Annotated in this window: 50 protein-coding genes and 10 pseudogenes (2 of these 60 cut by a window edge); 19 read left to right on the forward strand and 41 right to left on the reverse strand. The window is 56.7% G+C overall.

Annotated elements, in window-relative coordinates; all coding sequences use genetic code 11:
• A protein-coding gene (locus tag RSAL33209_RS07205; protein ID WP_012245058.1) for a DUF58 domain-containing protein crosses the window boundary here: on the forward strand, positions 1-1049 show its 3' portion. It extends 244 nt beyond the left edge of the window; the window shows 1049 of its 1293 coding nt (coding positions 245-1293); its start codon lies off the left edge, out of view; its stop codon occupies positions 1047-1049.
• A gap of 45 nt (positions 1050-1094) precedes the next feature.
• Entirely contained in the window at positions 1095-1466 is a 372-nt protein-coding gene (locus RSAL33209_RS19205; RefSeq protein ID WP_012245059.1) for a helix-turn-helix domain-containing protein, read from the forward strand.
• Here the strand turns inward: RSAL33209_RS19205 and RSAL33209_RS07215 are convergent.
• A complete protein-coding gene (locus RSAL33209_RS07215) occupies positions 1455-2075 on the reverse strand; it encodes an ATP-dependent Clp protease proteolytic subunit (protein ID WP_012245060.1) in 621 nt (206 codons plus the stop codon). The genes RSAL33209_RS19205 and RSAL33209_RS07215 overlap by 12 nt on opposite strands.
• Positions 2072-2680, reverse strand: a complete 609-nt coding sequence (locus tag RSAL33209_RS07220; RefSeq protein ID WP_041684578.1) for a ClpP family protease — start codon at positions 2678-2680, stop codon at positions 2072-2074. Before RSAL33209_RS07220 ends, RSAL33209_RS07215 begins: the two co-directional genes overlap by 4 nt.
• A gap of 135 nt (positions 2681-2815) precedes the next feature.
• Here RSAL33209_RS07220 and RSAL33209_RS07225 point away from each other — a divergent pair, with 135 nt between their 5' ends.
• Entirely contained in the window at positions 2816-3760 is a 945-nt protein-coding gene (locus RSAL33209_RS07225) for a phosphotransferase (protein ID WP_012245062.1), read from the forward strand.
• A complete protein-coding gene (locus RSAL33209_RS07230) occupies positions 3757-4467 on the forward strand; it encodes a DUF4166 domain-containing protein (protein ID WP_012245063.1) in 711 nt (236 codons plus the stop codon). Before RSAL33209_RS07225 ends, RSAL33209_RS07230 begins: the two co-directional genes overlap by 4 nt.
• 14 nt (positions 4468-4481) lie before the next feature.
• On the opposite strand, the gene RSAL33209_RS07235 is transcribed toward RSAL33209_RS07230, so the two are convergent.
• The 3 genes from RSAL33209_RS07235 to RSAL33209_RS07245 all read right to left on the reverse strand — a co-directional run bounded on the left by RSAL33209_RS07235 (position 4482) and on the right by RSAL33209_RS07245 (position 6816).
• Positions 4482-5489, reverse strand: coding sequence for a uroporphyrinogen decarboxylase/cobalamine-independent methonine synthase family protein (locus tag RSAL33209_RS07235; protein ID WP_012245064.1), 1008 nt, complete (start codon positions 5487-5489; stop codon positions 4482-4484).
• Entirely contained in the window at positions 5486-5854 is a 369-nt protein-coding gene (locus RSAL33209_RS07240) for a chorismate mutase (protein ID WP_012245065.1), read from the reverse strand. Before RSAL33209_RS07240 ends, RSAL33209_RS07235 begins: the two co-directional genes overlap by 4 nt.
• A gap of 74 nt (positions 5855-5928) precedes the next feature.
• Positions 5929-6816: a helix-turn-helix transcriptional regulator gene (locus RSAL33209_RS07245; protein ID WP_049758908.1), complete on the reverse strand. Its 888-nt coding sequence runs from the start codon at positions 6814-6816 to the stop codon at positions 5929-5931.
• Between the two features lie 90 nt (positions 6817-6906).
• Between RSAL33209_RS07245 and RSAL33209_RS19210 the strand changes: the two genes are divergently transcribed.
• Positions 6907-7677, forward strand: coding sequence for an MFS transporter (locus RSAL33209_RS19210; RefSeq protein ID WP_012245067.1), 771 nt, complete (start codon positions 6907-6909; stop codon positions 7675-7677).
• The gene (locus RSAL33209_RS19215; RefSeq protein WP_158539301.1) at positions 7655-8350 is read left to right on the forward strand and encodes an MFS transporter; all 696 of its coding nucleotides are present in this window, start codon (positions 7655-7657) and stop codon (positions 8348-8350) included. The genes RSAL33209_RS19210 and RSAL33209_RS19215 overlap by 23 nt, the downstream gene beginning before the upstream one ends.
• Before the next feature lie 54 nt (positions 8351-8404).
• Here RSAL33209_RS19215 and RSAL33209_RS07255 read toward each other — a convergent pair.
• The 3 pseudogenes from RSAL33209_RS07255 to RSAL33209_RS07265 all read right to left on the reverse strand — a co-directional run.
• Positions 8405-10073 (reverse strand): annotated as a pseudogene (locus RSAL33209_RS07255) (dipeptide ABC transporter ATP-binding protein).
• Positions 10070-11081: pseudogene (locus RSAL33209_RS07260) on the reverse strand (ABC transporter permease). Before RSAL33209_RS07260 ends, RSAL33209_RS07255 begins: the two co-directional pseudogenes overlap by 4 nt.
• A gap of 1 nt (position 11082) precedes the next feature.
• A pseudogene (locus RSAL33209_RS07265) lies at positions 11083-11934 on the reverse strand (ABC transporter permease); the annotation flags it as partial.
• A 51-nt stretch (positions 11935-11985) separates the two neighbouring features.
• Between RSAL33209_RS07265 and RSAL33209_RS07275 the strand changes: the two are divergent.
• A pseudogene (locus RSAL33209_RS07275) lies at positions 11986-13194 on the forward strand (IS3 family transposase).
• A 16-nt stretch (positions 13195-13210) separates the two neighbouring features.
• Here RSAL33209_RS07275 and RSAL33209_RS17510 read toward each other — a convergent pair.
• The 5 genes and pseudogenes from RSAL33209_RS17510 to RSAL33209_RS07300 form a co-directional block, all read right to left on the reverse strand.
• Positions 13211-13399 (reverse strand): annotated as a pseudogene (locus RSAL33209_RS17510) (ABC transporter permease); the annotation flags it as partial.
• 88 nt (positions 13400-13487) lie between these two features.
• Positions 13488-15125 (reverse strand): annotated as a pseudogene (locus RSAL33209_RS07285) (ABC transporter substrate-binding protein).
• A 144-nt stretch (positions 15126-15269) separates the two neighbouring features.
• Positions 15270-15962 carry a type 1 glutamine amidotransferase gene (locus RSAL33209_RS07290; RefSeq protein ID WP_012245081.1) on the reverse strand — a complete coding sequence of 231 codons (693 nt, stop codon included), beginning with the start codon at positions 15960-15962 and terminating at the stop codon, positions 15270-15272.
• Positions 15963-16024: 62 nt separating this feature from the next.
• A complete protein-coding gene (gene mnmA, locus RSAL33209_RS07295; protein ID WP_012245082.1) occupies positions 16025-17161 on the reverse strand; it encodes a tRNA 2-thiouridine(34) synthase MnmA in 1137 nt (378 codons plus the stop codon).
• Positions 17162-17174: 13 nt separating this feature from the next.
• Entirely contained in the window at positions 17175-18401 is a 1227-nt protein-coding gene (locus tag RSAL33209_RS07300; RefSeq protein ID WP_012245083.1) for a cysteine desulfurase family protein, read from the reverse strand.
• A 179-nt stretch (positions 18402-18580) separates the two neighbouring features.
• On the opposite strand from RSAL33209_RS07300, the gene RSAL33209_RS07305 reads away from it, so the two are divergent.
• Entirely contained in the window at positions 18581-19777 is a 1197-nt protein-coding gene (locus tag RSAL33209_RS07305) for an MFS transporter (protein ID WP_012245084.1), read from the forward strand.
• Position 19778: 1 nt separating this feature from the next.
• Here RSAL33209_RS07305 and RSAL33209_RS07310 read toward each other — a convergent pair whose 3' ends face one another.
• Positions 19779-20537, reverse strand: a complete 759-nt coding sequence (locus tag RSAL33209_RS07310; protein WP_049758910.1) for a hypothetical protein — start codon at positions 20535-20537, stop codon at positions 19779-19781.
• Here RSAL33209_RS07310 and RSAL33209_RS07315 point away from each other — a divergent pair.
• Positions 20536-21756, forward strand: a complete 1221-nt coding sequence (locus tag RSAL33209_RS07315) for a THUMP-like domain-containing protein (RefSeq protein WP_012245086.1) — start codon at positions 20536-20538, stop codon at positions 21754-21756. The genes RSAL33209_RS07310 and RSAL33209_RS07315 overlap by 2 nt on opposite strands.
• Here RSAL33209_RS07315 and RSAL33209_RS07320 read toward each other — a convergent pair.
• The 6 genes and pseudogenes from RSAL33209_RS07320 to RSAL33209_RS07345 all read right to left on the reverse strand — a co-directional run bounded on the left by RSAL33209_RS07320 (position 21753) and on the right by RSAL33209_RS07345 (position 26843).
• Positions 21753-22576, reverse strand: a pseudogene (locus RSAL33209_RS07320) (shikimate 5-dehydrogenase). The gene RSAL33209_RS07315 and the pseudogene RSAL33209_RS07320 sit on opposite strands and share 4 nt — an antisense overlap.
• 105 nt (positions 22577-22681) lie before the next feature.
• Entirely contained in the window at positions 22682-22804 is a 123-nt protein-coding gene (gene ykgO, locus RSAL33209_RS07325) for a type B 50S ribosomal protein L36 (RefSeq protein ID WP_041684580.1), read from the reverse strand.
• Between the two features lie 20 nt (positions 22805-22824).
• Positions 22825-23886, reverse strand: coding sequence for a GTP-binding protein (locus tag RSAL33209_RS07330; protein ID WP_012245089.1), 1062 nt, complete (start codon positions 23884-23886; stop codon positions 22825-22827).
• Positions 23887-23952: 66 nt separating this feature from the next.
• On the reverse strand, positions 23953-24756 hold the full coding sequence (locus RSAL33209_RS07335; protein ID WP_012245090.1) for an ABC transporter ATP-binding protein: 804 nt from the start codon (positions 24754-24756) through the stop codon (positions 23953-23955).
• Entirely contained in the window at positions 24753-25802 is a 1050-nt protein-coding gene (locus tag RSAL33209_RS07340) for a FecCD family ABC transporter permease (RefSeq protein WP_012245091.1), read from the reverse strand. The genes RSAL33209_RS07335 and RSAL33209_RS07340 overlap by 4 nt, the downstream gene beginning before the upstream one ends.
• Positions 25803-25832: 30 nt before the next feature.
• Positions 25833-26843: a FecCD family ABC transporter permease gene (locus RSAL33209_RS07345; RefSeq protein ID WP_012245092.1), complete on the reverse strand. Its 1011-nt coding sequence runs from the start codon at positions 26841-26843 to the stop codon at positions 25833-25835.
• Between the two features lie 133 nt (positions 26844-26976).
• Here RSAL33209_RS07345 and RSAL33209_RS07350 point away from each other — a divergent pair, with 133 nt between their 5' ends.
• A complete protein-coding gene (locus tag RSAL33209_RS07350) occupies positions 26977-27996 on the forward strand; it encodes an ABC transporter substrate-binding protein (protein ID WP_114597597.1) in 1020 nt (339 codons plus the stop codon).
• Positions 27997-28109: 113 nt separating this feature from the next.
• A complete protein-coding gene (locus RSAL33209_RS07355) occupies positions 28110-28373 on the forward strand; it encodes a PLDc N-terminal domain-containing protein (protein WP_041684581.1) in 264 nt (87 codons plus the stop codon).
• A gap of 1 nt (position 28374) precedes the next feature.
• Here RSAL33209_RS07355 and RSAL33209_RS07360 read toward each other — a convergent pair whose 3' ends face one another.
• Positions 28375-29208 (reverse strand): YdcF family protein, encoded by an 834-nt coding sequence (locus RSAL33209_RS07360; RefSeq protein ID WP_233496586.1) that lies wholly within the window; start codon positions 29206-29208, stop codon positions 28375-28377.
• Between the two features lie 271 nt (positions 29209-29479).
• Here RSAL33209_RS07360 and RSAL33209_RS19220 point away from each other — a divergent pair, with 271 nt between their 5' ends.
• Both RSAL33209_RS19220 and RSAL33209_RS18665 read left to right on the forward strand, forming a co-directional pair.
• A complete protein-coding gene (locus tag RSAL33209_RS19220; protein WP_155116078.1) occupies positions 29480-29794 on the forward strand; it encodes a trypsin-like serine protease in 315 nt (104 codons plus the stop codon).
• Positions 29688-30272: a trypsin-like serine protease gene (locus RSAL33209_RS18665; RefSeq protein ID WP_267895933.1), complete on the forward strand. Its 585-nt coding sequence runs from the start codon at positions 29688-29690 to the stop codon at positions 30270-30272. The genes RSAL33209_RS19220 and RSAL33209_RS18665 overlap by 107 nt, the downstream gene beginning before the upstream one ends.
• A gap of 7 nt (positions 30273-30279) precedes the next feature.
• Here the strand turns inward: RSAL33209_RS18665 and RSAL33209_RS07375 are convergent, their stop codons facing one another.
• From RSAL33209_RS07375 to RSAL33209_RS07395, 5 genes are all read right to left on the reverse strand, one after another.
• Positions 30280-31539: a type III PLP-dependent enzyme gene (locus tag RSAL33209_RS07375; RefSeq protein WP_012245098.1), complete on the reverse strand. Its 1260-nt coding sequence runs from the start codon at positions 31537-31539 to the stop codon at positions 30280-30282.
• Positions 31536-33209, reverse strand: coding sequence for an IucA/IucC family protein (locus RSAL33209_RS07380; RefSeq protein ID WP_199533209.1), 1674 nt, complete (start codon positions 33207-33209; stop codon positions 31536-31538). Before RSAL33209_RS07380 ends, RSAL33209_RS07375 begins: the two co-directional genes overlap by 4 nt.
• Positions 33210-33365: 156 nt before the next feature.
• Positions 33366-34610 (reverse strand): MFS transporter, encoded by a 1245-nt coding sequence (locus tag RSAL33209_RS07385; RefSeq protein WP_012245100.1) that lies wholly within the window; start codon positions 34608-34610, stop codon positions 33366-33368.
• On the reverse strand, positions 34607-36358 hold the full coding sequence (locus RSAL33209_RS07390) for an IucA/IucC family protein (RefSeq protein WP_012245101.1): 1752 nt from the start codon (positions 36356-36358) through the stop codon (positions 34607-34609). Before RSAL33209_RS07390 ends, RSAL33209_RS07385 begins: the two co-directional genes overlap by 4 nt.
• A complete protein-coding gene (locus RSAL33209_RS07395) occupies positions 36355-37563 on the reverse strand; it encodes an ATP-grasp domain-containing protein (protein ID WP_218916563.1) in 1209 nt (402 codons plus the stop codon). Before RSAL33209_RS07395 ends, RSAL33209_RS07390 begins: the two co-directional genes overlap by 4 nt.
• A gap of 326 nt (positions 37564-37889) precedes the next feature.
• Here RSAL33209_RS07395 and RSAL33209_RS07400 point away from each other — a divergent pair.
• A pseudogene (locus tag RSAL33209_RS07400) lies at positions 37890-39048 on the forward strand (glutamate--cysteine ligase).
• Between the two features lie 129 nt (positions 39049-39177).
• Here the strand turns inward: RSAL33209_RS07400 and tsaD are convergent.
• The 6 genes from tsaD to RSAL33209_RS07430 all read right to left on the reverse strand — a co-directional run bounded on the left by tsaD (position 39178) and on the right by RSAL33209_RS07430 (position 44273).
• Positions 39178-40254 (reverse strand): tRNA (adenosine(37)-N6)-threonylcarbamoyltransferase complex transferase subunit TsaD, encoded by a 1077-nt coding sequence (tsaD, locus tag RSAL33209_RS07405; RefSeq protein ID WP_012245105.1) that lies wholly within the window; start codon positions 40252-40254, stop codon positions 39178-39180.
• Positions 40251-40691 (reverse strand): ribosomal protein S18-alanine N-acetyltransferase, encoded by a 441-nt coding sequence (gene rimI, locus RSAL33209_RS07410; protein WP_049758913.1) that lies wholly within the window; start codon positions 40689-40691, stop codon positions 40251-40253. The genes tsaD and rimI overlap by 4 nt, the downstream gene beginning before the upstream one ends.
• Positions 40692-40708: 17 nt before the next feature.
• On the reverse strand, positions 40709-41359 hold the full coding sequence (tsaB, locus tag RSAL33209_RS07415) for a tRNA (adenosine(37)-N6)-threonylcarbamoyltransferase complex dimerization subunit type 1 TsaB (protein WP_012245107.1): 651 nt from the start codon (positions 41357-41359) through the stop codon (positions 40709-40711).
• Between the two features lie 63 nt (positions 41360-41422).
• Complete coding sequence (tsaE, locus tag RSAL33209_RS07420; protein ID WP_012245108.1) at positions 41423-41920, reverse strand: tRNA (adenosine(37)-N6)-threonylcarbamoyltransferase complex ATPase subunit type 1 TsaE; 498 nt, start codon at positions 41918-41920, stop codon at positions 41423-41425.
• Positions 41917-43098 carry an alanine racemase gene (gene alr / locus RSAL33209_RS07425; protein ID WP_012245109.1) on the reverse strand — a complete coding sequence of 394 codons (1182 nt, stop codon included), beginning with the start codon at positions 43096-43098 and terminating at the stop codon, positions 41917-41919. The genes tsaE and alr overlap by 4 nt, the downstream gene beginning before the upstream one ends.
• A gap of 35 nt (positions 43099-43133) precedes the next feature.
• Positions 43134-44273: a PfkB family carbohydrate kinase gene (locus RSAL33209_RS07430; RefSeq protein ID WP_012245110.1), complete on the reverse strand. Its 1140-nt coding sequence runs from the start codon at positions 44271-44273 to the stop codon at positions 43134-43136.
• 114 nt (positions 44274-44387) lie between these two features.
• On the opposite strand from RSAL33209_RS07430, the gene RSAL33209_RS07435 reads away from it, so the two are divergent.
• Positions 44388-45722 carry a family 4 glycosyl hydrolase gene (locus RSAL33209_RS07435; protein WP_012245111.1) on the forward strand — a complete coding sequence of 445 codons (1335 nt, stop codon included), beginning with the start codon at positions 44388-44390 and terminating at the stop codon, positions 45720-45722.
• On the opposite strand, the gene RSAL33209_RS07440 is transcribed toward RSAL33209_RS07435, so the two are convergent.
• Genes RSAL33209_RS07440 through RSAL33209_RS18685 form a run of 5 tightly spaced genes read right to left on the reverse strand, consistent with a single transcriptional unit; the run spans position 45719 to position 48783 of the window.
• The gene (locus RSAL33209_RS07440; protein ID WP_012245112.1) at positions 45719-47068 is read right to left on the reverse strand and encodes an ABC transporter substrate-binding protein; all 1350 of its coding nucleotides are present in this window, start codon (positions 47066-47068) and stop codon (positions 45719-45721) included. The genes RSAL33209_RS07435 and RSAL33209_RS07440 overlap by 4 nt on opposite strands.
• 9 nt (positions 47069-47077) lie before the next feature.
• Positions 47078-47482 carry a carbohydrate ABC transporter permease gene (locus RSAL33209_RS18670; RefSeq protein ID WP_012245113.1) on the reverse strand — a complete coding sequence of 135 codons (405 nt, stop codon included), beginning with the start codon at positions 47480-47482 and terminating at the stop codon, positions 47078-47080.
• 6 nt (positions 47483-47488) lie between these two features.
• Positions 47489-47929: an ABC transporter permease family protein gene (locus RSAL33209_RS18675; RefSeq protein ID WP_012245114.1), complete on the reverse strand. Its 441-nt coding sequence runs from the start codon at positions 47927-47929 to the stop codon at positions 47489-47491.
• Positions 47916-48380, reverse strand: a complete 465-nt coding sequence (locus RSAL33209_RS18680; protein WP_012245115.1) for a carbohydrate ABC transporter permease — start codon at positions 48378-48380, stop codon at positions 47916-47918. The genes RSAL33209_RS18675 and RSAL33209_RS18680 overlap by 14 nt, the downstream gene beginning before the upstream one ends.
• The gene (locus tag RSAL33209_RS18685) at positions 48373-48783 is read right to left on the reverse strand and encodes a carbohydrate ABC transporter permease (RefSeq protein WP_233494291.1); all 411 of its coding nucleotides are present in this window, start codon (positions 48781-48783) and stop codon (positions 48373-48375) included. Before RSAL33209_RS18685 ends, RSAL33209_RS18680 begins: the two co-directional genes overlap by 8 nt.
• A gap of 199 nt (positions 48784-48982) precedes the next feature.
• Here RSAL33209_RS18685 and RSAL33209_RS17520 point away from each other — a divergent pair, with 199 nt between their 5' ends.
• The 3 genes from RSAL33209_RS17520 to RSAL33209_RS07460 all read left to right on the forward strand — a co-directional run bounded on the left by RSAL33209_RS17520 (position 48983) and on the right by RSAL33209_RS07460 (position 52231).
• Entirely contained in the window at positions 48983-49141 is a 159-nt protein-coding gene (locus tag RSAL33209_RS17520; RefSeq protein ID WP_012245117.1) for a hypothetical protein, read from the forward strand.
• A gap of 109 nt (positions 49142-49250) precedes the next feature.
• On the forward strand, positions 49251-50447 hold the full coding sequence (locus tag RSAL33209_RS07455; RefSeq protein ID WP_012245118.1) for a glycosyltransferase: 1197 nt from the start codon (positions 49251-49253) through the stop codon (positions 50445-50447).
• Positions 50448-50536: 89 nt separating this feature from the next.
• Complete coding sequence (locus tag RSAL33209_RS07460; protein ID WP_012245119.1) at positions 50537-52231, forward strand: formate--tetrahydrofolate ligase; 1695 nt, start codon at positions 50537-50539, stop codon at positions 52229-52231.
• A 421-nt stretch (positions 52232-52652) separates the two neighbouring features.
• On the opposite strand, the pseudogene RSAL33209_RS07465 reads toward RSAL33209_RS07460, so the two are convergent.
• A pseudogene (locus RSAL33209_RS07465) lies at positions 52653-53918 on the reverse strand (IS3 family transposase).
• Positions 53919-53975: 57 nt separating this feature from the next.
• Here RSAL33209_RS07465 and RSAL33209_RS18690 point away from each other — a divergent pair.
• Positions 53976-54296, forward strand: coding sequence for an endonuclease domain-containing protein (locus RSAL33209_RS18690; RefSeq protein ID WP_012245121.1), 321 nt, complete (start codon positions 53976-53978; stop codon positions 54294-54296).
• A gap of 31 nt (positions 54297-54327) precedes the next feature.
• On the opposite strand, the gene RSAL33209_RS07475 is transcribed toward RSAL33209_RS18690, so the two are convergent.
• The 3 genes and pseudogenes from RSAL33209_RS07475 to glgX all read right to left on the reverse strand — a co-directional run.
• Positions 54328-55398: an inositol-3-phosphate synthase gene (locus RSAL33209_RS07475; RefSeq protein WP_012245122.1), complete on the reverse strand. Its 1071-nt coding sequence runs from the start codon at positions 55396-55398 to the stop codon at positions 54328-54330.
• Positions 55395-56432 carry an aldo/keto reductase gene (locus RSAL33209_RS07480; protein ID WP_012245123.1) on the reverse strand — a complete coding sequence of 346 codons (1038 nt, stop codon included), beginning with the start codon at positions 56430-56432 and terminating at the stop codon, positions 55395-55397. Before RSAL33209_RS07480 ends, RSAL33209_RS07475 begins: the two co-directional genes overlap by 4 nt.
• Positions 56433-56452: 20 nt before the next feature.
• Positions 56453-56720: pseudogene (gene glgX / locus RSAL33209_RS07485) on the reverse strand (glycogen debranching protein GlgX); it runs 1904 nt beyond the window's last position.

Below are 56720 nucleotides of genomic sequence, written 5' to 3' on the forward strand. Positions count from 1 at the left end.
GAGGCTCGATTAAGGATGGCTGGCAACCATCAGCTGGTGCCCAAACCGAGCGGCAGAAAATTTCCGTTTCACCAGCTGAACGGCAGCGGCTCGTAACCCGAATGCTGCCAAAACGTCGTGGCGATTTACAGACAGAATATGTGACAATCCGATCGTTCGGGCCGCTCGGAATGGCCGCTAGACAACGCACTACCCGGGTGCCGGGAACTCTCCGAGTTTTGCCGCCTTTTCGATCTAAAAAGCACCTACCTTCAAAATTGCGTATGCTGCGTGAGCTAGAGGGCAAAGCTGCAATCCAGATTCGTGGTGCCGGTACTGAATTCGATTCGCTTCGCGACTACATTCGAGGCGATGACGTTCGCTCCATCGATTGGCGAGCGACCGCGCGCAGACAGGCCGTTGTGGTGCGGACGTGGCGACCAGAACAAGATCGCCGTGTCATTATCCTTTTGGATACCTCAAGAACTTCGGCGGCCAGGATTGACGATGAGCCCCGCCTTGACACCGAAATCGAAGCCGCTTTGCTGCTTTCCGTGTTGGCAGAACGCGGCGGAGATCACGTTGAATTTATCGCTTTCGATCGGCGAATTCGGGCTCGAGCGGCTACAACCAATAAGGGCAATCTGCTTTCGTCGTTGGTACAGGCCATCGCACCAATACAGGCTGAACTCATCGAAATGGACTGGGCGCAGATCCCAGCCCAAGTGCGCTCCGCTTCGGCACATCGATCGCTTGTGGTGTTACTCACGGCCCTAGACTCGGGCACCGCGGAAGAAGGTCTGCTCCCGACGGTGGCGTTGTTAGCGCAGAATCATCTTGTCGTGGTCGCGTCCGTGACCGATCCGTTGCTGGCTGCAATGCGAACCGACCGGGTTACTGGAACTCAGGCGTTCGAAGCCGCTGCGGCAGAACGAGCGATTCTGGATCGAGCCGCAGTGAGCGCCCAGCTCAAACAGTTGGGCGCTGAAGTGGTTGACGCGGATCCCCAAGAACTACCAATAAAATTCGCAGACATTTATATCCGATTGAAGGCAGCCGGTAGGCTCTGAGCGGAAACCGCTTGCAATGTCAGTGCCTCTGCTTAGGCTGGTGCCATGGCAGAGCCGCTTTTACGTTCAGTGCACGGCAAGATTCTTCGCAGAGCCCGGCAACGGCAAGGCAAGACTCTTGGCGAGGTTGCGCAAACTGCTGGCATTTCAATGCAGTATCTCTCCGAAATCGAACGTGGGCGCAAGGAGCCATCGTCGGAAATTCTTGCCGCGGTATGTCGGGCGCTTGGCTGGAGTCTGCTCAATCTCACCAGCGCTGCCCAACGACAGTATCTCACCATTGGCGCCCTTGGTAGCGAAGTCCACAAATTCAATGAATTCAGCGATTCAGTTCCAGGGCTCAGCTCCGCTCCGCTCCGGTTGAATTCCCATCGGCGCCGGAGCAGGCTGAAAATCCGGTTCAGTTCAGCTTGCTAGCCGCTTAGCCGGCTGCCGTAGCTTCCGCGAGCTAATAATGGCATCAGCAAGCCCATAATCCACTGCTTCTTGTGCCGTGAAGATCTTGTCCCGCGAAGTATCTGCGTGCAATATCTCGGTGGATTGGCCAGTGTGTTCGGCCAGGATCTCTTCGAGTTGATGACGGATTCGGCTCATTTCCTTGGCGTGCACACTGAGATCCGCCAAAGTCCCGCGCCCTTGGCTCGAGGGCTGATGTAGCAATACTCTCGAATGCGCTAAAACGCTGCGTTTCCCTTTTGCACCCGCTGCAAGCAGAATTGCTGCCGCTGAGGCTGCCTGGCCCATACAAACCGTGGCAACATCTGGCCGAACAAAATCCATCGTGTCTAAAATCGCCATCAAAGCGGTATGCGATCCACCGGGCGAGTTGATATAGAGATTGATATCTTCATCCGGGTTATCTGATTCCAGGTAGATCAATTGCGCCATGATGACATTGGCAACGTCGTCGTCGATCTCGGAACCGACAAAAACGATTCGGTCCCGCACAAGCCTGGAAAAAACGTCGTAACTGCGCTCGCCAAATGGGGTCTTTTCCAACACCGTTGGCATGGTGTAATGGCTCATAGTCCGGCCTTTCGATGATTTGGGTTTTGAAGTTCGGCAAGGTTTCCCACAAGGTGATCGACCATGCCGTATTGGCGAGCCTCCTCCGCCGAGAACCAATGGTCCCGGTCGCTGTCTCGTTCGATTTCCGCGATCGTGTGCCCGGTGTGATGAGCTAATAATCCATTCACCATGTCTTCGATTGCGCGAAGGTTCTGCTCTTGGATTTCAACATCAGCGGTTGTTCCTTGGATACCGGCAGAACCTTGATGCATCAGGATTCGCGAATGCGGCAGGCTAAATCGCTTTCCGGCTGCTCCGGCGCAAAGCAGTATCTGCCCCATACTGGCCGCGAGCCCCATGGCTAATGTGCCAACTTCATTGGGAATCATCATCATGGTGTCGTAGATCGCCATTCCGGCGCTGACCGATCCGCCAGGGGAATTGATGTAAAGGCTGATGTCGGCCCGGGGATCTTCGGCAGAGAGCAAAAGGAGCTGGGCAACAATTCGGTTAGCGACGGCGTCGTCCACCTCGGTGCCTAGCACCACGATGCGTTGGTGAAGTAAGCGGAGTGAAAGTTGTTCATCAAATGAACCTGAAAGTGGGGTGGTCTGTGCGTTCATGGACCCAGCCTGCCAGCGGCAGATCAAGCTGGGAACGCCCCTCTGCGCTCGGCAGATCAGCCCATAGCAGATTCGCTTTGAGCGGATTAGTCTACGTATATCATCTTGGCCTCAACTCTGGGATAGCCTCGAAGTATGCAGTTTGATTACCTCGCTACTGCCCTGCGACTCCGTTGGGAGGAACTTCCTGCTGCTATACAGCATGCCATCGAGGCGAACATTGCCCAGCCAGTGACCCGAGTCGAAGTTGCCGGTGGCGGCTTTACGCCAGGGTTTGCTGCAGTTATCAATGACCGTTGGTTCATCAAGGCCGCGCCCGCGAGAATTCCCTGGCTGTTCGATGCGTATCGACGGGAAGCCGAAGTAGCGGTTGCTTTGCCCGAGGGCATACCAATGCCACGTTTCCTTGGGGCTTCGAGTGTTTCAACATCAAGCGATTCATGGCAGTTAATCTATGTCGAATCAGTCGTTGGCAAAATCCCGGGAAATCCATGGACTGCCGCCGAGCTTGCCGCAGTCGAATCAGCTCTCGTAACAGTTGATGAGGTGTTAACTCCGGCTCCTATCGACTTGAAGACTACGCCGCTCAGCCGTACCGTCACGGACGATCCAGAACTCGGCTTGGTCTTTCCGGAAACTTTTCCTGATTTCCTGCCTCCGCTAGCCGAAACAAGCCGATGGCAATTACAGTCGCTGCTGCAAAACTCAGAAACAGCGCTCGCTGGTCAGAGCCTGCAACACAACGCTTTGCGACCAGATAATATTCTGATGACCGAACACGGCGCACTGTTTTGCGATTGGAATTTCATAGCGTCGGGGTCGCGGTGGGCAGATTGGGTAGTCATGCTGGCATATGCTCGGCTGGATGGCCTCGACGTAGCAAACGCATTGGCACTGTCGACTTTGAGTAAGGACGCTGATCCGGATCACATCGACTCCTGGCTTTCGGCCTTGTTGGCATACATGATCCATGCGGGTTCGCAGGCAGAGGTTAGTAACTCCCCTGCCCTGCGAGAACATCAAAGATTCAGCGCCAAAATGCTTTTGGATTGGCTCATTGAACGGAGGGAACTGATATGAGCTTGCCAGAAGCGGTCTATCAAGCGGTGATGGGTAGTGCCTTCAATCGGCTTCAACCGCAGCTTCAGGAGTATTTTTCCTTGCTGCCAGGTTCAGGATTTTATGGGGTAGGTAGCGGGGTCTTTGACGTTGCAGGTTGTCCGCAAGCCTGGTTACGTCCGTTGCTGCGAACAACAGCGTCCGAAGAAGCATTTTTCCCAGAATACGGTGAAAACATTCCGTTCCAGGTGGAAAATCATGCGCATCGGGACCCCTTTGGCCGACCTAGCCTGACCACGATTCGTACCTTGCAGTTCCCCAAGATAACTCGTGTTTTTCAAGATACAACGAGCCTCACTTCGCAAGGTTTGGTGGACTATTTGGGTCGCCATCGTCGAATAGCCACTGATCTACGGCCCTTTGTCGGCCCGGAAAATCGCCTCCGCGCCGTTTCGCATACTAGCCGAGTGTTCGGCGCAGCCCTGCGGCTCGGTGTCCCCGGACCTTTCGATGCAAAAGCCTATATGAGCCAATGGTGGGACCAGGACCTGGAGAAATTTCGCATTCAGGTCAAAGTGATTCATCGCCTCATCGGCCCGCTACTGGTCTATTCAGGAAGCTTCAACTACCGTTTGGTGCATTATTCGCGCCACGAAGCTGCTTCACACGGCGTACCGAATTCGCTTCCCGCCTATGCGCGCCCGGAGCGGTGGGAATCGCGGATCTGAACGTATTTCGCCTATCAAGCTGAGGCGATAAGTTCTTGAATCGCATCGATGACATCGGTGAGCTCGCCAAGCACCTTTCGAGCCGCTGCCGGTGAAATCTCAGCTACGTCAGCTGCCTCGAATAGTCGCAAGGCGCCCATTTGCCGGGCTGGTAGGTCCACCCCTCGCCATGGACGCCAAATTGCCTCAGCGGCCCTACCGGCCTTGCCTCGCGGCACCGGAAGCAACACCGATGTTCCGGCTTCAACTAGGCTCGCGATGCGCTCCCAATAGCTACCGCTGAGCTCTGCACCAGCCACGTCACTAAAGGCCACGCCATCGGCGCTGCTTTCGGCTGCGAGCGCCGCAGATTCGAATGGTACTGAAAGGATGACTTCCGCTGCACCCGCTGCCCTGGCCGCTTCACTGACCAGGCTCCAGGCCGCACGCATTTCAGCCACCGGTACGGCACGCATCGTCCGATACCCGCTAACCGTCGGCACCTTACCCGAAAGAATCGCTTCGATCCCCGGCTCATCTAACTGCAGGCTCACCGCAACCCCTGGTGCTGCCGCCTGCAGCGCCTTGAGGTGCAAAGTAACGCCCGCAGCTAGTGATTGAACCAATTCCCGGCGCGCGCCATGGTCGGCAAGGACCTTTTCGCCCAACGGCAAATGTAGGTTAGCTGCCAAGCTAAATGGCCCCATGAGCTGGGTCTTGATTCGAGGTGGCTTGCTCGCTAGCCCGCCAACGACGTCGGCAAGGACGTTGATATCCGAGCTCAAGGACGATTGCGCCCGGCGTAGGTCGGCTCCTGGTCGTTGTACTAGGCGCCAACCGTATGATTGCACGTCAACCGGCAGCTCGACCAGCACCGCCGCAGTTCTGCCGATTGCTTGGCTAGCCGCTCCGCGCCCAGGCAAAAGTGGCAAGATCGGCAAATGCGGTGCGCCCAGTTCCCCTTGCAATACTTGGCATGCTTCCGCGATATCAAGCCCCGGCCATGACCCAAACGCAGTGGCGGAGACGGTACCTTCGGTCACAAGTTACCGTCAGCAGACTGATGCGTCTGCGAAATTGCGTGGTGATTGCGAATGACTTCGGAAATGATGAAGTTTAAGAACTTCTCGGCAAATGCAGGATCAAGCTGTGCTTCTTGGGCAAGATCGCGAAGTCGGCTAATCTGGGCAAGCTCACGATCCGGGTCCCCTGCGGGTAGGTTGTACTTCGCCTTGAGGACCCCGACTCGTTGCGTCGCTTTAAACCGCTCAGCCAGCAAATGCACCAGAGCGGCGTCAAAATTATCGATGCTGGAGCGAACGGCCAAAAGCTCTGCCATCACATCGGCTGAAATCTGGCCCGAAAGTGAACTGGCCGTGGGATCGAATTCTTCGTGTTGCGCGCTCATGGTTCCAGTCTACGGAGATGTACGCCGCGTTAGCGATCCATGACGAAGCTTCCCAGCCCGTGGACGTGTTCTCCTCATGCGGCAACGTCTGCGTCGCGTCTCGATGTCTTGGGCTCCGCCGCAATAAGTCTGTCGAGCTCGGCCAACCGGGCCGCCGTCAGGTCGTCTCCTGGTGTCACTGTCACCATGCGAACATCGCGTTGCTGATCGATCCACAGGGTGGTGAACTGCAGTCGCAATACCCCCACTCGCGGGTTGTTGAAGATTTTGATGAGCTCATCAGTGCGTTGGACTTGCTGAGAGTCCCAAAGCCGGGTGAAAAGTGGCGACATCGCTTTGAGTCGATCAACAAACTCTGCCCAACCTTGTTCGCCTAGGTGCCGAGCCGTATTCGCCCGGAATCTAGCCACCATGCTTCGGCAGACCTCCTCATACCGGTCGCCATAGGCTCTTTCCCAGTCCGGCTCGCCGAAAGCGGCCAAGAGACAATTTCTTCGAAGTTCTGGTTGCTCTTCGATATCCGAAATGAGGAATCGATAAACCCGGTTCCAGGCAAGTACGTCGTACTTCCCGTTTTGAATCGTGCAAGGATAAGGAAGCATCTTTTCAATTACCGCAAGGTGGTGTGCGGTGACATCTAGGCACTCAACGGGCCTGACCACTTTGTTCAGCCCAGCCAACGTGAAGATGTGTCTTTGTTCGTCAGCGTTTAATTGCAATGCGTCCGCAAGAGCATTGAGCACTTGCTCTGAGGCATTGATGTTCCGCCCTTGTTCCAGCCAGGTGTACCAAGTAACACCAACGTTGGCCAGCTGCGCAACTTCTTCACGCCGTAATCCTGGCGTACGACGACGGCCCGAGCCCGGCAAACCAACGTTGAACGGTAGCAACCGACTGCGTCGATCTCGAAGAAACTGGCCTAACTCAATTCGAGCTGGATTGGCACTGCCTTGGGGTTTCATTATGGCTCCTCTGATCATCAGCACAGCATTCGTAATACTAGGATAAACACACTTCTAGTACCAGAATGAAATATAGTTCATGCTGGAGGCATGGCAACAGTAACAGCACAATCGTCAGTCGTGGAAGCCGCTTCGCCGGTTGGTCGACTGGGCTACCCGGTTCTCTATCTCGCGGCGTTCTTAGCCACCTTCACCTTTGGTTCAATGAACCTGCTCGCGCCGGTGTTCGGTTCAGAGTTGAAAGCAGACGGACTGGCGCAAAGTTTCATCCTCAGCAGTTACACGACGGTACTCGCGACGGTCTTGATCCTGTCCGGCCGCTTGGGCGACCGGTTCGGCCGTCGCCAAGTTCTGGCCTGGGGACTTCTCATCTTCGCCATTGCTTCAATAGGTGCAGGCTTCAGCACTACTGTGACACTGCTCATTGTTGCTCGGGTAGTGCAAGGCATCGGCATTGGTCTGGTGCTGCCGCAGATCCTTTCCACGATCCAGGCAACCTCCACTGGAGAAAAACGCACTAGGGCGCTAGCGCCCTACGCTGCAATCGCCGGCGCCGGTACCGTCATCGGTCAAATCATCAGCGGCGTGTTACTCAGCGCCAATCTCTTTGGCTTGAGCTGGCGGCCAGTGATGTTCGTGGCAGCGCTCATCGCGCTGATATCGCTGGCGCTGGTCAAACTGGTACGGCCCACCAAATCGGATGCGCCACTGGCCATGGATGCCTTCGGTGCAGTCATGTTAGGTATTGCTTTAGCCGCCTTCATAGTCGCTATGACGCTTTTTTCTGCAGGAGCTGTACTCTGGCTGGCCGCCACCTTGCTGGTTCTGGCAGCCGTACTTGGCCTCCTCTGTCGTCCGTAGGGAAAAATCTCTGGAGTCGGCTGGAGTTATTCCGCTCGCGCCGACGTCGTTATTTCGCGTACGGGCGCTCCGGATGGGCTTGGCCCTGAATTTACTCTTCTTCACCGGATATGGCGCCTTCATGTTCGAGTTCTCTTCGCTGACGCAGCGAGGAATGCACTATTCAGGACTCGGCTCGGGCCTGGCCATTGTGTTGTTTGCCTTAGCCTTCGTCGTCACCTCGATTTACTTGCATCACATCAGCCGGAGATTCGGCAAGCACACCATGCTGGTTGGCGCTCTATTTCAGCTTTTGGCGCTCGCTGCCCTGTCAATTGAGTTGCTGTTCGAAGGCTCTGCCGTGCAGCAGTGGCATATGCAAATCGCTTTGGTGCTGTTGGGCGCCGCTCAAGCTGTGATGTTTGGGCCACTTATCAATACCGTCATGAGCCAGATTCCCTCCTGGGCTGCCGGATTGTCTGGCGGACTATTTAGCACCGTGCAGCAGCTAGCATTTTCGCTCGGAGTTGCGGTTCTGGGCGGCCTATACTTCACATTGAGCCAGTTACAACAGTTTGGATTCTTTGGCGGACTCGCTTTCTGCCTCGTTGTGCAGATTATCGCGACGGCGATCTTTGGGCTGCTCGCATGGCGGCTGCATCGTCACATCCCGGCCACCGCGACAGCTGCTTAACGCAAAAATCTCTCCGTGAGCGCCAGTACGCGCGCACGGAGAGATTTTGCTTAGTTAGCCGAGCAGCGCTTTATGCGCCTCACGTCGCCTCGCCTGCTCTGCAGGGTTCGGAACCGGGAGCGATGCAATCAGACGCTTGGTGTATGCGTCTTGCGGTTCACTCATCACCTGCGAACCAATGCCTTGCTCCACGAGTTTGCCTTTGTAAAGCACCCCCACCCATTCGGAGAGGATATCCACCACGGCCAAGTCATGGCTGATAAACAAGGCAGCAAAGCCAAACTCGGATTGAATCTCGCGGAAAAGTTCCAGCACCTTAGCCTGGACGGACACGTCCAGGGCCGATGTCGGCTCATCCGCGATCAGCAACTTCGGGTTGAGCGCGAGAGCCCGAGCCAACGACGCGCGCTGGCGCTGGCCACCGGAAAGCTCATGCGGAAACCTTTGCGCGTACGACGCCGGCAGTTGGACAGCTTCTAGCAACTCGCCAACACGTTTGTTGCACTCTGCCTTGGACGACTGCGTATGAATAAGCAACGGTTCAGCGACGCAATAACCAATACTGAGCTGAGGATTAAAAGATGCCGCTGGATCCTGGAAAACGAAGCCAATATCCTTTCGGAGCGGCTTGAAGCTGCGCTCTTTATAGCCAAGCATCTCGTAACCCGAGACCTTGAGCGAACCGCCGGTTGTTCGATTCAAGCCCGCAATTGCTCGACCGATCGTGGTTTTGCCCGAGCCGGACTCCCCTACCAGTCCGAAGACCTCACCGGCTGAAATCGTAAAGCTCACATCGTCAACGGCTCGGAAGCCGCCACGACCAAAGCGACCCGGATACTCAATCACCAGATTCTTAGCCTCAACTAAGAATTCAGCATCTTGATGAGTGCGCTCGGTCATGCCCGCCGAGGCCGAATTTCGGCCCAAGTGCGGCACTGCAGCCAACAGGTCTTTGGTGTATTGCTGCTTTGGTGCAGCTAACAGTTCCTTGACCGGAGCCTCCTCGACGATGTCACCGCGATACATCACCACGACTCGATCAGCAAGATCTGCCACCACACCCATATTGTGCGTAATCAGCACAATTGAGGTACCGAATTTGTCCCGAAAATCACGAAGAAGTTCAAGGATCTCTGCCTGAACCGTGACGTCGAGCGCTGTGGTCGGTTCATCGGCAACGATGAGCGAAGGGTTTAGCGCCAGCGCCGCGGCAATAACCACACGCTGTTTCTGCCCGCCCGAGAACTCATGCGGATAGGAATCGATTCGTTTCTCTGGCTCTGGCATACCCTACCTTGCGCAAAGCCTCAATAGCTGCCGCTCTGGCCTCTTTGCGAGATACCTTCTTGCCGTTCTTCGCGGCGTGTGCGCAAAGGCCCTCAGCAATTTGCCAACCGACAGTAAACACCAGGTTGAGCGCAGTAGAGGGCTCCTGAAAAACCATCGACACATCGCGGCCTCGCACTGCCCGCAGTTCAGCCTTCGAAATGCTGATCACGTCATGACCGCTCACGACGACCGCGCCTGAACTCACGGCGGTCTCTGGCAGAAGCCCCAAAATCGTCTTAGCGGTGACGGTTTTGCCAGAGCCCGCCTCGCCGACGATCGCCAGCACCTCGCCCTTGCCGACCGAAAGACCAATATCGTTGACCGCTTTGACGTCGCCCCCATCGGTAGCGAAAGTGACCTTCAAGTGCTCAATATCCAGCACATTCCCACTCATGCTGTACCCTCCGCATTCTGCACGGCTTGCGTGCCTTCGGTCTTGCTGGCCTTCTTGCCGGCCCGACGGCGGCCGCGCAACCGCGGGTCGTTCAAGTCGTTCATGCTCTCGCCTACCAAGGTCAATCCCAATACTGTGAGCACGATCGCGGCACCGGGGAAGATGCCCGTCCACCAAATTCCGCTGGTCGCATCTGCCAATGCTTTATTAAGGTCCAAAGCCCCATTCAGCTGGGGCAGTAGGTTCAATACCGAAACCGAGGAAGCCCAAGCCAGCTAGAGTCAGGATTGCTTCCGAAGAATTCAAGGTGAAGATCAAGGGCAAAGTGCGGGTGGCATTTTTGAAAATATGCCGACCCATAATTCGCCAGGTCGAGGCACCGACAACCTTCGCGGATTCCACGAACGGCTCGGCTTTCAACCGGATGGTCTCGGCTCTGATGACGCGGAAATATTGCGGTACGAAAACTACCGTGATTGAAATTGCTGCCGCGAAGATTCCGGACCATAGCTTCGATTTACCGCCAGAGATGATGATCGACATAACAATCGCCAGCAACAACGACGGAAAAGCATAAATCGCATCTGCTAAGACAACCAGTACCCGATCCAACCAGCCGCCAAGATAGCCAGAGACTAACCCCAAAATCACACCGACAAAGATCGAGAGAATCACGGCAATAACAATCACTGAAATTGCAGTTTGGGCACCCCATAGGGTTCTAGAAAACACATCGTACCCACCCATTGTCCCCCACAGGTGCTGAGACGAGGGCGGAGATTGCGTCGGGAAGCTGTTACCTTGAGCATCGCTGATTTGGTTGTAACCAAAAGGTGCGATCAGGGGCGCAAATATCGCCGTCAGAATAAACAATGCGGTCAAGATGGTGCCGGCAATCAGCATGCCACGCTGGAGACCGACGCTGATCTGAAGATGCGAAATAATAGGCAACCGACTGAGCCAGCTCCTCTTCCGCACCGGAAGTTGCGGAGTAGTAAGTGCAGACATATCAGTACCTCACTCTGGGGTCGATCAGTGCGGCGATGACATCAACCAGGAAGTTGGTTACTGCGACGACAACGGCCAAGAAAGCAACAATGCCCTGTACGGCCACAAAATCGCGCGCACCTAGATACTGAGCTAACTGAAAGCCCAGACCTTTCCACTCAAAAGTTGTTTCAGTCAACACGGCTCCGCCCAGCAACATGGCGATTTGCAAACCCATCACCGTGATGATTGGAATCAACGCCGGCTTATAGGCGTGCTTTGTCACCAATCGGAATTCGCTCACACCACGAGAACGACCTGCTTCGACATAGTCCTTGCCGAGCGTACCGATCACGTTAGTACGCACCAGACGCAAGAACACTCCACCGGTCAAGAGACCTAGGGCAATTGCTGGCAACACAGCATGTTGCAGCACGTCCCCCAGCGCAGCCAGGTTCCCGCTTCGGATGGCATCAATGAAGTAAATGCCCGTTGGTGCGCTAAGACTTTGTAAGGCAAGTGCATTATCGGTATTCGCTCGGCCTGAAACTGGAAACCAACCTAGCCAAACCGAGAAAATCAATTTCAACAAAAGACCAGCAAAAAATACTGGAGTTGCGTAGCCCTAAATCGCAAATATGCCCAGAACCGCGTCTGGCCATTTATCTCGGAACTTTGCCGCCAGCATGCCCAGCGGAATACCTAAAAGCAGGGCAACGATCAGTGCGAAGAAGGCCAATTCGAGTGTCGCCGACCCGTACGTGACAAGAACTCCGGTCACTGGCTGGTTCGTCAAAGTGGTGCCAAAGTTGCCTGAGAAAACTTGGCCTAAGTACTCGAAATACTGGACGAAGATCGGCCGGTCATAGCCAGCTTGAATCGCCCCGGTGTGTCCGGAGACTTTCTTGTTTGAGAGGATCAGGACATGGCAGGGAAAACTACGACACGGTATCCGCAGGAGTTGAAGGATCGTACGGTGCGCATGGTGGCGGAGATGGAGGGTGCATCTTCGGAGTGGGCGGCGATGCAAAAAGTTGCCCAGCTTTTGGGTGTGGGTGTGCCGGAAACGGTGCGTAAATGGGTCCGGCAAGCCGAGATCGATGTTGGTACTAGAACTGGAACAACGAGCACGGAATCGGCCGAGCTGAAACGGTTACGGCGTGAGAACGCTGAGCTGAAACGGGCGAACGCGATCCTTCGGAGTGCTTCAGCTTTTTTCGCGGTCGAACTCGACCGCCACAACACTGATCGTGAAATACATCAAGGACCATGCCGGTCACCGCGAGAATAATGGATTGCGGTGGGGTGTCGAGTCGATCTGCCAGGTGCTTACTGGGACGGGGTGAAGACCACCCCGTCCACGTACTACGAATGGGTGGATAAAACACGATCTCACCGAGAACAACGTGATGAGGTGCTCAAGCCCGTGATCCAGAAGGTGTATGCCGCTAATTACGGGGTTTACGGCACCAGGAAAGTCTGGTTGGCGATGAACCGTGAAGGTGTGCCGGTGGCCAGGTGCACGGTAGAACGGCTCATGGGGTTACTTGGCATACAGGGTGCGGTCCGTGGCAAGGTCAAACGCACCACGATCAAAGACTCGAAGGCGGCCCGAGCGAAGGACTTGGTCCGCCGTGATTTCACACCAACGGCACCGGATCGGCTATGGGTAGATGATTTCACCTATGTTTCGACCTGGTCCGGGTGGGTCTATGTTGCCTTCGTGATCGATGCTTACTCTCGGAGGATCCTGGGCTGGTCAGCGAGTGCTTCTATGAACACCGTGCTAGTGCTCAACGCAGTTAATCAGGCAATCTGGAGTCGTGAACGGGCCGGGGCTGAGATTTCCGGGGTGATTCATCATCACGATGCCGGGGCTCAATACGCCTCCTTGGCCTTCACCGAACGCCTGGCCCAGGCCGGTATCCGCCCCTCGATCGGTTCTGTGGGTGATAGTTACGACAACGTCTTGGCGGAAACCATCAACGGGCTTTATAAGACCGAGCTGATCAAACCCGGCAAGCCCTGGCGGACTCTAGAAGAAGTCGAAATCGGCACCGCTGAATGGGCCGATTGGTACAACCACCGAAGGCTCTACCAGAGCACGGCAGCCGCCGACAGGCTCATCGTCTGAGAAACCCTCCGGACACACCGGGGCGATTCACAGTAATCGGGTCGCCAATGACCCGCATAAGGAAGAACACCAAGCTAACCAGGATGAAAATCGTTGGAATGATCAGCAAGAAGCGGATCAGAATGTATTTGCCTAAGCCCGGACCCTTAACCTTTTTCAGGCTCGGTGGCTTAGCGTCGATGGGTGATTCTACGAGCGCAGTCATATTTGCCTTTGTTAGTGCCTTGCTTCAACAAGAATGGCAAGACAAGGCTCAGGGCGGGGTTCAGCATGGAACCCCGCCCTGAGTGTTCTTAATTTTTAGAAACTACCGCTGCACGGACCTTGAACGCCGCGTCCAAGGTCTGCTCCACGTCGCTGAGATTTTTGCCAACGACGGCGATCTGATTGCCTTGCAAAATCGGAAGCGTCGACAAATCCTTAGCTTCCAAGTCCTGGATCTGCGAGATCAAATCAGCTCGCTTGGCTTTATCGTCAGTTCCTTGCTGCTGTGCAATCAATCCCTGCACCTCAGCATTGTCGTAATGATTGGCCAAGAAGTTGTCCTTGACGAAGAACGGGGTCAAGTAGTTGTCCGCGTCGGAGTAATCCGGGAACCAGCCCAGCTGGTAGACCGGGTAAGCGTCCTTCGTGCGGTCCTTGGAGTACTGAACCCATTCAGTGGACTGCAGGCTCACCTTAAACAAGCCCGATTTCTCTAGCTGATCCTTCACCTTGGCATACTCATCGCCTGATCCCGGGCCATAGTGATCCGGGTTGTACTGCAAGTTGATCGTGACCGGGCCAGTGACTCCTGCGTCGGAAAAGCGCTTCTTCGCCTTATAAACACTGGGACCGCCGTTACCGTCGCCATAGAGCGACTTCAAAGGTTCGGTTGCATTGGCCAGGCCAGACGGGAGCGGTGATTAAACGGGCGTGTACGTGCCCTTGTAGACGTCGTCGGCGATGACCTTGCGATCAATCACATCGGCCATAGCCTGACGAACCGCGAGTGCTTTCTTCGGGTCAGCCTCTGGCGTTTTGGCGCCGAACGGCATGGTGTCAAAGTTGAAGACCATTTAGCGAAATTCGCCACCCGGACCGGTGAGGACCTTGACATTGTCCTTGGTCTTGAGGTCACCGATATCGGTAGCGCTCAGACTGCGCCAAGCAACGTCAATCTTGTTGGTCTGGAGGTCCAGCTTCAAGTTATTAGCGTCGGCATAGTACTTAACATTGACGACGTCGGACTTTGGCTTGTCAATCAAGCCCACGTAGCTGGGGTTGGCTTTGAGGCTTACCAATTCGTTCTTCTTGTAACTGGTCACATCATATGGACCAGCAAATGGACGCGCTTTGACGATATCTTCATCCGACATGAGCTTGTCTGCTGGGAAAACCTCGTCATCAACGATCGGTCAGGCAACAGTCGTCAGCACACCGGGGAACGTCTGATCGTTGGGCTGCTTGAGCTTAAAGACCGCAGTATTAGCATCCGGAGTCGTAATGCTGTCCAGGTTGGTCAACAGCGAAGCTGGCCCCTGAGGATCGTTGATCTTAACCAGTCGGTCAAAGCTGAACTTGACGTCTTTTGAGTCGAGGGTGTGACCGTTGGCAAACTTAAGGTTTGGCCTGAGCTTCACAGTGAATTCTGTCGGCGAGGTAAAGGATGCTGATTGGGCCTGATCTGGCTCGATCTCTTTGCCACCCGGTTTGATGTTCATCAACAACGGGTAGACCTGAGTCTCCATGAACTGAGAGCCGTTATCGTAGGAACCTGCCGGATCCAGGGCCACTACTTTGTCAGTGGTACCCAGGGTGTAGCTTCCGCTCGCACCGCCAGAGTTGGTGCTACCGGTGTTCCCAGCCGGGCCGGTGCAAGCAGTGAGTGCCAACGCGGACACGCCTGCAAAAGCTGCGAGGTAACGCAGCTTGTGTGTGTTCTTGGACATCTGCGAACTTTCTTTCGGAGAGTGATCGGCGCCGTTAGTACCCCCATAGGCTCCTCACAGGTGTGAGTTAACGCACAATCTTAATGCACTGTTTCTACCAGAGTTCAGCCGACATTTCTCCTTGAAGACCAAAGTTGCAATCAGTTAGTTACCATGAGTGGCCTGAGTACCGGCTGCAAATTGGCTAAAAATGTCTATTGCCAATCGAGATCGCTGCGATTCTTGACGGGCAAAATCCGCTAGAAATTCTGCGCCAGTGCCGGGCAGCAAATCCGCCGCCATTCCGCTGTCTAACCAGTCTTCGAGCAGCGGTTGGCTCAGCTCCAGGTGGAATTGCATTCCTAAGGCGCTGCCAAGGCGAAACGCCTGATTTGAGCAACCAGAGGTGCTGGCCAATTTTGTTGCACCATCAGGTAGCGATGCGTTATCGGTATGCCAATGTACGACGTCGATGCCGTCTAGGGCAGAAAATTCGCCAGTGGCCTGCACCGGGGCCACTCCGATCTTGCGGGTGGCCCGGTAATCAATTCTCGCGCCCAGTGCAAGCGCAATAATTTGATGCCCCAGGCAGACGCCAAGCACCGGAATCTTTGCTGCGACAGCGTTCCGCACCAACTGTTGTTCCAAGCCAAGCGCCGGAAAAGATTCAACATCGCTAGCATCCATTGGCCCACCCATCAGCACCACACCGCAAAGCTCTGTGAGCGCGGGCAAGATCGGTTGATTCTCGGAGAGTAGGTTCCGGATTCGGTATTCGACGCCCGCGTTGGTCAAAGCGGTAGCGATGAGCCCCGGGCCCTCGACGGAGACATGCTTCAAGATCAAGACGTAGGCCATGCAGATAATGCTAAGCCGCTACCTCGATCAATGAGTCAGAATTGCAGCTCCGCGGAGCCAATTCAGTCCACTTTTGTCGATGAGCTAACTAGCGATCGCGCAGTGTCAATCGTTGCTTGGCCCAAGACCCGCGTGCCCTGATAGAGCACCACGGTTTGGCCCGGCGCTACGCCGCGCAACGGATCGATGAGGTTGACCACCAGCAGCGGTGCGCCGTCGTCGTCTGTTGTCACAAAAGCTCGCGCTGGAACGGGGTCTCCGTGCGCACGCACCTGCGCCATGCAGTCAAATTCTGTACCCGCGCCTACCTCGGCTATCGGCTCACCAGCCCAGGAAATCTTGATGCCACGGATTTCGTTCATCGCGAGCATTTGCTCAGGACCGACCACAACGGTGTTTTCTTTCGGCCGGATTTCCAACACGAAACGTGGCTTGCCATCGGCAGCAGGCGTGCCCAACTTCAGACCACGGCGTTGGCCTACCGTAAAGGCATTGGCACCCTCGTGCGTGCCGACTTTGGCACCACTCTGGTCCAAGATTTCACCCGGTGTCATGTCGATCTTCTCGGCAAGCCAACCACGAGTGTCGCCGTCGGAAATGAAACAAATGTCATGGCTGTCCGGCTTCTTGGCAACGGACAGTCCACGTCGGTCAGCCTCAGCTCGAACTTCAGCCTTAGTTTGGGCATCGGATAACGGGAACATCGAGTGTTTGAGCTGCTCATGGGTCAGTACGCCTAAAACATAGGACTGGTCCTTGGCCCAGTCGCTCGCACGGTGCAGTTCGTAGTTGCCATCTTCGTCTTGCGCCACGCGCGCATAGTGGCCGGTGCACACTGCGTCGAAGCCCAGCGCAATTGCTTTCTCTAGCAATGCTGCAAACTTGATCCGCTCGTTACAACGCATGCAGGGGTTGGGCGTCCGGCCAGCCGCGTACTCCGCGATGAAATCATCCACTACGTCTTCTTTGAAGCGCTCGGAGAAGTCCCACACGTAATACGGGATGCCGAGCTTCTCACAGGCCTTCCAGGCGTCTGTAGAGTCTTCAATGGTGCAACAGCCCCGACTGCCGGTCCGCAACGTGCCAGGCATCCTGGAGAGCGCTAAATGCACACCGACAACTTCGTGCCCTGCCTCAACAGTGCGGGCGGCAGCAACAGCGGAATCTACTCCCCCACTCATAGCGGCTAAAACCTTCATACTGCAACAACTTTCATGCTGGCTTCTTGACGGCAAACTCTTGCGTTGCCGCGGTTTGGATACTAGATACGTGGCCGGCCATACCGGCCTGTTTTGCCTGGGCATGGGCCGAAGGCAATGCTGCCACAACTGCGTCAACATCAGCTTGCCCCGAAGTATGCCCCAAGCTGAATCTCTGGGCCCCGCGAGCAGTGTCTTCGTCCAGCCCCATGGACAACAAAACATGCGATGGCCTGGGCACGCCGGCGGTACAAGCTGATCCGGTGGACGTCTCGATTCCTGCCATATCAAGCAAGAAGAGCAACGAGTCACCCTCACATCCGGGAAAGGTGAAATGCGCATTCCCCGGCAACCGATGTGCCGTGGAACCGCGTAACACCGCCTCAGGAATCTTTTCCTGCACACGGGCAATCAAGTCATCACGCAACGTAGTCAACCTTGCGACTTCAATCGGCAAGATTTCGACGGCGGCTGCCGCGGCCGCCGCGAAAGCGGCAATTGAGGCGGTATCCAGCGTGCCAGAACGGACATCGCGTTCTTGGCCGCCGCCGTGTTGAACCGGCGTGAGCTTGATGGCGCGACCTAGCAAAAGTGCGCCTACGCCAACTGGTCCACCGATTTTGTGCCCACTAATCGACATCGCGGCTAATCCCGACTCACTGAAATTCAATTCAATTGAGCCGAAAGCCTGCGCCGCATCCGAGTGCACTGGAATGTCGTAGCTTGCTGCGAGCGCCACAATGTCAGCGATCGGCTGCACCGTGCCCACTTCATTATTTGCCCACATCACTGACACGAGCGCCACAGCTTCAGGATCGGCGTCGAGCGCTGCTCGATACGCCGTCATATCCAAGAGGCCGTCGGCAAGTACTGGAAGCCAAACAACGTCAGCACCTTCGTGCGCGGCGAGCCACTCCACGGTGTCCTGCACGGCTGGATGCTCGATGGTCGAGACCAGAATCCGTTTTCGCCGAGCGTCAGCGCCGTTGCGAGACCAGAACAGCCCTTTGACCGCCAAATTGTCCGCCTCAGTACCACCCGAGACAAATATCACTTCCGAAGAATGCGCGCCGGCGGCTTTTGCCAACGTTTCGCGAGACTGTTCAACCACTAAACGGGCGCGTCTACCCGAGCCGTGCAGCGAGGATGGATTGCCGCTACGGCTGAGTTCTTGGGTGAGTGCGGCCAACGCCGGCCCGGAAATGGGGGTAGTTGCCGCATGATCTAAGTACACGGGCACCCGGCAATTTTACCGTGAACCCCGATCCTGCGTGAATTCGTGCTCTTCGTTTTAGCTGCTGCCGGTTGCATCTGCCGTCCATTCCAGGATTTGGACGGAGTCGCTCTTGCTTCAGGCAACGACTTAGTCTCAATATATCCATTATTCGAGATGTAGATCTCACAGATTGAGACGGTGCTGTGACTGGACAAGAACTCGCTTGGCACCGTTGGATCATGCTTGCGCTCGCAGTGGCCGCCCAAGCGGCAAGTTCAATTGTGGTCAACGGAATGGCCTTCCTCATCCCCACTCTGAACAGTCATTGGGGCCTCAACCTGGTGCAGTCCGGCCTACTCGTGGCCATGCCTCTGCTTGGCACAATGGTCGTACTCTTCGCTTGGGGCGCCATCATTGATCGGATTGGTGAGCGGCTCTCGTTAGGAATCGGTCTCAGCCTTACTGCGGTGACCATGGCGGCGGCGGCGCTGAGCAACACGCCCCTTTGGCTGGGAATCTCGCTGTTCTTTGCCGGAGTCGCCACAGCCTGCACCAATTCGGCCGGTGGCCGCATCGTCGTCGGCTGGTTCCCCGCGAAACAACGCGGCCTGGCTATGGGCATCAGGCAAATGGCCCAACCACTCGGGGTTGGCATCGCCTCAGTGTTACTGCCTGTCTTAGCTGCGCAAAGTTCCTTACAGGGCTCACTCTGGTCAGTCGTGGCAATTTCCGCCGTCGTCGCAACGCTGTGTTGGATAGGCATTAGCAATCCGCCACGAAGAGCTAGACGCGAAGACCCTGGTGCAGAAAAACCCTATCGTGGCAATAATTTCCTGCTTCGAATTCACGCGGTCTCAGCAATTTTGGTCATCCCACAGTTCACCGTGTGGACCTTTTCATTGGTTTGGCTCATGGGCGAACGGCATTTAGAACCCGCACTTGCTGGTTTGATCATCGCTGGCGCGCAAGTAGCTGGCGCACTGGGACGGATTGGCGTTGGCGTCTGGTCAGATAGAGTCGGCTCCCGAGTCCGCCCATTGCGCGCGGTGGCACTCGCCGCAGCCGTATCGATGCTCGCACTCGCACTGACGGATTGGCTCGATTCACCGCTCTCGGTGGTGTTGTTGATTGTGGCCTCGGTCATGACCGTCGCGGATAACGGTCTGGCCTTCACTTCGGTTGCTGAGACCGCTGGCCCTTACTGGTCTGGCCGCACATTTGGCGCGCAAAACACCGGGCAGTTCTTGATCGCTGCTGTCGTGCCGCCCACTATCGGTGCCTTGATTACGGTGCTAGGTTATCCGCTGAGCTTCGCTGTCGTCGGGTTAAGTCCTTTGATCGCCGCACCCTTTATTCCAAACCAGCGCGCAGAACGCAAAGCAGTAGATGCCGCCGGCTGAATTACTGCTGTGGTGGCGAAACAACTAACTTAGTTTGGGCAGCCGCCAAGGTTGAATCAAGCAAAGCATCGTTTGGGCAGCTCAACCGCAGTACCAAAGAGCCGCCAGTATGATTGAGCATTCGCGCACTGTATATCCAAGCCGGGCTGGTAGCAGATGCCTTATGCCGCGCGCTGAGGAACTGAATGGAAGGCGAGGGCTTCCCCGGCTGCTGGCTCCAGGGCCAACTACTTTCCTTGAGATCATCGGGCGAAACTGCCGGCATCAGATATTTAAAGAGCGCGATGGTGGACGCTTTGTCATCCTCGGTTACCATCAGCGGACCTTGATTGACGTTTTGCCAATAGCTCAGCAAACAACCGTTGGCATGCGAATATTCAGATTCGCCAGCTTGCTTAATTTTCAGTGGTTTCCACTCTGAAGGGGTTTGCGCGCCAGTGGGATCAGTCGCTTGCGCCAGTTGATCCGCCCAAGCTACCGGCACACCAAGTGAGAGATCATTTCCAGCTTTCCAATCCATATCTTTGCCAGCGACTGCGGCCGCATCATGACCCGGAGTGATAGTTGGCGCTTGGTACGACGGCGTCCCAGAAGTACCGGAGCTAACTTCAGGTGCTGGAACGTTGAGTTGACAACCGCTCAGGGCGGCGACACTCAAGGTAGCCAAAGCAAACCCCAGGCCCACAGTGCGCAGCCTGCTCAGATGGATCTGCATGCCTACCCTTTCGATTCCAGCAATTGAACCTAGACTTTCCTTCATGTCCACAGATTCCATCGCTGCGCTAGTCACCACTGAAGGTTGGGAGTTACTCTCCACCGTCGGGCCGTACTCAGAACAAAATTCCTTGTCCGATTCAGATCGACTGCGCAAGGCCGGGCACCCGGCGGACTTGGTCTCAGCCGTGCTAACCCAATCTCGATTGCGGGCAAAGGCGCAGGCTAAATTTGGCGAGTTTGCACAGCAGATGATCTTCACGCAGGCCGGACTTGAACAAGCAACCCGGCTATCGGTGGCAGCGCTTCACGCACAACGGTTCAGCAACGCAGGCGTGCAACGCATAGCTGATTTAGGTTGTGGCATTGGTGCCGACTCGCTCGCCTTCGCCACGCTGGACCTTGAGGTCACTGCCGTGGAGTTAGATGAGACCACGGCAGCCTGCGCCATGATGAACTTAATGCCGTTTCCTAACGCGAAAGTCGTCCAGGCCGATGCCGCGAGCTTCGACCCAAAAGCAGTCGACGGCGTCTGGCTGGATCCGGCTCGACGCGACACTACGACGTCGGGCACTGCCAGAATTTTCGACCCGGAAGCATCCTCGCCGCCTTTGTCATTCGTCGAGGGCCTGGCCGAAACCGGTATGCCAGTAGGCGTAAAATTGGGGCCGGGTATTCCGCATGAATCGATCCCAGCGAACTGCGAAGCGCAGTGGGTATCCGTCGATGGCGATCTAGTCGAAGTCGCGCTGTGGTTCAACAAGCTGGCCCGACCCGAGATTCGCCGAGCTGCGCTGCTGCTCGGCACTGGCCAAGGCGCGGAGCTGACCAGCTCCATCGATTTTGACGCCGCCGCCCAAGGCGCCGAGGTGGGCCCCCTGCAGGGATACCTCTATGAGCCAGACGCCGCAGTGATCCGCGCTGGTCTGGTGGCCGATCTTGCCAACCACCTTGGTGCGCACCTGATCGACCCGCATATTGCTTACTTGTGCGCCGACGACTTGGTCGAGACGCCCTTTGCCCGCGCATACCGGGTTATTGAGGTGAAGCCGTATAACGTCAAAGTGCTACGCGCTTGGGTTCGCGAATCGGATATTGGCACCTTGGAGATCAAAAAGCGCGGCACCTCGGTCACTCCGGAAGAGCTCCGTAAGCAACTGCTAGGTTCCGGGAAAGCGAGCAAGTCCAAAGCCAAAAACTCAGCTACCCTCGTGCTCACCCGGATTGGCGACGATCGAGTAGCCGCCGTCGTCGAAGCGCTTTAGGCGCTTTGCGCGCGGGAGAACTCTGAGGCTTCGCGCACCTGCGCAACGCTCGGCCGGACGCCGGTGTAAAGCACAAACTGCTCTTCGGCCTGGATGGCGACTACTTCGGCACCGCTGATGACAAGCTTCCCTTGCGCCTGGGCGGCTTTGATGAGCGGCGTCTGCGCGGGCAACGCCACGACGTCGAAAATCGTTTTAGCGGACGCGATGGTGGGTTCCGGGAAAGCCAGCGCCTCAGCATCTGCGCCCTGCATACCGAGCGGGGTGACGTTGATGAGCATTTCCGCAGTGCTCGCACCAACTTCTGCTTGCCAGCTAAAGCCATACAATCCGGCCAGGGCCCGGCCAGATTCTTCATTGCGCGCCACGATGGTTACCGAGGTGAACCCGGCATCGCGCAGCGCGGCCGCCACGGCCTTGGCCATCCCGCCGGAGCCTTGCAGTAACACTGTTGACTCGGCCGGTACTCGGTACTCGGCTAGCAATCGTTCAATGGCTAAATAATCGGTGTTGTACCCGGTCAATACGCCGTCGTCATTGACAATGGTGTTGACTGAATCGATTGCCGCTGCGGAACCGCTGAGTCCGTCCAGCAGCGGAATGACCGCTTCTTTAATAAGGCATTGACACTGCAGCGCCTCGAATGCCAAGCCCTTTTGATGCCACGCACCGCATCAGCCAAATCCACCGGCGCGAACGCTTTGTAGACAAAATTTAGCTCTAGTAAGTCGTAGAGGTAGTTTTGGAATCTGGTGCCAATATTGCTTGGACGCGCGGCGAGCGAAATGCACAGGGTCATATCTTTGTTCAGAATAGGCACTCTTCCATTCTGGCCTAAAGATTGCGTATAGATGCCGCTGGGAGGCAAAATCGATGTGAATACGCATCGAATTTGCATCCCAGCAACTGAATCAGTCGAGGAATTTCAGCCCTGGCGAGCTTTCATTCTGGGATTTAGTTTGTTGATCACAAAGGTGCGACCGCGACGGCGGACAATCTGTGCACCCGGAACCTTTTTCAGTGCGCTTAGCGAGTTTCGAACTTTCATGGTTTGCACTTCTCCTATCTTCAATTACTCACATCTAAGCCAAATGGATCAGAAAAATATTCCGCACTTTGATGAGCTTCTGCGGCGCTGAGTTGGGCGTCATTTAGCAGCTCGTGGATCTCCGACTCAATCAATTCATTGGCGCGGCCAGTCAAAGCCACTACAGTGCCGGGTTGTTCCAACCCAGAGAGCCATTCACCGGTGTTTTCCAGCCACAATCGTGGCCCAATGCCACGCATGGCGATTCGTTGCCCTGGCACCGAAGCCAGCCACAGCCGCCCTCTAATCCAGCAACTGCCAGCAGCCAGCTCGGGTAGCGCAGAGCGCAGCCGTTCTGGATGCAGCGGTCGGCTGAGTTCGTGGCGAATGGTGCGGAAGACGCCGTCGTCAGCACCTGAAGCGACTCGGACTTCACCGGGAGTCTGCCGAGCCATTGCTTCGCTGAGGTCAAAACAACCGGGCCGAACTTGCGCGGTTCGCCGGGCGACATTCGCGTGCGGCGCCAGCTCGCGCAACAATTCAAAACCAAGCGCTCGGTTGAGATGCCCCGGTTCACTCAGCGAATTCGCCAATGACGCTGCGGCAAGAACGGTATCTGCCTGTGCCACAGTTCCCACCACAAACTCATCCGAAGTGCGACGGTCTTTCGGATAACTTGTCATGCCAATTTCAGAAAGACTCCGTCGATCCCAGAGCTGATCTTCTAGCTCCGCGGGATCAACAACAAGCACCGCATTATCGATGCTGAACTCTTCCTCCACACCGGCATATAGCGCTTCGATCACCATGTCTAGCTCCACTCCGGGAGGTAAAGCGAGCACCACGTGCGGTACATTCTCCCGAATGAGCCGGCGCACCGTCGGCAAAATTTCCAGTCGAACCGTGCAGGATAAGCAACCATGCTCTAGCTGGCTACTGGCCCGCTCGTTGAGCTCACCATCGCGATAAATTCGACGCAAAACCGTGGCACCGTCCAAAAGATCATGCACAACGACGACGGAACCAGGGTGCGTGCCAGAAAGCAGCTCTGCACCGCGTTGACGGCAGTGCAGATCGAGGGACGCCAAAAGGGATAGATGCATGCCAGCTAGCCTACATGCGAATGATTCTCATTTACAAATGAGAGCGTCCTGTTATGACGCCAGCGTTTATCGCGCCGCCAACGGAATGACATGTGGGCGGCCAGCAACGGGCTCCGCAACCACCGAGGCTTCCAAGCCAAAGATCTCCAAAAGCTGCGGCTCGGTCACCACATCCTGTGGCGTTCCGGAAGCGACAATTGCCCCTTCTTTCATTGCCACCATGTGGTCCGAGTAGCGGGCCGCCAACGAAATATCGTGCAACACCATTAAAATTGTCCGACCCAGCTCACGGTTCAGCCGTTCAACAAGCTGCAACACTTCCACCTGATGCGCTAAGTCCAGGTAGGTAGTTGGCTCATCCAGCAACAAGATCTCGCTCTCCTGCGCCAGCACCATGGAAATCCAGGCGCGTTGCCGCTGCCCGCCAGAGAGCTCTTCAATCGGCACATCCGCCAGATCGGCAATATCTGTTGCCGCCAAAGCTTCATACACCGCCGACTCATCGGTTTTAGAGAACTGCTGATACCAGTGCTGGCGAGGGTGGCGACCTCTGGCCACCAAATCTGCCACGGTCAGACCGGACGGCGCAGCCGGGGTTTGCGGCAAAATGCTCAGTCGAGTGGCCACTTGTCGAGTAGAAATCGAACCGATCGGCTTGTCATCGAGGTAAACCTGCCCTGTGCTCGGCTTAAGCAATCGGCCAAGTCCGCGCAGCAAAGTCGATTTTCCACAACCGTTCGGGCCGATAATTGCCGTCACCGCACCCGGTGCAATCTCCAAACTGAGGTTTGAAACCACTTGCTTGCGGTCGTAGCCCAGGCTCACGCCTTCGGCGCGTAACGCGGCGCTCTGTACTGAGCCATTTTTCATAGCACCCTCCGCTGCGATCGCAACACTAAGTAGACCAAATAGGGTGCACCAACCACCGCAGTCGCGACGCCAACTGGCAACGCGACACCTAATGCGTGCGCTGAAATAGTGTCCGCTAACAACACAAAAACTGCACCGACTAAAGCCGAGGAAAATAACGGCGGATTGACCGACCGGCTCAATAATCGCGCCATTTGCGGACTGGCCAGCGCCACGAACGCAAGCGGCCCAGCGGTAACCGTTGCCAAGGAGGCCAACAGCGCCGCCGTCGTCAATGCAGCCAGCCGCAGCGGACCAACCCGCACGCCAAGTCCGACAGCGGTTTCGTCGCCAAGGCTGGCGAGGAACAACGGCCGGGCCAGTGCAAAGGCACAACCTAGAAGCAGCACGCCAAACCACAACATAGGCTGAACAAGCGCCCAGTCTTTACCGTTGAGTGAGCCCATCATCCAGGTCAGAGCTTGGGCCGCATTGGTGACGTCGCCCAAAGTCAGCAACCAGGTGGTCACACTCGATGCCAAACCAGAAACGCCAAGGCCCACTAAGACCAGGCGGAAGCCATCCAGTCCCCGCCGATAAGCTAAAAGATAGACGGCGACGCCGCACAAAAGCCCGGTTCCGAAAGCGGCCAGTGGCATTCCTACCGCGGCAGCAGCGCCGCTCAACCCGGCATAGCCGCCACCAGCCAAAACCAAAACTGAAACAGCGCCAAAGCCAGCACCACTAGTCACGCCCAACACATCCGGGCTAGCCAACGGATTTCGTGCGACAGTCTGGGTAATTGCACCTGAGACCGCCAAACACGCACCGACCAACACCGCAGCCCCCATCCGGGGCGCCCGAAACTCAGTGCTGGCGAGATAGATTTTCGCATCGCTTTGATCGCCGAGTAGTGCCACAAAGACTTTGCCGTAAGGCAGTGCCGTTCCGCCGTAAGCAACGTGAAACGCCATCAATGCCAACACAAGAACAAACAGCACCGCCGAAATCAGCACCGCACGAGGTTTGAGCTGAAAGGAAACCGGCCCCAATCTGACTGTGGTCATGGCTGGACTCCGCTCACATTTGGACCCCGCTCACAGTTTGACCAGCCTTCGACGCCGAGCAAGCACCACGAAGAATGGCGCACCAATAACGGCAAGCACTACGCCCGCAGATAGTTCGCCGGGTCGGGCGATCACGCGGCCAGCGGTATCTGCCAAGAGCACCAGGGCAGCACCGGTGAGCGCCGCGGTTGGCATGAGCCAGCGGTAATCGGCGCCAGCGAGAAACCTCGCCATGTGCGGAACTAACAATCCAGCAAAAGCAATCGGACCAGCCATGGTGACCGCGCTTCCGGCGAGCAAAGTAATGGCCAAAATTCCCACGGTCCGGGCCCGAAGCACCGAGATGCCGAGCGAACGGGCGGATTCTTCGCCCAGGGCAAGTGCATTGAGTGCACCTGAGTTCAAGACAGCCAAAACAAATCCGACCACGAGGAACGGCCAAACATACCCGAGCACGTCATAGCGTCCGGCCAGTGAGCCAATTTGCCAGAATCGCAGCGTGTCAAGCGCCTGATCGTTCAGCAGCACCACGGCAGAGACCAATCCGGCGCACAATGCGGTAACAGCGGCACCGGCAAGCACTAAGGTGACCGGTGTTGCACCATTTCGGCTAGCGGAGCCGATGATGAAGACCAAAATACTGGCAATAAGTGCACCTACGAAGGCCAAAAGCGCCTGCGGCAAATAGCCCAACGGCCCAGCAAAAGCAGTAACCGCGACGATCGCGAGCGCGGCACCTTGATTGATGCCAAGTAGTCCTGGATCAGCAATGGGATTGCGACTATGGCCTTGGACAAGCATTCCGGCCACGCCCAAGCAAGCGCCAACTATGATTCCGCTCAGAGTGCGCGGCACCCTGATCTGAGCGATGGTGACGTCCATATCAGTACCCGTGGGCGTGAAAATCGCATGAAAAGCTTGCGCAAAAGAAGATGATGCAGCGCCTAAACATACGCTAGCCAGCACCGCCAGAAGCAAAACTACTGCCAGGACTCCGAGCAGCTTTCCGCGCGAACGCCGACCGGTAAAGGCAGCGGTCACTCTGACGGTTTGTGGAGTACTGATGGTGCTTCCCTTCTGGACGGCCTGTTACAATCTTTGTGAGCATAGGCTTACCTAAGCTTCCAAGGTGTTTGTCCATTCTTGCAAACCTAAGTCCCGAAAAGGAAACCGCGTGATCTTCCGCTCGCTCCGGTCTAACCGGCTGATCAAAACTTTGGCCGGTACGGCCACCGCACTGGCTCTGTTGGCTACCGCAGCTTGCGGCGCGGCTAGCACGCCTGGCCAGTCCGCCTCCTCCTCCGCTTCCGGATCGGATGCGAGTTTTCCGCTGACGTTGCAACACGCAATGGGAAGCACCACCATTCCGGAAAAGCCGTTGCGGATCGTGGCACTTGATCCCAGCTACGTCGATGCAACCTTGCTGCTGGGCGGAAAATTGGTTGGTTACGCTCAATACCGGCAAGACCCGAAAAGCCCCTTCGCCCGGTACCTGGGTGATGTGAGCGAGCAGACCAAAGACGCCGTAAATGTCGGCACCATGGCTGAACCTAACTTGGAAAAAATCCTTGACCTGAAGCCAGATCTGATTATTTCGGCAAAGGTCCGTCAAGAGGCATTGTACCCGCAGCTAGCCAAGATTGCTCCGACCGTCTTTTCGCAAAGCACCGGACCAACGTGGAAGCAGAACATCGTGTTGCTTGGTACCGCCATGGGCGAAAAGGCTAAGGCCGAATCCCTGGTTGCCAGCTATGTCGCGGATGCGAAAAAACTCGGCGCAGAGATCCTCGCTAAAGACCCGGCAGCAACCTATTCCTTGGTTCGTTTTGTTGGCGAATCGACCGCGCGGTTGTACTCGTCTAAGTCATTCATCGGCGAAATCATGAATGACATGGGCATCCCTCGCCCGCAAGGCGCACCTGATTCCACCGACCAAATCTTTGTGACACTGTCCACGGAAGAAATCCTCAAGGCAGACGCGAAGACCATTTTGGTAGCTACCTGGAAAACAACAGGCAGCGAAGGCGAAAAGGCAGTAGCACAATCGCAAGAGTTCGAATCCAATCCACTCTGGAGCCGGTTGACTGGCAAAAAGGTAGAGGTCGACGACGCCACCTTCGTTGCTTCTGTCAGTATCCAGGGCGCTAGGGCAGTAATGGCTGAACTCGCCAAGTCTTACGGCGTCACACAGTAATTGAAATGAGTGTTTAGCAGCTGACCGCTTTGTCTTTCTTGGACAAGGCGGTCAGTCGTTAAGCCGTGATTACATGGTTCAACCGGCCCCTTGCCACCATCAGGAGAAAATCTATGCTCTTAACGCTCATCGCAGCTGAACAGGCTGCGGAGAACTCGTCCTCAGCCCTGGGGCTTGGCCTGCTCATTGTCTTTGCCGCAGTAGGCATCGGACTCTTTGTGCTGTTTATTACCGCACTCATCTCGGTTCTTGCCTCGCGGGTACTCACCGGCGGCGGCAAAGTTCTCTGGCTCCTTGTGGTCTTTGCCTTCCCGTTTCTTGGTCCGCTTTGCTGGTTCGTTTGGGGGCGAAATCGTCCGACCTATCGAGTCCCCTGATTCACTGATGGCTTGCCAAAGCCAACATCAAAGTCAAAAACGCGGTCAGTGCCAGGAACGGCAAGCACATGATCAAGTGCAATATCTTGTGCTCTTTGAGAATCGCTACAAATTCGCGTAAGAAGGCGCTCGGTAAGAAATAACCCGCCGTGGGCGAACCAACTACCTCAGCGTTAATTCCCAGTTTTCGAGACAATAGTGCTGCGCGGAGCACATGGTAGTTATTTGTCACGACGACCAAGCTGCCGAGCCGTTCGTACTCCCGAGCCACAGCAGCAGAGAATTGCAAATTCTGCGCAGTATTGACGGCTCTTAACTCAGGCACCACATCGTGTGGCGGCGCACCGGCGTCGACCAAGTACTCCGCCATAGCCGCACCCTCGGGCCGCGATTCTCCAACGCCTTGACCACCAGAGGGAATCAGCAATGGCGCGGCTCCAACGGATATTTCGCGATACAGTTCTAAGCCCTTATCCAAACGCGAACGCAGTAACGGCGGCGCCTTCCCATTGATGATTTGCGAGCCAAGTACCACGACGGCGTCTGGACTGCGCTGATACCGCATCCGCCCGTAGACCACGGCATAGACCAAAAACACCACAAAGACCACGCCGAAATAGCTGCACAAAAAGAACAAAAGCGCGGCCAATCCAATAGCTATCGGCTGCCACGTCAAGACCAATAGCACTGCGAAAACCGGCAACGTCAGCAAAGCTACTCCGGCGATCAGCGACAATAAATTACCCCAGCTACGTCCCTCATGGCGCATCATGTTAACGCCATTGACAATCAGAAATCCGGCTAGCACCAGCACCGCGAGCGGCGTCAAAATCATGAAGCCCAAAAGCACCCAGCTGAACCAAGGGAGCCACTGGGAGAGAATCTCACAGACACCCAGGAAGCGGTCACCAGTACCAGACCATTGCGCAGCATTCGGCGATCTTTATGCCGCAGATACCAATAAATTCCAGCAAGGATGAGCGCAATAATAAGAGATGTCACACTTTTAGATTACAGACATCTAAAATGTAGAGGATTCTCAAACGACGCCCGGGATTCGTCCCTCTTTGCCAGCGCTCACCGCTGAATATGATTCGGAGTTCACCATGAAGATTCAGGTTCTTTCGGCTATTGCTGGCGTGATCGCCGGGGCCGTTGCCCTCACTGGCGCGGGTCTACTGGTTGGCGCACCGGCTGAAGCTGTCGCCGTCGCGCCGCGAATTATTGGCGGCGAAAAGGTGGATTCCAATCCCTGGGTTGTTGAGTTAGGTATCTTCCTGGACAGTGCACACACCAAAGGATCAGGTTGCACCAGTGAAGCAATCAACGATTCTTGGCTCATCACGGCAAAACACTGCGTCACCAAGCCAGATAATTCGATCTACATACCGAAAGACCTTTTTGCGGTTTATTACGAATAACACCGCAGACATCAGAAACCGAGCTAAACGAATTGCCGTTGACAAAGTCGTCACTTGGAGCAGCGGGGACGTGGCCCTCGTCCACCTTGCCTCTGCTACCAAGCTCACCGCCTTTGCCCAGATCGCAGCCGAATACCTACCAAACTCCGGCGACACTGGCGTGGTGCAGGGCTACGGTTTCAGGCAACAAAACCCGGCTGAACAAGCAGATTGGCTGTACCGCGCCAATGTCTCAGTTATCGGCGCAAACACTGACCTCTCCGGCGGGTCAGCTATCAGAGTCGGGGGCGTTAATGGCATCTCTAATTTCGGTGACTCCGGCGGACCGCTAACCGTCAACGGCAAAAACGACCAAATTGTCGGCGTGAGTTCCTCTGGGGCAGACAACCCCACAAACGACATTCAGTCAACGGCAACTTACGCAAATATCACGGGCACCGAGGTGCGCAACTGGATCCGGAGCACCACCGGGTCCTGAACATCGCCTAAGCAGGGGCACCCACGTGCAGGATTTCAGGCTGTGGATGCATCAGAAAATCGCGGTGCGAAATGTTCAGTGCGTATGCTCCTGCCAGGCCGAAAATCACCGTGTCCCCGGCGCTGATCTGCGAAACTGGCACGTCTCGGGCCAAAAGATCCTTCGGCGTGCACAGTTGACCGACAAAACTCACCGAGTTTTCTTGCAACGAAGCCCTTTCCCATGGTCGATCCCACTCGGCCACCTGCAGCACGGACAGCGGCTGGCTGTGCCCCTTTGCTGCTGGTGTGCGCAAATGGTGTGTTCCGCCTGAGCAAACCGCAAACCATTTACCGTGGCTCCGTTTGAGTTCTTGTACTCGGCTGAGGTACCAACCGGAGTAAGCGCTGATTGCCCTGCCCGGCTCAATTTGGAAGGTAAATTCGGGATACTTTTCGGCCAGCGAGTTTAGTCGGCTGCCGTAGTCACTCCAGTCAAAAGGCTCAGCAGTACGCAGGTAATCAACGCTCATCCCACCGCCAACATTCAGCTCGCTCAGCTCTAGGCCATGTTCAGCAGCAAACGACCTAGCCCAACGAGCAATATCTTCGGCTTCCGCAGCACCAGTGGCTGAGTCGACGCCGCTTGCCAGGTGCGCGTGCACACCATGCAATGTGATGTTTGGCATCGTTTCGAGCTGAGCGGCAGCAAGCGCCGCTTCTTCTGGATCCATTCCGAAGGGACTTGGTACGCCACCCATTGTTAACGCTGCGGTGCTGCTGTTGCCTGAGGTGATTCCGGCCTGGATATTGACCCGGAACAGAATCTCAGCAGTAATTCCGGCCTCAGCTGCAAGCGCGTTGAGACGGCGCAGTTCATCGACGCTCTCCACGTGAAACCGATGAACGCCGGCCGCAAGCGCCGTCGAAAGCTCTGCATCGGTTTTTCCTGGTCCGCCAAAAATTAGTCGAGCATCCGGCAGTAAGGCGCGAACGTGCGTGATCTCTCCCCCGCTAGAGACCTCTAAACCATCCAGAATTTCCGCAGCAGTGCGCACCACTTCGGCATCCGGGTTGGCTTTGACCGCATACAAGATTTCGACGCCGCTGCCTCCTGAAGCGGGGTGGGAAAGTGCCGCTTTGATCGCGACCAAATGGCTACGCAGATGCGCCAAGTCGTAAACGTAGGCCGGAAGTCTATTTTGCTGCGCCAGATTCCGCGCAGCGTCGCGAACGGCATCGGTGACATAAACGTCAGCAACTGGAACAGGAATGGCCGACGTTGTCATGATTGCGCCTGCTCAAAGTTGCGTACAAAGGGATTTGGGAACGGTGCGTATCCGGCCAATCGATCAGCCTGCCTGCTCCATCTCAGAAGCAAATTCGTTTTCGCGGGCAGCGCTACCCCTGCCAAAACTGCCTTGATTTCGGCTGGATTACCCAGCTCCGGTGCGATCTCGCTGAGCAGCTCGTAAGCATCGTGCCATAGCTGCGTTTCAAAACCATTGCCGGGTAGACCATTTGCTTGAGCCAGATCGGCCAGCGCGCCAGCGACCTCAACCAAGTTGTTAACAAAAAGGCAGTATGCCACACGGTTCCAGGCACGAGACTCGTCGTAGAAGGCAGATTTTGCCACTGCTGCAGACAGGCCTTGATCAGTTCCGGGACCGCGGCCGGTCACCAATTTGGTGCCTTCCATATCGCGCAAAACCACGCCAGCCGGCAACTGATCATTGCCCAAAACCACAAGCACATTTTGCAAGTGCGGTTCTAAAACAATCCCGTGTTCGGCCCAAAGTGCCAGTACTGGCGGAACAAGATGCCGAAGGTAGCCCTGCCACCACTGCCGGGCCCAATCGGCCGTACTGCGCGAACCAGCCATCACGGCCAGGTCCGCCAGCCGGGTTTGGGTACCGCTAGGATCTGGTTCCGCAGCTGCCAGCGAACCGGCCAGATGAAGCCGCTCCCCTGGCAGCAAGGTGCTTTGAACTCCGTTCCGGACAATCACCCCGACGCCCTCCAACAAAGCATGCCGCGAACGGTCATCGGCGAGGCTATCCGGCAAACGCACACTTCGCGCGGCAGGTTCCGGCAGCACTGAAAACCGTGGAAACCGTGCGGAGATCTGGGCAAAAGACGGGGCCAGGAAATCGGTCAGTTCAACTGCGCCAGCCAATTCATACTCAGCGTTCTTGCGTAGGCAATTGGTAATCCGAACGTTCAGGCTCGTCTTCAGGAAGACATCAGACTCCGGTTGATACAAGGTTCGCACGCTCGCTGTGGGGAAGAGATCTGCGCCACCGGTACCCAAATAGCGCAGGGCTCCCGAGCTTAGCGCTTCCGTCAGCGCCGGCCCGGCCTCACCTTCAAGTAACAGTCGATACTGCCAAGGATGCACCGGCAAGGCACGATGCCCGGTTGGCAAGGCGAGATCAGCCAGCAGTTCACCAGTCTTGGCGTGCTGATCGAAACCTTCGGCATAATCCAGAACTAGTTCATCGGGAACAGCAAGCCATTGCATGGGGAAACTGGGTCTGGTCTCTGGCGAGTATCGTCGCCATTCGCGTAAATCTCCGGAACGCCATTTCGGGCTCGGATGCCGCGGATGCCCCGCGATCAGCGCTTGTTCGGAATCCAGATAGTCTGCGGCCGGTTGGCTCACCTCGCGCGGTAGTTCAGCTGGCCTGGCAAGAGCGATATCTGCCAATCCATCCCGGCTTGCCAACAGTTGACCGGAAAATTCTTCATTGGATTCACCACTAAGCGCGGCCAGCTCAGCGCCAAGGACTTCGCCAAGTTCACGTAAGCCAAGTTCACGCCAGCTATCGTTGTCTGATTCCGGTGCTTCGCGGATCTCAACCCAGCCTTGGAGGCGGTGTGCACCACCGGCAGATAGCCGCTGCAATTCAACCCTGAGTGCATTTCCACTCCGCGGTAACCGTACCGTGAAATGACTCACGCCAGCGTCGAGGTCCTGGTCCGGGCCAGATACCTCCCGGATGAAACAGCCCAGCAATATATGGCTAGATTGCAGGTCCGGCTGAGTAACTGACGAGTCGGTTAGTTCTTCGCTGAGTTGGTCTTGAGGTGTGGGGAGGATGATGATTCCTATCCATCAGTCATTGGTCGGCAGCAGAGCTGGTGGGTTCACGGTAAAAAGTCGGTTGAGAATAAAGATCAAAACGATCGCGACGGCGAAGGAAAGCAGCAAGGGCATGCCAAGACCGCCGCCAATCAGCGCCGAAGCACCAAGCCCAGCGATGACGGCACCGCCTTTAGAAAATGCTTCGATTCGGCCGAAGAGTCGTCCTGGCTGGTGTTGTCCGGCTAGGGCAGCAGCCACCACTGAAAGTGCGGATAAGCCCAGCGTCAGCCCAGCCCCGAGTAGCAATCTGCCCACAATGAGCAAAATCAGACCAGGCGTTCCGGGCCATTGCAGGGAAAAGAATTGCGGAACTGCAGCCAGTGCGACGGCGGCAAAGGCAATGATCAGACCAGCCTTAGGCCGATCTTTGACCAGCCGAAAACCGAACGGGGCGCAGAGTAAGTAGCAAAGGTGCGGCAGCGCGAACAACACGCCAGCCATCGCCAGCGGAAGCTCCGGGGACACCCCGGTTACCAACGGGATGAAGTAGGGAAAAGTCACCACAGTTGCTAAAACGAAGCCAGCTTCGGCCAGACAGTACCCCAGCACGGAAAGTGGCGGTTTGCTGACCGCAACAGGTTCGTTGGGTGATTTCTTAGTTTCGGCATTCTTCGCCCCGCTCGGCAGCCGGCTGGTCATAATCGCAGCAGCCAGTGGCAATATCGCTGCGGCACCGTACATTTGGCGCACGTCGAGAAAAGTAGATAGCAAGCCGGCCGCAACTGGCGCGGCAGCAAGCGATACCCGCGCGGCGCCCTGCATCAACACCAATGACGAAGCCAGCGCCTGGCCGCTCAAGCCACTCGCCAAATACGCGGTGCTAGCGGCAAAAGTACCGCCTAATAGCCCTTGCAGGGTCAAAGCGAGCACGAGCATGGGAATGTTCTGCGCTACCGCAGCCAACCCAAAAGCCAGACAAAGTCCCAATTGAGCTCGAACCAGCAGCGGCTTACAGCCGTAACGATCGGCCAATCGGCCCCATATCGGTGCGGATATCGCGGTGCACAACGTGGGAAGAATATAGAGCAACCCGGCCCATCGTGCATCCGGATCGCCCAGCTCTGGGAGTAATTTAGGTAAGAACGGCGGCAGTCCGAGCGCGGCAAAGGACGTTGCACACAGCGAAACTGCAATAGCAAAGACGTGATGCCGTTTTAGCCCAGCACTTTCCTCTCCGGGCCGTACCTCGGTGCTTGCGATCTGCGAATTACTCATGCCTGCACACCGCTCCGCAAGTAATTTGGCCCGGTCCGCAAGTAATACTTGTTGATGTCTTGGCAACCAAGCCGAGCTTTGGGCAATAACGTGCCCGCGGTGACCATCGCTTTGATCGGAAGATAGTCTGCGTCCAGAATGCGTTCGCGTAGTAACTGGGCCGCTGCCGCCGAGTCAGGATCGTTTGGATCTGTCCAACGGTCCATGGCCGCAATCAGCTCGCGCCGAGCTAGCGCGAATAGCCGTTGCCGCCGCGCTCTGTCCTCACCCGCTTGCGCAATGATGGGCGTGGCAATACACAGGTGCAAAGTAATGGTGGTGAACATATCCGCGAGCTCGCCTGGATCGGAAATGAAAATCCTGCTGTCGTTGAAGGTTTCCGCCGGAAGTTCCCGGCCCAGAGCGGCGCTGAGTCTGCGCCGATCTACCCTGGCGCCGTCGTTATCTTTGTAGAGCAACTGCAAACCTGGCGAAACGATCGTGATGTTTTGCTGATGCGACTCCAGCGCAACTCCGTAGCGTAGCCACAGCGCCAAATGCCAGTCGAACATCGTCCGGAAGTAGCTTTCAAACCAGCTAGCGGCATCGCCTTCAGAAAGCCGATCAAACAAGCTTGCCTGCTCGTCAGCCGCGCTGGGATCCGGAACATGTAGCGCAGCCAGCGGCAGCGTCAATTTACCGGACAGCTCGGCTGGATAGCTGCGCACTAGCAGGGCAAGCGAATCGTCTTGACTGCCTAGCCAACGGGATTCGTCGGCCAGTAACACGCGCTGTGCCAGCTCTGGCTCGCGGTCGAGTATCTCTTGGAGTAGCTGCTGCATCGTCGCGCCATCGGCCAGGTCGGCCGCCTTGATCCCACGCCGGTTCTTTCGGCCTAGCGTGGCGATCGGCAACGGCATCTTCAAATGCGTGAGTGGCTCATCAGTGAGCAGCACCGTGCGAATCGACAACGTTGGTGCCACGGTGGCGCCAGTATGCGGCTTTTGCCCAGGCACAGTTACCGGACCACCATTGGCAATCGTCAGCGGATGCACCGGGACCGCAATCATTGACGGCTCAGCATCTGGATTCACCTCGACGGCGTTTGGCCACCAAGCAGGTAGCGGTCCAGCCAGTTGTGCTGCGAGCGCTTCAGAAAGCTGAACCGTTTCGCGCTGAACCGTGATCCATTGCAGTTCGAACTCAGGTAAGTGCTCCGGGGTATAGCGCTGCTCCTGCAGGGAATCAATACCCCAGCGGCAAGAACCCGTTGGGTGCACTGGATGACCGTCCAAGGTGGCCAGCGCCTCAAACTGTAGCGCGCCGTCGAAGCCGGTATCTGGGCGTTTCTGCGCGCGAAGCTTGGCTACCAGCTGCTGACTAACTAATTCCTGTGCCGTCAACGTCAGTTCGGTCTGCAAGGCTTCTAAACGAAACTCTTGCCAACCCGCCTCCGCTTCACGGTCCAACTTCGCTGGGTCCGGTGCCAGTGCGGCGAAAAGCGATTCCAGATCAGAAATCTCGCTGACATTTTCGCCGTCAGTGACGTGAATGACGGCATCCGTCAGCGCGTAATCTGCTAAGAAGCCATCCGGGCGCAACGATAGCGACAAAGTACGGCTCCCAGCCAGCGGCACTAACCAGCGATGCAATTCCTCGGCATTAGCGCCACTTTGCGCAAACCATCCGGTAGAACGAAGCCCCGCGTAATCTTCCCGGTACAGCGTGTTGAGAATCTTCCGCACTAAGGTGCCGCTAACAGCGCTCATGAGGTGACCGTCCAGCTGTTCGCAGCGACAAAGCCGGCTATCGCAGCCTGTACTGCTTCATCATCTGCACCAATGCCTTGAACTGCGGATAAAAAATCCCGTTTCGTGTTGCCCGCTGTGACCGTGCTGCCGAGTTCTTGCAGCGGGCGGTTGAGTAACCGGACGCCGTTTTCCAGCCGAGTGTCCGACGTCGGCGGGGCGCTGATTAGCTGCCCCGGATGTTCCGCAAAGACGTACTCGACGCGGGCAGCTTTCTTTGCCGCACCAGCGACCGCCGCACGTAACTCGCTACTCAGCGTGGCACCTTGATGTAGCGAAATTACTTCAGCGAAAAGGTCCACTCCCAATACCTGAGAAGTGAATGCCTCCATGCCGCCGCCGATTAGCCGGTAGTTCACTTCGATAATCCGAGCTCGTTCACGCTCTGAAACAAATTCAGTGTGGCAGGCACCAAAGTTCACCCCGAGCGCGGACAACTGAGCGTTCAAGCTATCAACTACTGACGCTGGTAGTTCAGGGTGCCATTGGTCTCGCAGCTCATGAAAGAACGGCGGCGCGCTGAGCTCAGTGTGCCAGCTGCCAAACGCCACAGTCTGATCGTCGTCGCCCAACGTGTCGTAGCTATAAAACTTTCCGGTCAGGTATTCCTCCACAACCAGCGTTACCGGTCCGCGGCTCTTTCTGATCTCGGTAATCGCTGCGATGAATTCAGCCGGGTGAGAAATGTAAGCCACATCTTCGGTAGCAACACCTTCTCGAGGCTTGAGCACCACCGGATATGGCAGTGTTTCCGCAACTGAAGTTGGCTCCTGATCCGGGCGGAGTTCGAGGCTAAACACCGAGTCCAAGCCGGCGTCGGCGAGTGTTTGCCTAGTCAGCGCCTTGTTTTTGCAGCGCAGTGCGGCGCGCCAATCTTTTGTTGGCAAACCTAGTAGCTCGGCTGCCGCTGAAGTACTGAATTGCAGATGGTCACTATTGCTAAGCAGGGCCTCAGCTTTGCCGAAACGTGTTCTGAGCCCCGCGATTCGAGAGGCGACATCAGCTGGGTCATTGACATTAGCAAGCTCTATAGCCGCCGGTTTGTGGTCGCTGCCCTGGTACTCCTGAAGATGATCTTCCACTCGGTCCGTGAGTAAGATCACGGACAAACCCAGCCGTGCTGCGGCGGGCAAGAAACCTTCCGTTACGGAAAATGTCGGTTTCATGGCGGTGAGATAGATAGGCATTGCTGCGAGCAGTCCTTCAATAAACGATACGGGCCGGGGCTATTTCGATGTCTCCCACACGGATCTTAACCAGCTAAGTAATTCATCTATTTAGTTTAGTTATGCTTACCTAACTAAATGCTTTCGTCGGTCACTATACACGGTTCTTCTGAACAGCAAATCCAGAAAGTCAAACCACTCCGTGAGTCAGATCAGATTCCCTCTGATCTGGCCCCAGTGGTCAGTTACGTCTCACAATTCGTCCGCCACGGCCCGGATAAGCGACAATTCACTAAGGCAACATTGCACCTTGGAGGGGGCGAAATATGGATATCCACTTCGGCACATCGGAGCAGTCAACGCTCGGAGTGGAATGGGAGCTGGCTTTAGTCGATACGACCACGGGTGAATTGACCCCAAAAGCCGATGCCATTCTTGGTGTCATCAATGCCGAGCATCCAGAACTCCAAGAGGACGAAGAGCACCCGCATATCAAGCGTGAGATGCTACTCAACACCGTCGAGCTGGTGACTGGTGTCTGCCACACGGTCGCCGAAGCCAAAGCAGATTTGGACCGCTCCTTGCAGACAGTCCGCGAGGCGGGACGACGCTTTCACGTTGACCTAATGTGCTCCGGAACCCACCCTTTTAGCCATTCACAGGCACAAGCAGTGACGGATAAAGACCGATACGCAAAGCTCATCGATCGAACCCAGTGGTGGGGTTCGCAAATGGTCATCTTCGGAGTTCACGTCCATGTTGGGCTTGATTCTGTGCACAAAGCGATGCCGGCGCTGGACGGCTTAGTGAAATATTTCCCACACTTCCAGGCTCTTTCAGCTTCCTCTCCGTACTGGAACGGTCAAGACACCGGCTATGCCTCTCAGCGCGCGCTGATGTTTCAACAACTTCCCACCGCCGGGCTGCCGTTCCAATTCGATGACTGGTCGGGTTACGAACATTACGTCCAGGACATGCTCACTACCGGAGTCATTGACCAGCTCAATGAAATCCGTTGGGATATTCGTCCGGTCCCGGCACTGGGCACGATCGAAATGCGAATCTGTGATGGCCTATCCACGCTAGAAGAAGTTGGTGCAATCGCCGCACTGACACAGTGTTTAGTGCAGTCTTTTTCCGACATTTTGGACGACGGCGGCCAGATTCCCACGATGCCGCCATGGCATGTCCAAGAGAACAAATGGCGTGCAGCTCGTTACGGTTTATGAGGCCATCATCATTTTGGATGCTGAGTCCAATGAAAAGATCGTGACCGAAGACCTGATTGAAAGGTTGAACCGTTTGGAGCCCGTTGCGGCCCGTCTAGGTTGCGCCGATGAGCTTGCCGACGTGGAGAAAATTATCCGCCGGGGCGCCGGTTACCAACGCCAGCGCGCCGTGGCCAAAGCACACAACGGGGACTTGCACGCCGTCGTCGACGACTTGGTGACGCTAATGCGCGACGGACACCCGCCCATCCGCTAAAAACCCACCCGCCGTCGAAACCCTGCCGTCGAAACCCACTCGTCGAGTGTCGACTTGTGGCTACTTTGCGTGGCCAAAAGCAACCACAACTCGACACTCGACGGCAGGGTTGACGTGGATCGAAGAAGTTTAGAGGCTGATCTGCGTCACTGGCAGTGATGAATCTGGCGCGAAACTCAATCCTGACGGCTGCACGCCACGTTGCACGAGCTGCGCACCCAAAGCTGCGACCATCGCACCGTTGTCGGTGCACAGCGAGATCCCCGGCACCAAAAGCTTGATGCCCGCATCACTGGTCCGCTCAGCAAGCAATGCCCGCAGCCGGGAATTTGCTGCCACGCCACCGCCCAAAAACAGGGTTTCAAGTCCTTGCTCGCGGCAAGCCAAAACCGCCTTCGAGGTGATGCCGTCAAGCACCGCCTCTTGAAAGGACGCGGCAATATTTGCCCGTGGCGTCTGGACTCCTGCCGCTTCGTCCTGTTCCACCCGCCGTGCGACGGCGGTTTTGAGGCCAGAGAAGGAGAAGTCGTAGCGGTGCGGCCCGGGCGCCTCTGGGGTGCCCATGTATTTTGGTGCTGTTAGTCCCCGAGGAAAAGCCACCGCGCGGGGGTCGCCTTCTCGGGCGAGCCGATCGATCGCGGGCCCGCCAGGATAATCTAGGCCAAGAATTCGGGCGATCTTGTCGAAGGCTTCGCCCGCAGCGTCATCGATCGTAGCGCCAAGCAGTTCGACGTCGTCGGTCAGGCTGCGCACCCGCAAGATTTCAGTGTGCCCACCAGAAACCAATAGTGCGCCAAGGTTTTCCGGCAACTCACCAGATTCCAGCCGCAATTCCGCATCGAGCAGGCCGACGCCAACGTGCGCCACTAAGTGATTAATCGCGTATAGCGGCTTACCGGTAGCTAGCGACAGCGCTTTAGCTGCACAAACACCAACCATTAGTGCGCCGGCCAAACCCGGACCAGCCGTTACCGCAATCGCATCGATCTCATCCAGCGTCACCCCAGCGGTGCGCAATGCTTCGTTGAGCGTGGGCACCATGGCGTCCAAATGCGCGCGAGAGGCAATTTCCGGAATCACGCCGCCAAACCGCACATGCTCTGCCATTGACGAAGAAACGGTATTCGCCAGCAGTTCGGTACCACGGACTATGCCAACTCCGGTCTCATCACAGGAGGATTCAATGCCAAGGATAAGCGGTTTCACAAGGCGGCCAGCTCTGCTCGCATGATCAAAGCGTCAACACCATCACGGTAATATCGCGGTCGAAGGTGAATCTGCTCAAAACCGAATCTGCGGTAAAGACGTTGTGCGCGCGGGTTATCCGCCCTGACTTCCAGGAGCACCTCACGGGCTTCCCTGCGTAGCGCTTCAGCCAACAGCTCGGTCAGCAACGCCGTGCCAATTCCTCGACCTTCAAACTCCGGCAAAACCGCAATAGTTTGTACGTCAGCAACCGGGACCAGGCACATCAAACCGGCGTAGCCCACGGTGCTGATCTCGCCGTCGAACTCTTCGTCAGCAATCACGTAATAGCGGCTGGGTTGCGCGAGTTCGTCCACAAACATCTGCCGCGGCCAAGCATCAATGGGAAATAAAATGCCCTCCAGCTCAGAAATCGCCTCAACGTCCGCCGCCGTCATCCGCCGGAAGTGCGTACTCACAAGGCCCGCTTTCGGGGTCCGGGTACCTGCGCATCTGATTCACGGAGGTACAAAGGTGTGCTGTCTAACAACGTCTGGCCCGAGCTCAGCCGACTAGCGGCAAAGAGGCCCAACGAGGCTGCCTTGGGTTGCGCCGTCGAAAATCCCGTAACCACGTTATTGCCCAGAACGTCGGCATAGATCCCCGCGCCAAAGCCACATACCGGCAAATCCGGCAGCTCTTGAGCAGAGCCAACATTTGGTCCAGCTAACAGCGTGCCGTCGGCTGCATATTGCGCCCAATAGACTTCTTTGCGGCGCGCATCGGTGGCTACCAGGAATTCCGACGTCGGCGCCTCGCCTTGGGCGGCTAAGGCATCCCAAGCTATGGCATTTAGGCTCATCACACCGTGGAGTGGGATATTCCAGACGTCCGCGAGCATCCGGGCGGTGGCAATGCCGGAACGAAGACCGGTAAATGGCCCAGGCCCTACGCCGACGGCGATCGCATCCGGTCGTTTCTGCCCGGCAAGTAGCGATTCAATGCCGAGTGCAAGCACCTCGGCATGGCTACGGGTATCTTCGGTCGCGAAGCTATCTAGCAGTTCGCCGTCGAGAATCCACGCTGCGGAGGCGATCGCGGAGGTGTCAAGGGCAAGCAGAAGCACTGTCCTAGCCTAGTTGATCAAACTTATGTCCCATATCTGAGCTGCCTGTGGGGACATAAGTATTTATGTCCCCGTCAAGCGCCCGACGGCGGGACATAAGTCTTTCCAGCGCGGGCCGACGGCGGTCAGCTCGATGCCGCGCGGTTCGTCATCTTGATCAGGGTCAAGGTTGCCGGCCGCGCCACGCTCAAGCCGAATACGCAAATACGACTCGCTCACATGCTCTACGCGATCATCACCCCACTCCACCACGGTAACCGCGGAGTCCATAGTGTTTTCTAAATCGATGTCGTCTATCTCAGCCGCAGAAGCGAGTCGGTAAGCGTCCACGTGCACTAAATCAGGCCCGTTGACCAAGGACGGGTGAATGCGCACCAGCACGAAGGTCGGCGAAATAATACCCGGACGCACACCAAGCGCTTTGCCCAGAGCCTGCGTGAAAGTAGTTTTCCCGGCACCAAGTTCACCGGAGAGAATCACCAAATCCCCCGCGCGTAATAAGCCCGCTAGCCGGGTTGCGAACTCCTGCGTTCCGGCGACGTCGGCGACGTCGAACCTCATACGGTGCCCTCGCCAATGTCCGGTTCTGAAGCATGCAAATATATCCTGGGGACGCGCGGCGCGATTCGAATTACTACTTCGTAGTTGATCGTGCCAGCGGCTGCGGCCCACAAATCAACTGAAGGGTCGCCCACCGCGGCCGCGCCAAAAAGCACCGCTTCGTGACCAAGCAGCGAGCAGCCGTCGGCCATTTTGCTGTTGGGGCCCAGATCCACCACCATCTGGTCCATCGCAATCCGCCCTACTACCGAATAAACCTGATCACCTATCCGCACCGGACCACCCGTGGCTACCCGCGGCACGCCGTCGCCATAGCCCATCGGGATCAGCCCCAATGTGCTCGGAGCAGCTGTTCGGTAATTCAGGCCATATGACACGCCCTGGTCAGCTGGCACATCCTTGCAGTGCGCCACCAAGGTCTTCAAAGTCATCGCCGGGGTTAGCCCGAGTTCCTCGGAAGTCTGGCCCGCGAAAGGGGACAACCCATAAATTCCGACGCCGGCCCGGACCAAATCAAAGTGGGTGTCCGGACGCGAAAAGATCGCTGGGGTGTTGGCTAAGTGCCGCACCTCGACGTCGACGCCAGAATCCTCAGCGATCGCTACCGCTTCACGGAAACGCGCTAGCTGATCATCAGTTTCGGCCCGGTTTGGCTCATCTGCCACGGCCAAATGTGAGAACAGGCCAACCACCCGCAACAGGCCTTCGTCCTGGTGCTCCAACGCCTCCCCGATGAGCGACTCCCACAGCGAGCTGGTGCTGCCATTACGACCCAGACCGGTATCGATTTTTAGGTGTACCCGCGCCGGACGCTGCTGCTCCCGGGCCGCCGCCACAATGTACTCGAGTTCCCAGCCTGAAACGCCAAGGTCAATTCCGGCCTCAACTGCGGCGGCAAAATCCGTGGCGGGCGTGTGCAACCAGGCAAGCAGCGGTGCGTCTATTCCGGCCTCGCGCAAAGCCAAGGCTTCATTCACATGCGCGGTGCCAATCCAGCTCGCGCCAGCCTCGAGCGCAGCTTTGGCTACCGGGACGGCACCATGGCCATAACCATCGGCTTTGACTACCGCCATAACCTTTGCCGGTGAGGAAATATCCGCGATTCGTCGCACGTTTTGCCGGATCGCCTCAAGATCGATAACGGCCTGGCGTTCTACGGGAAAATCTGCACGGTTCACTACCCCAGTCTAAAGCCGGGTCCCAGCTTCAAAAGCTAAGCGTCAGAATGGTGTGCGATCGTAGCGCTCGCTCGACGGACGGCTTCTAGCGGCACATCAAGCACTAGATCCTCAAGGAATGCATACCGTCGGAGCCACTGTTTGCGCATACCTTCGCGGCTAGAGTTCATCCGATGCCACCAGTCCGAAATATCTCCCCAGCCGGGCGCGGCGAGTGATCCGCCTACCTGTTGAACCGAGAGCGACGCGCATAAGTTAGCAAAGCTGAGTCGATCAGCAAGCTTCCAACCCGCGATGGTGCCCATCACAAAGGCCGCGCCGAAACAGTCGCCCGCACCGGTTGGGTCCCAAGCCTGCACTGGCAAAGCCGGTACCCACTCCTCTTCACCGGTTTCGGAGTCAATTGCCATCGCGCCCTGCTCGCCCACGGTCACCACCGCAACCGGAACTTTATCCGCGAGCGCGTACAAAGCGGCCCAAGGATCCTCGGTGCGAGTGAAGGCCATCGCCTCTGGCGCATTGGGCATAAACGCGTAAAAGTACGCCAAATTCTCCAAGGTACTGCTGGGCCATTCTCCGCTGGGGTCCCAGCCGACGTCGCCAAATAGCTTGGTCCCGTGTTCCTTCGCTTGGAGAATCCACTGTGCCAACTCCGGTTCGAGTGAAGCGACAGCGGCCCGCGCCGACAGCGGCCCGCGCCGACGGCGGTACTCCGCCGAATAGTTCAGTGGCCGACTTGGGCGGGGGGGGTGACCGTGCGTGACCATCGAACGGTCCTTATCCACCGAAAGTGACACTGTGACCGGAGAATGCCAACCGGTGAAACGTTCGGAGTAGCTCAGGTCAACGTGCTCTTGATCCTGCAATACCGTCCAGTTGAAGTCGCCATAGCCGTCGTCGCCAAAAGCCGCAGCGAGCGTGGTATTCAGGCCCAAGCGACTGGCGGCGATCGCCTGGTTGGCCACGCCGCCGGGGCAAGATCCCATGCCGTCGCTGAAGATCTCGGTGCCTTTTTGCGGTAGATCGGGCAGGCCGGTGAAGATGATGTCGAAAAAGACAGATCCGCTCAGAATAAGGTCGAACGGGGGTTGATCCGGGCCACGCTGGGCAGCCAAAGGATCAAATCGTTGCTGAGGCGCGTTTTCCCCGGTCCCATAAATCGAGCCTACCCCCACCTACGCTGCATCTTCCCCCATCTCCCCCGTCGAGTGTCGACTTGTGGCGAGAAAAACCACCGTGAACCGACCATAAGTCGACACTCGACGGGGTCGGTGGGGAAGAATGACGTTATGCGGCTGGTGATTATTGGTGGTGGCGGTTTCCGGGTTCCTTTGGTTTACCGGGCGCTGAGCGCGGGCAAATACGCCGGGTTGATCGACTCGGTGGCGCTCTACGACGTCGACGCCTCACGGCTGGCCGCGATCCAAGCAGTGTTGGCCGCGGCTCCCTTTAGCGGGCCAGTGGTCATGGCTTCCACTTCATTACCTCAGGCCTTAGAAGGCGCGGATATCGTTTTCTCGGCGACCAGAGTTGGTGGACCTGAGGGACGCGTTTTGGACGAGCGTGTAGCCCTAGATCTAGGCGTCTTGGGGCAGGAAACCACTGGCGCGGGCGGCATAAGCTACGCGTTTCGCTCGATTCCATTCATGGTCCAGCTAGCCCAAGAGAGGCGAAATCACTGCCCTGCTGCCTGGCTGATCAATTTCACTAACCCGGCCGGGATGGTGACACAGGCGCTCGTACCGCTACTGGGCGCAAAGGTCATCGGCATCTGTGACTCGCCGCTCGGCTTGGTCCGGCGCGCAGCGAAAACCGCAGGCATACCGCTTTCCGGCATGAACGGCGTCGACTATCTGGGTTTGAACCATCTGGGCTGGTTAAACGGATTGGTGCATGACGGCGTCGATCAGCTACCCGGACTACTCAGCTCGCCAGCGCGGCTGGCCGAATTTGAAGAAGGCCGACTTTTTGGCGCCGATTTTCTGGCCGCGCTGGTATCGCTGCCCAACGAGTACTTGTTCTACTACTACCGGCGTCAATCAGCGCTGCAAGCAATCATGGCAGCGGCCCAGACCAGGGGCGCCTCGATAGCGCTGGCACAACAAATGAGTTACCCACAATTCACCGGGGCCAAGGCCTTTGAACGCTGGGACGCGGCACGGCTGGAACGCGAAGCTGGTTATCTGGCCGAGTCCAGGGATTCAGCGCGCGACGAAGCCGATCTAGCCGGCGGCGGCTACGATGAAGTAGCCCTAGCTGCAATGAATACTCTGCTAACTGGGCAATCTGTTGAATTGATCCTCAATGTTCGCAACGGCCGCACCCTGCCCGCGTTAGCAAGCGATGCCGTGATCGAAGTGCCCAGCCGAGTAGATTCATCCGGTGCGACGCCATTGCCCTTGCTCTCCAGCCCAACGGCGCACCAACTAGGGCTGATGGCTCAGCTCAAAGCCGTGGAAAACGCCGTCGTTCGCGCGGTACTTGAGCGCAACCGAGAGCAGGCGCTGCTCGCTTTCGCACTGCATCCGCTCATTGGCGATGAAGTACTAGCGCACCGCCTACTCGAAGGCTACGAACAAGCCTTTCCGGCGTTACCTGGACTGTGGCAGCGCCTCAACGGTTAGCCAGCTATCGCCTTATTCGCGGCATCTTGAGCTTGTTGCAATCCCGAAACTACTGGCGTCCGACCCAAGAAGATCTCGCTAAAAATAGGCTTCCAAGCGTTGACCGCAGCACCGTAGTTAGTGCCAACCGGAGCTTGGATAGTCTTCCCCTCAGCGGCCTTGGCGAACACTGAAACATCAACGTCTTTCGCTTTCCAATAGCTGCTGTAAGCATCTTGGGCGCCGGTAACTGCGGGATCTGCCGCACCTTCAGCACCGATGAATTTGGCTCCCTCGGTTGAGCCGAGCCATTGCAGCACCTTGGTCGTGGCGTCCTTGTGCGCGGTCTTTGCATTGCCAGCCGCGATGATGTTGTTGACCACCGAGACGGCGCCCGCCGGTCCAGTTGGCATTGGCGCAATGGCCCACGGGTACTTAGCACCCTGGGTAACATTCGCCAGGTTGTAGGTGCCGGATTGGAACATCGAAATTTTGCCTTGGATGAACTGATCACGCATGAAATCACCATTGTCGTTGCTGTTCGCCGCGCCTGGTGAGACGTGATATTTGTTGATCAAATCGACGATGTATTGGAAAGCTTGCGCGCTTTGCGGTGAAGCGAAAACGAACTTCTCGCCGTCTTGGAATGCGCCACCGTTCTGCCCAATGAAGTTGTAGTAGATCGCTTGCAGATCCTGGCTCGCGTTGTAGCCGTACTGCACGATGTTATTTGCATCGAAGGCAGGATCGTCGGCCGTGCGTCCAGCAGAATCCAGGGTCAGTTTCTGCGCGGCTTTCAGGAAGGTGTCCTGTGCAGGATCAGTTGGATTCCAGCTCAGATTATCCAAAGACACCCCGGCTTTCGCCACCAGGTCCTTGTTGTAATACACGCCAATGCCGCCATCAGTTAGCTGCGGCACGCCCCAGAGCTTGTCATTGCGAGTGTATTGGCTGACTGCGGCCGGAACCCAACCAGATTTGGCCGAGTCGAACTCTGAACCAATCGGCAACAATGAACCGTTGTCTGCATAGGGCGAAAAGTACGACGACGAAATCCAGAACACGTCGTCGGCATTACCCGCCGAAACGTCAGTGCGAAGCTTATTGAAGTAGGTCGTGTAGGGCTCCAGCACCGTCTTGACCTGGATGCCTGGGTTCTGCGACTCGAATTCCTTGAATGAGGACTCATAAGCTTTTTGCACCTGCTCGTCCCACAACCGCACGCTCACCGTCACCTTATCCCCCGACGCAGTGCCACCGTTGTCTGCAGCAGGCGAGCACGCCGTCGCAGTCAGGGTCGAGGCAGCGACGACGGCGACCCCGGCCGAAGCCTTTTGCCAGAGTTTAGCTCTGTTCCAGTGTTTCATTGGTGCTCCTTATTTGAATCCGGTGATAGCGATCGAAGAAACAATGTTCTTCTGGAAGATAGCGAACAAGATCAAAAGTGGCGCGATAGCGACGGTGGTCGCGGCCATCACAAGCGTCCAGTTGCCGTTGTACTGACTCTGCAATCCAGCAGTAGCTACTGTGACCGTCTGCCAAGTTTTTCCGCTGGTAATAATGAGCGGCCCGAGAAAGTTATTCCAATGCGACACAACGGTAATGATGGTCAAGGTGGCCAGAATTGGCCGGCTCAACGGAATCACAATGGACCACAAAATGCGCAGCGTGCCAGCACCGTCAAGCCGCTCGGCACTGATTAAGTCTTCCGGGATTGACCGGAAATACTCACGCAATAAGAAGAAGATCGCATATGGCGAGCCGAAGAGGAACGGCAGCACCAGTGCCTAGAAGGTATTCCGAATGCCAAGCTGAGAAAACATCGTATACAGCGGGATGATGGTCACCACTTGGGGCACCATCAGAGTGGCCAAGTAGACCCAGAATAGGCCGTCAAGAAACCGGAATTCGATCCGGGCGAAAGCGTACGCGGCCAGCACCGAAAAAAATAGCTGCCCGATGACTACGACAACAACTTGCGTTGTCACCACAACCGGCGCAACGAAGTTCCGATCACCAGAAAACAACGAGCCAAAGTTGGCCCCGGTGAAAGGGCTCGGCAGGCTCAGCGCAGACTGGTTGGCAAACTGCTCCGGCGTCTTAAAGGCGGTGAGCACCGAGAGGACAAAAGGTGCCACCGTGATGACCAAACCTACGGCGAGCAACAGGTAGACCCCAAAGTTCTTCAGGAACTGAGTTTCAGGTCTGGGCAGATTAGCTGAGGTCATAAGTGATCCTCTTCCGGAAATACAGCTGCTGAACTAGCGTCACCACAACCAACACCACAAAAAGCACCAGCGCCATTACCGCGGCATGGCCCAAATCAAAGTATTGGAAAGCCTTGGCATAGATTCTGGTGGCGATCACATCGGTGCTGCCTTGCGGCCCGCCGTTGGGCGTCAAGGCATAGATGCTGTCGAAAGCTTGAAAACTCGAAATGATCCCGGTCACTAACACGAAAAACATCGTCGGTCGCAGCAGCGGCAACTTGACCTGCCAAAAGATTTGCCAGGCATTGGCTCCGTCGACGCGTGCGGCGTCGAGCATTTCTTGCGGAATCGCGGCGAGGCCGGCCATGAAAAACAGCGTCACGTAGCCCACTTGGGACCAGATGCTCACGGCTGCCACCGAAGGTAATGCGAGCACTGGGTCGCTGAGCCATGGAATGTTGCTACCCAAGAGCGCATTCAATGCCCCGCCCGTGGGCGCAAAAAATCCATTTCCACACCACGCCAAGCGCGAGCGGGGCACAAATCCACGGGATCACGTAGAGCACTCGAAAAAAGCCAGATCCTGGTAGGCCGCGGTTCAACAAGTTCGCCGCAAACAGGCCAAATACTGTTTGCACCGGGATGACCAAGAGGACAAATAGTCCAGTAATCAGCAGCGATTTACCAAAACTCGGATCAGTAAAAACATCGCGAAAATTATCCAAGCCCACAAAAGACGCCGGACTCAACAAATCCCAACGCTGCATGGATAACCACACCACCACCAAAATAGGTAGCAGCAAAAAGGCAGCGATACCGAAAAGGCTTGGCGCCAATAACGCACAACCAATTCCCGCTTCACGCCGTGCCATGCATCCCCTTTCCACTACCTGGACTCATCAAAGCTAGTCCCAAAATAGTCCTGATCCGCTCGCAACGCGTGCCGAACGAGTTCCGCTGTCATCTGAAGCAATCCGAGCCGAAGTTTTCTTCCCAATTCCCATCCAGCGGCCAGCTTCAGTTCATGGTTGGTTAATCCCAGATTCAAACGTTAGCCGGATACTCTGCAGTATGGACTCTTCACGCCCGGTTTCTCGTCGTTTGCCGCCGCGTACCGGCAACGCACATTTCTTTGGTGAAGACCGGCTGAATGAACATGACGTTAGGACAGTGAACCTCCGCGATATCACCGGCGCGGCGCTCTATACCAAGGTGTTTGATCCGACCTGAGACCAGCCCTACTCTCGGTCTTCGCAGGCGCTAAAGAGGCGGCATCCAGCCCCTTCGTGATAGTTCTTGATCCGGGACAGAAGACTAAGCCGCGGCGAGAGGAGTATCGATGCACGTTCTGATGCTCTCTCTGCATACCTCGCCACTGGCTCAACCTGGCTCCGGAGACGCCGGTGGCATGAACGTATACGTCCGGCAGCTTGCGATCCATCTGGCCGACGCCGGAGCCACCGTTGACATTGTCACCGTTGGCGAAGGAACCGACGTCGAGCTGGTGCCTGGCGTGCAGGTGCGGCACCTTTCAGTTGGCGCCGCGGTCAACAAGGAACATCTGCCCTTCCGGCTCCGCGAGGTGATTGGCCAGCTGCTCGCTACCGAAGGCCGTCAAGCCGACGTTATTCACTCGCATTATTGGATTTCCGGGATGGCTGGCCTAGAACTGGCTAAATCCTGGCACGTGCCCTTGGTTCATTCCATGCACACCATGGCTAAAGTAAAAAACAAGCATCGAACCGACGACCAACCGACCGAACCAAGTCGAAGAGCTACGGGCGAAGAGTTGATTGTCCGGCACGCCGAGCGACTCATCGCCAATACTGACGCAGAAGCTGCTGAATTGGCGCAGCATTACGGTGGCTGCGCAGATCGAATTGCCGTGGTGCCGCCCGGCGTCGATCTAGAAGTATTCCGTCCGGACCCGCGACCGGGCCGAGATAGTGCATTACGTCTAGTCTTCGCTGGACGCTTGCAGCAACTCAAGGGGCCGCACGTACTGCTTGCCGCGCTAGCAGAACTGCGTACGCGACGGCCTGCCTTGAAAATCAATCTCACCGTTATCGGGTCCCGGAGCGGTGCTCAAGACTACGACCTCTCGACCATGGCCACTGAGCTTGGCCTTGACGACGCCGTCGAGTTTCGTGCGCCGATGCCTCCGGAAGAACTTGCCCAGTGGTTCCTTGCCGCGGATGCAGTCGCGATGCCGTCGTCATCTGAATCATTCGGTTTGGTAGCGCTAGAAGCGCAAGCTTGCGGAACGCCGGTGCTGGCCACCGATGTTGGCGGGCTAAGCAAAGCCGTGCTCGACGGCGTCACCGGGTTCCTGGTCCCTAGCCTCAAGCCAGCCGACTGGGCTGCGGCGCTGGAACGGATTGCCGACGTCGGCCAGCCTGGGCGCGATGCGATGGGAGCCGCTGGCGTCCGTCACGCCCAGGAACACTCCTGGACTCGAACCGCAAAAGAGATTTCAGCGCTTTACGCCGAGGCGATCCTGCAGAAAAGACAGCGCAAAAGCACCGAACTGCGGTAAGTTGGCAAACGGGCCGCACCCTGGTCCGGCAAGTTTTTCAGCAACTAGTTCAACGATAATCTCGTGGACCCGCGAAGGATCTGAAGACAATGACGTCAACTACTGAGCCGATGACCGACCTGCACATTGCCCAACAAGCGGTTTTGCACCCCATCTTTGACATCGCAGATGCTGCGGGCATTCCCGAGGAAGCACTAGAGCAATATGGTCGATATAAGGCCAAAGTTGATGTGCGCAAGGTGCCAGATTCCGGCCGAGCTGGCCGCGTTGTTTTGGTGACAGCGGTTTCGCCAACACCGGCTGGCGAAGGCAAGAGCACCACTACGGTTGGTTTGGCTGATTCGCTCAATAGAGCCTTTGAACAAGAAGGAACTGGACGCCGGTCAATGATTGCGCTGCGCGAACCATCGCTTGGGCCAACGCTGGGCATGAAGGGCGGAGCTACCGGTGGCGGCTACTCTCAGGTGCTGCCGATGGATGAGATCAATTTGCACTTCACTGGCGATTTACACGCGATTAATTCGGCTAATAACGCGCTCTGCGCCCTGATTGACAACCACATTTACCAAGGCAATGTGCTCAATATTGATCCGCGACGAATTACCTTCAAACGCGTCTTAGACATGAACGACCGCGCGCTGCGTGAAGTAGTCATCGGCTTGGGTGGTCCGACGCAAGGTGTGCCGCGACAAGATGGTTTTGACATCACCGTTGCCTCGGAAATCATGGCGGTGTTCTGTCTAGCTACCGATCTGAACGATCTGAAGTCTCGAATTGGCAAGATTACCTTTGGCTACAACTATGATCGTCAGCCGCTTACGGTCGCCGGCTTGGGTGTTGAGGGCGTCTTGACGCTTTTGCTCAAAGAAGCGATAAAGCCGAACTTGGTTCAGACCCTGGCCGGTACCGCGGCACTGGTACACGGCGGTCCTTTTGCGAATATCGCGCATGGCTGCAACTCAGTGATCGCCACCTCGCTGGCACGCCGGCGTGCCGACGTCGTGGTAACCGAGGCCGGTTTTGGCGCGGATTTGGGCGCGGAAAAGTACATGGATATCAAGTCTCGGTTTGCCGACGTCGCCCCGTCCGCCGTCGTGATCGTAGCGACGATCCGCGCGCTAAAAATGCACGGTGGTGTGCCCAAGACTGAGCTTTCCGTTTCCGATGTCGCGGCGCTGCGCCGAGGCGTGACTAACCTGGCACGGCACATTAGCAATGTGCGCCAGTTTGGCTTGGACCCGGTGGTCTCCATCAACCGATTCACCTCCGATAGCGAAGAAGAGCTCGATTGGCTGGTTTCTTGGTGTGAATCGCAAGGAGTATCGATCGCAATAGCCGACGTTTGGGGTCGGGGTGGCGGTGGCGACGACCTGGCGGCAAAGGTTCTAGCCGCGCTGGACGCGCCATCGGACTTCCGGCATCTTTATGAACTGGAATTGCCGGTCAAGGAAAAGATCGAGCTGATCGCGCAGAAGATCTACGGGGCGGAGCGGGTGGAATTCTCCTCGTCAGCGCTCAAGCGTATCGCTGAGATTTCGGCCAATGGCTGGGATTCGCTGCCGGTTTGTATGGCGAAGACCCAGTACTCGTTCTCTGATGATGCTTCGTTATTGGGCGCACCGAGCGGTTTCGTGCTGCATGTTCGTGATTTGGTGCCCAAGACCGGCGCGGGTTTCATCGTGGCGCTGACCGGTGCCGTGATGACCATGCCGGGGCTGCCTAAGCAACCAGCAGCCTTGAAAATGGACGTCGACGCCGAAGGCAACTCAGTAGGCCTCAGCTAACTCTCTTCCGTTTGAAACGCTGCACCACTTTTGGTCGTTATGAGCCTCTCATAACGACCAAAAGTGGTGCAGCGTTTCAAAAATCTACCCGAAGCCTGTGGACAACTCCGTTTTTAGCAAAATTAGAAATCTTGATGATGTTTGCTTTTGTTCATGCGACGCCCTGCGAAGTTACCGGCATCTTGCACTGACGCCACGTTCACCCTGGCTGACGCCCGAATTGAAGGAGTCACAAGAGGCCGTCTGAGATCTTCAGATATTGAACCGCTCGGCAGGATGATCTTCAGCACCGTGACACCCGAGGCCTGGATATCTCACCAAAGCGCCACGGTATTACACAGACTCTGGCTCCCCCGTCATATGACCGAGTTTCCTGGCGTGCACCTCAGTATGAATCGCTCCGGTGTGTCCGGAGGGTTTCTCAGACGATGAGCCTGTCGGCGGCTGCCGTGCTCTGGTAGTGATTGTAGTAGTGGTTTTCTAGCTCTACTGGTGGGATGTCTCCGCAGTACTGGTAGAGCCTTCGGTGGTTGTACCAATCGGCCCATTCAGCAGTGCCGATTTCGACTTCTTCTAGAGTCCGCCAGGGCTTGCCGGGTTTGATCAGCTCGGTCTTATAAAGCCCGTTGATGGTTTCCGCCAAGACGTTGTCGTAACTATCACCCACAGAACCGATCGAGGGGCGGATACCGGCCTGGGCCAGGCGTTCGGTGAAGGCCAAGGAGGCGTATTGAGCCCCGGCATCGTGATGATGAATCACCCCGGAAATCTCAGCCCCGGCCCGTTCACGACTCCAGATTGCCTGATTAACTGCGTTGAGCACTAGCACGGTGTTCATAGAAGCACTCGCTGACCAGCCCAGGATCCTCCGAGAGTAAGCATCGATCACGAAGGCAACATAGACCCACCCGGACCAGGTCGAAACATAGGTGAAATCATCTACCCATAGCCGATCCGGTGCCGTTGGTGTGAAATCACGGCGGACCAAGTCCTTCGCTCGGGCTGCCTTCGAGTCTTTGATCGTGGTGCGTTTGACCTTGCCACGGACCGCACCCTGTATGCCAAGTAACCCCATGAGCCGTTCTACCGTGCACCTGGCCACCGGCACACCTTCACGGTTCATCGCCAACCAGACTTTCCTGGTGCCGTAAACCCCGTAATTAGCGGCATACACCTTCTGGATCACGGGCTTGAGCACCTCATCACGTTGTTCTCGGTGAGATCGTGTTTTATCCACCCATTCGTAGTACGTGGACGGGGTGGTCTTCACCCCGTCCCAGTAAGCACCTGGCAGATCGACTCGACACCCCACCGCAATCCATTATTCTCGCGGTGACCGGCATGGTCCTTGATGTATTTCACGATCAGTGTTGTGGCGGTCGAGTTCGACCGCGAAAAAAGCTGAAGCACTCCGAAGGATCGCGTTCGCCCGTTTCAGCTCAGCGTTCTCACGCCGTAACCGTTTCAGCTCGGCCGATTCCGTGCTCGTTGTTCCAGTTCTAGTACCAACATCGATCTCGGCTTGCCGGACCCATTTACGCACCGTTTCCGGCACACCCACACCCAAAAGCTGGGCAACTTTTTGCATCGCCGCCCACGCCGAAGATGCACCCTCCATCTCCGCCACCATGCGCACCGTACGATCCTTCAACTCCTGCGGATACCGTGTCGTAGTTTTCCCTGCCATGTCCTGATCCTCTCAAACAAGAAAGTCTCCGGACACACCGGGGCGATTCAGCTCGCGTTGGTTGATGCCGGGCTAACCGAGCCCGAGCTTCAAGTTTCGCTTGATCCCGACATAGAAGGGTCACCGCAATCCGATCTCGGCTACCGACAGTGGAAAATAGCAATTCAGTACGATGGCGGACATCACCTCACGCCGCAACAACAGAGCCGCGATAATCGCCGCGATGAAAAATTCCTAGCTGCGGGTTGGACCTACTTTCGTTTCAACCGAGAAGACCTGAAAACGGACTTCCGCAGCGCCGTCGGAAAGGTTCGACGCGCAATCACTCTCGTTAACGAAAACGCTGCACCACTTTTGGTTGCTATGAAGGGTTCATAACGACCAAAAGTGGTGCAGCGTTTCCAAGGGGTTAGCCTTCGATGAAATCCTCGACGGCTTGCTTTGCCTTGTCGTCTGCCATTTGCTCTGGCGGCGACTTCATAAAGTACGCACTTGGCGCCAGCAGTGGTCCGCCAATGCCTCGGTCCATGCCAATCTTCGCGGCCCGAACGGCGTCGATAATCACGCCGGCCGAATTGGGCGAGTCCCACACTTCGAGTTTGTACTCTAGCGACACCGGCGCGTTGCCAAAGTTGCGTCCTTCCAAACGAACAAAAGCCCATTTGCGATCATCAAGCCAGGCAACGTAATCGGACGGCCCAATGTGCACGTCCCGCTCCGTCAATGCCGCGGAGGTATTAGACGTAACGGCCTGCGTTTTGGAGATCTTCTTGGACTCCAGCCGGTCCCGTTCCAGCATGTTTTTGAAGTCCATATTGCCGCCAACATTGAGCTGGTACGTGCGGTCCAGCACCACGCCGCGGTCCTCGAACAATTTCGCCATCACGCGGTGCGTAATCGTCGCGCCGATCTGGCTTTTGATGTCGTCTCCGACAATCGGCAACCCCGCGGCGGTAAATTTGTCCGCCCATTCCTTGGTGCCAGCAATAAACACCGGCAGCGCGTTGACGAATCCACAACCAGCATCGATTGCTGCCTGCGCGTAATGTTTCGCGGCAGCCTCGGAACCCACCGGAAGATAGCAAACCACAACGTCGACCTTAGCCGCACGCAAGGCAGCAGCTACATCAACCGGCGATGCAGAAGACTCTTCAATGGTCTCGCGGTAGTACTTTCCCAAGCCGTCCAAAGTCGGACCACGCTGCACCAGAACACCGGTTTCCGGCACCTCGGCGAGTTTGATCGTATTGTTCTCGCTCGCGCCGATTGCTTCGGCAAGGTCAAGCCCAACCTTTTTCACATCGACGTCGAACGCAGCAACAAACTGCACATCGCTCACGTGATAGTCACCGAACTGCACGTGCATCAGACCGGGAACAGTCTCAGCCGGATCGGTATTCCGATAAAACTCCACGCCCTGGACGAGCGACGAGGCGCAATTGCCCACTCCGACAATTGCGACCCTAATGGGATGACTCATTTAGCTTCCTTACTGCCGACACTTCCGCTGGCCGTATCGATAGCGGCGATTTCAGCGGCACTGAATTCCAAATTGCGCACACCAGCCAGATTCGCCTCAAGCTGAGCGACGCTTGACGCGCCAACCAGTGCCGAGGTAATTCCACCATCGTGCTGCTCGCGCAGTACCCAGGCGACAGCCATTTCGGCCAGCGACTGGCCGCGCGCGCCAGCAATCTCATTCAGGGAACGCACCGCTGTCATCTTTTCTTCCGTCAGCGCGCTTTCCTTCAGGAAATGCCCGACGGCGGCACGTGAGTCAGCCGGAACGCCGTTCAGGTAGCGGTCGGTCAGCACGCCCTGAGCCAGCGGCGAGTAAGCAATCGAGCCGATTCCTTCGTCTTTGAGCACTCTGAGTAGCGACGATCCGCTCTCATCCGGCGCTTCGATCCAGCGGTCAAAGATGTGGTAATTCGGCTGGTTGATCACCATTGGCGTGCCAAGCTCGCGTAGAATCTTAGCCGCGCGGACGGTTTGCGATGCCGAATAGTTAGAGACGCCAACGTAGAGCGCTCTACCTGAGCGGACCGCCGTGTCCAGCGCACCCATGGTCTCTTCCAAGGGCGTTTCCGGATCAAAGCGGTGGCTGTAGAAGATATCAACGTACTCCAGGCCCATCCGGCTCAGCGACTGGTCCAGGCTGGAAAGCAAATTCTTGCGCGATCCCCACTCACCGTAAGGGCCGTCCCACATGAGGTAGCCGGCCTTCGAGGAGATGATCAGCTCATCGCGGTACGGGCGGAAATCATCGCGCAGGTGACGGCCAAAATTGGTTTCGGCACTGCCAGCGGGCGGACCATAATTATTGGCCAGATCGAAATGCGTCACACCCAAATCGAAGGCACGCCGAAGCACGGCTCGTTGCGTTTCGAAGGGTTTGTCATCACCAAAGTTATGCCACAGTCCTAGCGAGACTGCTGGCAGTTTCAGGCCACTGTAGCCCAATCGACGGTAAGGCACTTGGTCATAGCGGGATTCGGCCGGAAAGTAGGTCATGGCACCATCATGCCACGCAGTTAGACTTCCGTTCGTGCCGCCAAAGATGCCTCAACGGAATGGTCTGGTTCGACTGCCTGAGCATCGTGCTTGCGCAGCACCACCATTGATTTCGATTGCACGGCAAAATTGGATCCGGCGCTCGCCGAGCTTTCGGTTCGTCTACCGGCGGTATCGATCAACACATCCCATTCCGGCGCATAGTTGACCGGCGGCACGGTGAAACTCACTTCGGCGTCGTGCGCATTGAAGTACAGCAGGAAGTTGGCATCGGTAATCCGTCGGCCC

The organism is Renibacterium salmoninarum ATCC 33209, from assembly GCF_000018885.1.
Taxonomy (GTDB): Bacteria; Actinomycetota; Actinomycetes; order Actinomycetales; family Micrococcaceae; genus Renibacterium; species Renibacterium salmoninarum.

Excerpts from the sequence above, each read along its gene's own strand:
- RSAL33209_RS19205 (WP_012245059.1), top strand. The coding sequence starts at position 1,095 with ATGGCAGAGCCGCTTTTACGTTCAGTGCACGGCAAGATTCTTCGCAGA.
- RSAL33209_RS07215 (WP_012245060.1), bottom strand. The coding sequence starts at position 2,075 with ATGAGCCATTACACCATGCCAACGGTGTTGGAAAAGACCCCATTTGGC.
- RSAL33209_RS07220 (WP_041684578.1), bottom strand. The coding sequence starts at position 2,680 with ATGAACGCACAGACCACCCCACTTTCAGGTTCATTTGATGAACAACTT.
- RSAL33209_RS07225 (WP_012245062.1), top strand. The coding sequence starts at position 2,816 with ATGCAGTTTGATTACCTCGCTACTGCCCTGCGACTCCGTTGGGAGGAA.
- RSAL33209_RS07230 (WP_012245063.1), top strand. The coding sequence starts at position 3,757 with ATGAGCTTGCCAGAAGCGGTCTATCAAGCGGTGATGGGTAGTGCCTTC.
- RSAL33209_RS07240 (WP_012245065.1), bottom strand. The coding sequence starts at position 5,854 with ATGAGCGCGCAACACGAAGAATTCGATCCCACGGCCAGTTCACTTTCG.
- RSAL33209_RS07245 (WP_049758908.1), bottom strand. The coding sequence starts at position 6,816 with ATGAAACCCCAAGGCAGTGCCAATCCAGCTCGAATTGAGTTAGGCCAG.
- RSAL33209_RS19210 (WP_012245067.1), top strand. The coding sequence starts at position 6,907 with ATGGCAACAGTAACAGCACAATCGTCAGTCGTGGAAGCCGCTTCGCCG.
- RSAL33209_RS07290 (WP_012245081.1), bottom strand. The coding sequence starts at position 15,962 with ATGGCCTACGTCTTGATCTTGAAGCATGTCTCCGTCGAGGGCCCGGGG.
- mnmA (WP_012245082.1), bottom strand. The coding sequence starts at position 17,161 with ATGAAGGTTTTAGCCGCTATGAGTGGGGGAGTAGATTCCGCTGTTGCT.
- RSAL33209_RS07315 (WP_012245086.1), top strand. The coding sequence starts at position 20,536 with ATGTCCACAGATTCCATCGCTGCGCTAGTCACCACTGAAGGTTGGGAG.
- RSAL33209_RS07310 (WP_049758910.1), bottom strand. The coding sequence starts at position 20,537 with ATGAAGGAAAGTCTAGGTTCAATTGCTGGAATCGAAAGGGTAGGCATG.
- ykgO (WP_041684580.1), bottom strand. The coding sequence starts at position 22,804 with ATGAAAGTTCGAAACTCGCTAAGCGCACTGAAAAAGGTTCCGGGTGCA.
- RSAL33209_RS07330 (WP_012245089.1), bottom strand. The coding sequence starts at position 23,886 with ATGCATCTATCCCTTTTGGCGTCCCTCGATCTGCACTGCCGTCAACGC.
- RSAL33209_RS07335 (WP_012245090.1), bottom strand. The coding sequence starts at position 24,756 with ATGAAAAATGGCTCAGTACAGAGCGCCGCGTTACGCGCCGAAGGCGTG.
- RSAL33209_RS07340 (WP_012245091.1), bottom strand. The coding sequence starts at position 25,802 with ATGACCACAGTCAGATTGGGGCCGGTTTCCTTTCAGCTCAAACCTCGT.
- RSAL33209_RS07355 (WP_041684581.1), top strand. The coding sequence starts at position 28,110 with ATGCTCTTAACGCTCATCGCAGCTGAACAGGCTGCGGAGAACTCGTCC.
- RSAL33209_RS07360 (WP_233496586.1), bottom strand. The coding sequence starts at position 29,208 with ATGATTTTGACGCCGCTCGCGGTGCTGGTGCTAGCCGGATTTCTGATT.
- RSAL33209_RS19220 (WP_155116078.1), top strand. The coding sequence starts at position 29,480 with ATGAAGATTCAGGTTCTTTCGGCTATTGCTGGCGTGATCGCCGGGGCC.
- RSAL33209_RS07375 (WP_012245098.1), bottom strand. The coding sequence starts at position 31,539 with ATGACAACGTCGGCCATTCCTGTTCCAGTTGCTGACGTTTATGTCACC.
- RSAL33209_RS07385 (WP_012245100.1), bottom strand. The coding sequence starts at position 34,610 with ATGAGTAATTCGCAGATCGCAAGCACCGAGGTACGGCCCGGAGAGGAA.
- RSAL33209_RS07390 (WP_012245101.1), bottom strand. The coding sequence starts at position 36,358 with ATGAGCGCTGTTAGCGGCACCTTAGTGCGGAAGATTCTCAACACGCTG.
- RSAL33209_RS07395 (WP_218916563.1), bottom strand. The coding sequence starts at position 37,563 with ATGAAACCGACATTTTCCGTAACGGAAGGTTTCTTGCCCGCCGCAGCA.
- rimI (WP_049758913.1), bottom strand. The coding sequence starts at position 40,691 with ATGACGGCGGCGGACGTTGAGGCGATTTCTGAGCTGGAGGGCATTTTA.
- tsaE (WP_012245108.1), bottom strand. The coding sequence starts at position 41,920 with ATGAGGTTCGACGTCGCCGACGTCGCCGGAACGCAGGAGTTCGCAACC.
- RSAL33209_RS07435 (WP_012245111.1), top strand. The coding sequence starts at position 44,388 with ATGCGGCTGGTGATTATTGGTGGTGGCGGTTTCCGGGTTCCTTTGGTT.
- RSAL33209_RS07440 (WP_012245112.1), bottom strand. The coding sequence starts at position 47,068 with ATGAAACACTGGAACAGAGCTAAACTCTGGCAAAAGGCTTCGGCCGGG.
- RSAL33209_RS18675 (WP_012245114.1), bottom strand. The coding sequence starts at position 47,929 with ATGACCTCAGCTAATCTGCCCAGACCTGAAACTCAGTTCCTGAAGAAC.
- RSAL33209_RS18685 (WP_233494291.1), bottom strand. The coding sequence starts at position 48,783 with ATGGCACGGCGTGAAGCGGGAATTGGTTGTGCGTTATTGGCGCCAAGC.
- RSAL33209_RS17520 (WP_012245117.1), top strand. The coding sequence starts at position 48,983 with ATGGACTCTTCACGCCCGGTTTCTCGTCGTTTGCCGCCGCGTACCGGC.
- RSAL33209_RS07455 (WP_012245118.1), top strand. The coding sequence starts at position 49,251 with ATGCACGTTCTGATGCTCTCTCTGCATACCTCGCCACTGGCTCAACCT.
- RSAL33209_RS07460 (WP_012245119.1), top strand. The coding sequence starts at position 50,537 with ATGACGTCAACTACTGAGCCGATGACCGACCTGCACATTGCCCAACAA.
- RSAL33209_RS07475 (WP_012245122.1), bottom strand. The coding sequence starts at position 55,398 with ATGAGTCATCCCATTAGGGTCGCAATTGTCGGAGTGGGCAATTGCGCC.
- RSAL33209_RS07480 (WP_012245123.1), bottom strand. The coding sequence starts at position 56,432 with ATGACCTACTTTCCGGCCGAATCCCGCTATGACCAAGTGCCTTACCGT.